Annotated in this window: 61 protein-coding genes, 3 pseudogenes, 1 riboswitch and 1 other annotated feature (2 of these 66 running past the window's edge); of the genes and pseudogenes, 22 read left to right on the top strand and 42 right to left on the bottom strand. The window is 36.6% G+C overall.

Annotated elements, in window-relative coordinates; genetic code table 11:
* The 4 genes and pseudogenes from MHH88_RS06010 to MHH88_RS05995 all read left to right on the top strand — a co-directional run.
* Nucleotides 1-399: the end of a hypothetical protein gene (locus MHH88_RS06010; protein ID WP_141705566.1), read on the top strand. 411 nt of this gene lie to the left of the window's left edge; only the last 399 of its 810 coding nucleotides appear in the window; its start codon lies off the left edge, out of view; its stop codon occupies nt 397-399.
* Nucleotides 389-778, top strand: coding sequence for a hypothetical protein (locus MHH88_RS06005; protein ID WP_227665417.1), 390 nt, complete (start codon nt 389-391; stop codon nt 776-778). The genes MHH88_RS06010 and MHH88_RS06005 overlap by 11 nt, the downstream gene beginning before the upstream one ends.
* A gap of 211 nt (nt 779-989) precedes the next feature.
* Entirely contained in the window at nt 990-1,313 is a 324-nt protein-coding gene (locus MHH88_RS06000) for a hypothetical protein (protein WP_339261829.1), read from the top strand.
* A gap of 108 nt (nt 1,314-1,421) precedes the next feature.
* Nucleotides 1,422-1,967 (top strand): annotated as a pseudogene (locus tag MHH88_RS05995) (GNAT family protein).
* 792 nt (nt 1,968-2,759) lie between these two features.
* On the opposite strand, the gene MHH88_RS05990 reads toward MHH88_RS05995, so the two are convergent.
* From MHH88_RS05990 to MHH88_RS05980, 3 genes are all read right to left on the bottom strand, one after another.
* Nucleotides 2,760-3,839, bottom strand: coding sequence for a saccharopine dehydrogenase (locus MHH88_RS05990; RefSeq protein WP_339261827.1), 1,080 nt, complete (start codon nt 3,837-3,839; stop codon nt 2,760-2,762).
* 94 nt (nt 3,840-3,933) lie between these two features.
* Nucleotides 3,934-4,254: a metalloregulator ArsR/SmtB family transcription factor gene (locus MHH88_RS05985; protein WP_339261825.1), complete on the bottom strand. Its 321-nt coding sequence runs from the start codon at nt 4,252-4,254 to the stop codon at nt 3,934-3,936.
* Between the two features lie 565 nt (nt 4,255-4,819).
* Complete coding sequence (locus MHH88_RS05980) at nt 4,820-5,293, bottom strand: hypothetical protein (RefSeq protein ID WP_339261824.1); 474 nt, start codon at nt 5,291-5,293, stop codon at nt 4,820-4,822.
* A 172-nt stretch (nt 5,294-5,465) separates the two neighbouring features.
* Between MHH88_RS05980 and MHH88_RS05975 the strand changes: the two genes are divergently transcribed.
* Nucleotides 5,466-5,807 (top strand): hypothetical protein, encoded by a 342-nt coding sequence (locus MHH88_RS05975; RefSeq protein ID WP_339261822.1) that lies wholly within the window; start codon nt 5,466-5,468, stop codon nt 5,805-5,807.
* Between the two features lie 73 nt (nt 5,808-5,880).
* Here the strand turns inward: MHH88_RS05975 and MHH88_RS05970 are convergent, their stop codons facing one another.
* The 10 genes from MHH88_RS05970 to ugpC form a co-directional block, all read right to left on the bottom strand.
* Nucleotides 5,881-6,210 carry a multidrug efflux SMR transporter gene (locus MHH88_RS05970; protein WP_231785751.1) on the bottom strand — a complete coding sequence of 110 codons (330 nt, stop codon included), beginning with the start codon at nt 6,208-6,210 and terminating at the stop codon, nt 5,881-5,883.
* A 24-nt stretch (nt 6,211-6,234) separates the two neighbouring features.
* Nucleotides 6,235-6,564, bottom strand: a complete 330-nt coding sequence (locus tag MHH88_RS05965) for a multidrug efflux SMR transporter (protein WP_339261819.1) — start codon at nt 6,562-6,564, stop codon at nt 6,235-6,237.
* 375 nt (nt 6,565-6,939) lie between these two features.
* A complete protein-coding gene (locus MHH88_RS05960) occupies nt 6,940-7,884 on the bottom strand; it encodes an NAD(P)-dependent oxidoreductase (RefSeq protein ID WP_108029564.1) in 945 nt (314 codons plus the stop codon).
* A gap of 25 nt (nt 7,885-7,909) precedes the next feature.
* Entirely contained in the window at nt 7,910-8,842 is a 933-nt protein-coding gene (locus tag MHH88_RS05955; RefSeq protein ID WP_339261816.1) for a TIM barrel protein, read from the bottom strand.
* Complete coding sequence (locus tag MHH88_RS05950; RefSeq protein WP_339261814.1) at nt 8,839-9,588, bottom strand: HAD hydrolase-like protein; 750 nt, start codon at nt 9,586-9,588, stop codon at nt 8,839-8,841. The genes MHH88_RS05955 and MHH88_RS05950 overlap by 4 nt, the downstream gene beginning before the upstream one ends.
* 60 nt (nt 9,589-9,648) lie before the next feature.
* Nucleotides 9,649-10,971 (bottom strand): ABC transporter substrate-binding protein, encoded by a 1,323-nt coding sequence (locus tag MHH88_RS05945; RefSeq protein ID WP_024361575.1) that lies wholly within the window; start codon nt 10,969-10,971, stop codon nt 9,649-9,651.
* Between the two features lie 98 nt (nt 10,972-11,069).
* Nucleotides 11,070-11,891 carry a carbohydrate ABC transporter permease gene (locus tag MHH88_RS05940; protein WP_339261811.1) on the bottom strand — a complete coding sequence of 274 codons (822 nt, stop codon included), beginning with the start codon at nt 11,889-11,891 and terminating at the stop codon, nt 11,070-11,072.
* Nucleotides 11,892-11,906: 15 nt separating this feature from the next.
* Complete coding sequence (locus MHH88_RS05935; protein WP_339261810.1) at nt 11,907-12,797, bottom strand: sugar ABC transporter permease; 891 nt, start codon at nt 12,795-12,797, stop codon at nt 11,907-11,909.
* Nucleotides 12,798-13,952 carry an alkaline phosphatase family protein gene (locus MHH88_RS05930; RefSeq protein ID WP_339261809.1) on the bottom strand — a complete coding sequence of 385 codons (1,155 nt, stop codon included), beginning with the start codon at nt 13,950-13,952 and terminating at the stop codon, nt 12,798-12,800.
* Entirely contained in the window at nt 13,949-15,037 is a 1,089-nt protein-coding gene (ugpC, locus tag MHH88_RS05925; RefSeq protein WP_339261808.1) for a sn-glycerol-3-phosphate ABC transporter ATP-binding protein UgpC, read from the bottom strand. Before ugpC ends, MHH88_RS05930 begins: the two co-directional genes overlap by 4 nt.
* A 402-nt stretch (nt 15,038-15,439) precedes the next feature.
* Here ugpC and MHH88_RS05920 point away from each other — a divergent pair, with 402 nt between their 5' ends.
* From MHH88_RS05920 to MHH88_RS05910, 3 genes are all read left to right on the top strand, one after another.
* The gene (locus tag MHH88_RS05920) at nt 15,440-15,988 is read left to right on the top strand and encodes a winged helix DNA-binding protein (protein ID WP_339261806.1); all 549 of its coding nucleotides are present in this window, start codon (nt 15,440-15,442) and stop codon (nt 15,986-15,988) included.
* A 579-nt stretch (nt 15,989-16,567) separates the two neighbouring features.
* Nucleotides 16,568-17,122, top strand: a complete 555-nt coding sequence (locus MHH88_RS05915) for a sigma factor-like helix-turn-helix DNA-binding protein (protein ID WP_339261804.1) — start codon at nt 16,568-16,570, stop codon at nt 17,120-17,122.
* A gap of 126 nt (nt 17,123-17,248) precedes the next feature.
* Nucleotides 17,249-17,686 carry a hypothetical protein gene (locus MHH88_RS05910; protein ID WP_339261802.1) on the top strand — a complete coding sequence of 146 codons (438 nt, stop codon included), beginning with the start codon at nt 17,249-17,251 and terminating at the stop codon, nt 17,684-17,686.
* Nucleotides 17,687-17,752: 66 nt separating this feature from the next.
* Here the strand turns inward: MHH88_RS05910 and MHH88_RS05905 are convergent.
* The 5 genes and pseudogenes from MHH88_RS05905 to MHH88_RS05885 all read right to left on the bottom strand — a co-directional run.
* A pseudogene (locus tag MHH88_RS05905) lies at nt 17,753-17,910 on the bottom strand (IS3 family transposase); the annotation flags it as partial.
* Between the two features lie 84 nt (nt 17,911-17,994).
* Nucleotides 17,995-18,138, bottom strand: a pseudogene (locus MHH88_RS05900) (IS3 family transposase); the annotation flags it as partial.
* Nucleotides 18,139-18,239: 101 nt separating this feature from the next.
* The gene (locus tag MHH88_RS05895; protein ID WP_339261801.1) at nt 18,240-18,710 is read right to left on the bottom strand and encodes a hypothetical protein; all 471 of its coding nucleotides are present in this window, start codon (nt 18,708-18,710) and stop codon (nt 18,240-18,242) included.
* 128 nt (nt 18,711-18,838) lie between these two features.
* Nucleotides 18,839-19,051 (bottom strand): hypothetical protein, encoded by a 213-nt coding sequence (locus tag MHH88_RS05890; RefSeq protein ID WP_339261800.1) that lies wholly within the window; start codon nt 19,049-19,051, stop codon nt 18,839-18,841.
* A 66-nt stretch (nt 19,052-19,117) separates the two neighbouring features.
* Nucleotides 19,118-19,288, bottom strand: coding sequence for a hypothetical protein (locus tag MHH88_RS05885; protein WP_339261799.1), 171 nt, complete (start codon nt 19,286-19,288; stop codon nt 19,118-19,120).
* 188 nt (nt 19,289-19,476) lie between these two features.
* Between MHH88_RS05885 and MHH88_RS05880 the strand changes: the two genes are divergently transcribed.
* Entirely contained in the window at nt 19,477-19,941 is a 465-nt protein-coding gene (locus MHH88_RS05880) for a hypothetical protein (RefSeq protein WP_339261798.1), read from the top strand.
* Nucleotides 19,942-20,121: 180 nt separating this feature from the next.
* Here MHH88_RS05880 and MHH88_RS05875 read toward each other — a convergent pair whose 3' ends face one another.
* Nucleotides 20,122-20,559: a hypothetical protein gene (locus MHH88_RS05875; RefSeq protein WP_339261796.1), complete on the bottom strand. Its 438-nt coding sequence runs from the start codon at nt 20,557-20,559 to the stop codon at nt 20,122-20,124.
* A gap of 154 nt (nt 20,560-20,713) precedes the next feature.
* Between MHH88_RS05875 and MHH88_RS05870 the strand changes: the two genes are divergently transcribed.
* Entirely contained in the window at nt 20,714-20,926 is a 213-nt protein-coding gene (locus tag MHH88_RS05870) for a hypothetical protein (protein ID WP_339261795.1), read from the top strand.
* 19 nt (nt 20,927-20,945) lie between these two features.
* Here MHH88_RS05870 and MHH88_RS05865 read toward each other — a convergent pair whose 3' ends face one another.
* On the bottom strand, nt 20,946-21,392 hold the full coding sequence (locus tag MHH88_RS05865; RefSeq protein ID WP_339261794.1) for a hypothetical protein: 447 nt from the start codon (nt 21,390-21,392) through the stop codon (nt 20,946-20,948).
* A gap of 170 nt (nt 21,393-21,562) precedes the next feature.
* Here MHH88_RS05865 and MHH88_RS05860 point away from each other — a divergent pair, with 170 nt between their 5' ends.
* A complete protein-coding gene (locus tag MHH88_RS05860; protein WP_339261793.1) occupies nt 21,563-22,567 on the top strand; it encodes a hypothetical protein in 1,005 nt (334 codons plus the stop codon).
* Between the two features lie 95 nt (nt 22,568-22,662).
* On the opposite strand, the gene MHH88_RS05855 is transcribed toward MHH88_RS05860, so the two are convergent.
* From MHH88_RS05855 to MHH88_RS05840, 4 genes are all read right to left on the bottom strand, one after another.
* A complete protein-coding gene (locus MHH88_RS05855) occupies nt 22,663-23,913 on the bottom strand; it encodes a DUF4179 domain-containing protein (protein ID WP_339261792.1) in 1,251 nt (416 codons plus the stop codon).
* Nucleotides 23,910-24,410 carry a sigma-70 family RNA polymerase sigma factor gene (locus tag MHH88_RS05850; RefSeq protein ID WP_024361590.1) on the bottom strand — a complete coding sequence of 167 codons (501 nt, stop codon included), beginning with the start codon at nt 24,408-24,410 and terminating at the stop codon, nt 23,910-23,912. The genes MHH88_RS05855 and MHH88_RS05850 overlap by 4 nt, the downstream gene beginning before the upstream one ends.
* A 127-nt stretch (nt 24,411-24,537) precedes the next feature.
* Nucleotides 24,538-25,449 carry a hypothetical protein gene (locus MHH88_RS05845; RefSeq protein ID WP_339261791.1) on the bottom strand — a complete coding sequence of 304 codons (912 nt, stop codon included), beginning with the start codon at nt 25,447-25,449 and terminating at the stop codon, nt 24,538-24,540.
* Nucleotides 25,450-25,692: 243 nt separating this feature from the next.
* Nucleotides 25,693-26,685, bottom strand: coding sequence for a zinc-dependent alcohol dehydrogenase family protein (locus MHH88_RS05840; protein WP_339261790.1), 993 nt, complete (start codon nt 26,683-26,685; stop codon nt 25,693-25,695).
* Between the two features lie 241 nt (nt 26,686-26,926).
* On the opposite strand from MHH88_RS05840, the gene MHH88_RS05835 reads away from it, so the two are divergent.
* Nucleotides 26,927-27,490 (top strand): cysteine hydrolase family protein, encoded by a 564-nt coding sequence (locus MHH88_RS05835; RefSeq protein ID WP_339261789.1) that lies wholly within the window; start codon nt 26,927-26,929, stop codon nt 27,488-27,490.
* 177 nt (nt 27,491-27,667) lie between these two features.
* Here MHH88_RS05835 and MHH88_RS05830 read toward each other — a convergent pair whose 3' ends face one another.
* Together MHH88_RS05830 and MHH88_RS05825 are read right to left on the bottom strand one after the other, a co-directional pair.
* Complete coding sequence (locus tag MHH88_RS05830; protein ID WP_339261788.1) at nt 27,668-28,081, bottom strand: GNAT family N-acetyltransferase; 414 nt, start codon at nt 28,079-28,081, stop codon at nt 27,668-27,670.
* A gap of 24 nt (nt 28,082-28,105) precedes the next feature.
* Nucleotides 28,106-29,332 carry an MFS transporter gene (locus MHH88_RS05825; RefSeq protein WP_339261787.1) on the bottom strand — a complete coding sequence of 409 codons (1,227 nt, stop codon included), beginning with the start codon at nt 29,330-29,332 and terminating at the stop codon, nt 28,106-28,108.
* A 62-nt stretch (nt 29,333-29,394) separates the two neighbouring features.
* Nucleotides 29,395-29,655: a binding site (T-box leader), on the bottom strand.
* Nucleotides 29,656-29,907: 252 nt separating this feature from the next.
* On the opposite strand from MHH88_RS05825, the gene MHH88_RS05820 reads away from it, so the two are divergent.
* From MHH88_RS05820 to MHH88_RS05780, 9 genes are all read left to right on the top strand, one after another.
* Nucleotides 29,908-30,432, top strand: coding sequence for a sigma-70 family RNA polymerase sigma factor (locus MHH88_RS05820; protein ID WP_339261786.1), 525 nt, complete (start codon nt 29,908-29,910; stop codon nt 30,430-30,432).
* Nucleotides 30,425-31,132, top strand: coding sequence for a DUF3600 domain-containing protein (locus MHH88_RS05815; RefSeq protein WP_339261785.1), 708 nt, complete (start codon nt 30,425-30,427; stop codon nt 31,130-31,132). The genes MHH88_RS05820 and MHH88_RS05815 overlap by 8 nt, the downstream gene beginning before the upstream one ends.
* A gap of 581 nt (nt 31,133-31,713) precedes the next feature.
* The gene (locus MHH88_RS05810) at nt 31,714-32,133 is read left to right on the top strand and encodes a hypothetical protein (protein WP_069509972.1); all 420 of its coding nucleotides are present in this window, start codon (nt 31,714-31,716) and stop codon (nt 32,131-32,133) included.
* A gap of 459 nt (nt 32,134-32,592) precedes the next feature.
* Complete coding sequence (locus MHH88_RS05805; protein WP_069509974.1) at nt 32,593-32,952, top strand: GntR family transcriptional regulator; 360 nt, start codon at nt 32,593-32,595, stop codon at nt 32,950-32,952.
* 3 nt (nt 32,953-32,955) lie between these two features.
* Nucleotides 32,956-33,822 (top strand): ABC transporter ATP-binding protein, encoded by an 867-nt coding sequence (locus MHH88_RS05800; RefSeq protein ID WP_339261784.1) that lies wholly within the window; start codon nt 32,956-32,958, stop codon nt 33,820-33,822.
* Nucleotides 33,819-34,514, top strand: a complete 696-nt coding sequence (locus tag MHH88_RS05795) for a hypothetical protein (RefSeq protein WP_339261783.1) — start codon at nt 33,819-33,821, stop codon at nt 34,512-34,514. The genes MHH88_RS05800 and MHH88_RS05795 overlap by 4 nt, the downstream gene beginning before the upstream one ends.
* Nucleotides 34,515-34,535: 21 nt before the next feature.
* Nucleotides 34,536-35,282 carry a CPBP family intramembrane glutamic endopeptidase gene (locus MHH88_RS05790; RefSeq protein WP_339261782.1) on the top strand — a complete coding sequence of 249 codons (747 nt, stop codon included), beginning with the start codon at nt 34,536-34,538 and terminating at the stop codon, nt 35,280-35,282.
* A gap of 32 nt (nt 35,283-35,314) precedes the next feature.
* Nucleotides 35,315-35,851, top strand: a complete 537-nt coding sequence (locus tag MHH88_RS05785) for a DJ-1/PfpI family protein (RefSeq protein ID WP_339261781.1) — start codon at nt 35,315-35,317, stop codon at nt 35,849-35,851.
* Nucleotides 35,852-36,231: 380 nt separating this feature from the next.
* Nucleotides 36,232-36,558 carry a CotD family spore coat protein gene (locus MHH88_RS05780; protein ID WP_024361604.1) on the top strand — a complete coding sequence of 109 codons (327 nt, stop codon included), beginning with the start codon at nt 36,232-36,234 and terminating at the stop codon, nt 36,556-36,558.
* 53 nt (nt 36,559-36,611) lie between these two features.
* Here the strand turns inward: MHH88_RS05780 and MHH88_RS05775 are convergent, their stop codons facing one another.
* From MHH88_RS05775 to MHH88_RS05745, 7 genes are all read right to left on the bottom strand, one after another.
* Nucleotides 36,612-38,174 (bottom strand): sensor domain-containing diguanylate cyclase, encoded by a 1,563-nt coding sequence (locus MHH88_RS05775; protein ID WP_339261780.1) that lies wholly within the window; start codon nt 38,172-38,174, stop codon nt 36,612-36,614.
* Nucleotides 38,175-38,655: 481 nt separating this feature from the next.
* Nucleotides 38,656-39,195 (bottom strand): PadR family transcriptional regulator, encoded by a 540-nt coding sequence (locus MHH88_RS05770; protein WP_069509987.1) that lies wholly within the window; start codon nt 39,193-39,195, stop codon nt 38,656-38,658.
* An 88-nt stretch (nt 39,196-39,283) separates the two neighbouring features.
* The gene (locus tag MHH88_RS05765) at nt 39,284-40,432 is read right to left on the bottom strand and encodes an ABC transporter permease (protein ID WP_339261779.1); all 1,149 of its coding nucleotides are present in this window, start codon (nt 40,430-40,432) and stop codon (nt 39,284-39,286) included.
* Nucleotides 40,433-40,732: 300 nt separating this feature from the next.
* Nucleotides 40,733-41,350, bottom strand: coding sequence for a hypothetical protein (locus MHH88_RS05760; protein WP_339261778.1), 618 nt, complete (start codon nt 41,348-41,350; stop codon nt 40,733-40,735).
* A gap of 171 nt (nt 41,351-41,521) precedes the next feature.
* A complete protein-coding gene (gene glnA, locus MHH88_RS05755; RefSeq protein ID WP_024361926.1) occupies nt 41,522-42,856 on the bottom strand; it encodes a type I glutamate--ammonia ligase in 1,335 nt (444 codons plus the stop codon).
* A gap of 99 nt (nt 42,857-42,955) precedes the next feature.
* Nucleotides 42,956-43,330, bottom strand: a complete 375-nt coding sequence (locus MHH88_RS05750) for a MerR family transcriptional regulator (protein ID WP_069509993.1) — start codon at nt 43,328-43,330, stop codon at nt 42,956-42,958.
* 510 nt (nt 43,331-43,840) lie between these two features.
* On the bottom strand, nt 43,841-45,091 hold the full coding sequence (locus tag MHH88_RS05745) for a methionine gamma-lyase family protein (protein WP_339261777.1): 1,251 nt from the start codon (nt 45,089-45,091) through the stop codon (nt 43,841-43,843).
* A gap of 147 nt (nt 45,092-45,238) precedes the next feature.
* Between MHH88_RS05745 and MHH88_RS05740 the strand changes: the two genes are divergently transcribed.
* Complete coding sequence (locus MHH88_RS05740) at nt 45,239-45,844, top strand: trimeric intracellular cation channel family protein (protein ID WP_024361929.1); 606 nt, start codon at nt 45,239-45,241, stop codon at nt 45,842-45,844.
* 386 nt (nt 45,845-46,230) lie between these two features.
* Here the strand turns inward: MHH88_RS05740 and cobT are convergent, their stop codons facing one another.
* From cobT to mutS, 9 genes are all read right to left on the bottom strand, one after another.
* Nucleotides 46,231-47,286, bottom strand: a complete 1,056-nt coding sequence (gene cobT, locus MHH88_RS05735; protein WP_339261776.1) for a nicotinate-nucleotide--dimethylbenzimidazole phosphoribosyltransferase — start codon at nt 47,284-47,286, stop codon at nt 46,231-46,233.
* 109 nt (nt 47,287-47,395) lie between these two features.
* A riboswitch (cobalamin riboswitch) is annotated at nt 47,396-47,571 on the bottom strand.
* A gap of 113 nt (nt 47,572-47,684) precedes the next feature.
* Nucleotides 47,685-47,987, bottom strand: coding sequence for a rhodanese-like domain-containing protein (locus MHH88_RS05730; RefSeq protein ID WP_024361931.1), 303 nt, complete (start codon nt 47,985-47,987; stop codon nt 47,685-47,687).
* 98 nt (nt 47,988-48,085) lie between these two features.
* Nucleotides 48,086-48,316 (bottom strand): RNA chaperone Hfq, encoded by a 231-nt coding sequence (gene hfq / locus MHH88_RS05725; protein WP_069510000.1) that lies wholly within the window; start codon nt 48,314-48,316, stop codon nt 48,086-48,088.
* Nucleotides 48,317-48,423: 107 nt separating this feature from the next.
* Complete coding sequence (gene miaA / locus MHH88_RS05720) at nt 48,424-49,308, bottom strand: tRNA (adenosine(37)-N6)-dimethylallyltransferase MiaA (RefSeq protein ID WP_339261775.1); 885 nt, start codon at nt 49,306-49,308, stop codon at nt 48,424-48,426.
* Nucleotides 49,295-50,212 (bottom strand): alpha/beta fold hydrolase, encoded by a 918-nt coding sequence (locus tag MHH88_RS05715; RefSeq protein WP_069510004.1) that lies wholly within the window; start codon nt 50,210-50,212, stop codon nt 49,295-49,297. The genes miaA and MHH88_RS05715 overlap by 14 nt, the downstream gene beginning before the upstream one ends.
* A 3-nt stretch (nt 50,213-50,215) precedes the next feature.
* Nucleotides 50,216-51,862: a glycerol-3-phosphate dehydrogenase/oxidase gene (locus tag MHH88_RS05710; RefSeq protein WP_339261774.1), complete on the bottom strand. Its 1,647-nt coding sequence runs from the start codon at nt 51,860-51,862 to the stop codon at nt 50,216-50,218.
* A gap of 17 nt (nt 51,863-51,879) precedes the next feature.
* Nucleotides 51,880-53,373, bottom strand: a complete 1,494-nt coding sequence (gene glpK, locus MHH88_RS05705) for a glycerol kinase GlpK (RefSeq protein WP_339261773.1) — start codon at nt 53,371-53,373, stop codon at nt 51,880-51,882.
* Nucleotides 53,374-53,469: 96 nt separating this feature from the next.
* Nucleotides 53,470-55,356, bottom strand: a complete 1,887-nt coding sequence (mutL, locus tag MHH88_RS05700) for a DNA mismatch repair endonuclease MutL (RefSeq protein ID WP_069510010.1) — start codon at nt 55,354-55,356, stop codon at nt 53,470-53,472.
* Nucleotides 55,357-55,370: 14 nt separating this feature from the next.
* On the bottom strand, nt 55,371-57,671 hold the 3' portion of the coding sequence (mutS, locus tag MHH88_RS05695; protein ID WP_339261772.1) for a DNA mismatch repair protein MutS. It continues 267 nt past the right edge of the window; 2,301 of the gene's 2,568 nt are visible here — the last part of the coding sequence; its start codon lies beyond the right edge, outside the window — the gene reads right to left on this strand; the stop codon is at nt 55,371-55,373.

Genomic DNA, 57,671 nt, shown 5'->3' with positions numbered 1-57,671 from the left:
CGAAAAGAATTGGCACAATTATTTGCTTTTGATGCACTCATTTTAAATGAAGACCGTCATACAAATAACATCCTTTTTTTGTATGACCCTAAACATAAATCATGGTCACTCGCCCCTATTTTTGACAATGGGCTAAGCCTATTATCTGATGAAAAAGATTATGCACAAGGTAAACCGATTTCCATTTTAAAACGAAAAGTAAAAGCAAAGCCACTTAATTCATCGTTTGCAAAGCAACTTTCACTTTATGACGGCCCACCGTTTATTAATAAAAAGCTTTTAATGGCACGCCTGGAAGATAGTCCTTTAGATTTTGGCCGTGCAAAAACCGTTTTACTATCACAACTGAACGACCCTATATTTCAAAAGTTATGGATAGAAGGTGATAATGATGATTGATTTTATGAAATTTGATGTTATGTGGATGGACGAGGTCATTGCTTCCGTAGATTTAAAGCCAGCTAATGGTGGTACACCTTATGTTGTTAATTATATTGAAGATTTCAATAAGCAATTTTCACCAAACATGGAAGGGCATATTACCCTCGAAGAATTAGAACGTTGGTTGAAATGGCGGACTTTCCCCCCTACTCGTATGAATGCACAGGAGCTTCTTGAGAGTCTAGGTTTACAAGCCTATAATCGCTGGGGCATTGTCCGTAAAACACATGGCGTTATGGCAGATGACGAGATTTGGTTACGCTTTAAAGGTGAAACATTGACACATCGAGATGTCTGTTTACGTAAAGATTTATACTACCCTGATTTGGAAACATAATGGATAACAGCTAGTTGTCGACAAAATAACGACAACTAGCTTTTTCTGCTATTGCAATAAATATTTTTTTGCAAAAAAATATTCCAACTATACAATTTTTAATCCTTGAAACAGCGAATTAAGTGTTGGATTAAAATGTTAACCCTCCACTATAACACCAGCGAGATTCTTTTTGATAAACTAGGTGAAAAATTTAGATGGAGGGATTTAGATGATAGATCCAAACGAAATAACATATCTTGAAAAAACTTTAAATCAATTAACAATTGCAAATAAAAAGCTTTCAACAGATATACATCATCAAGATTATCGTTTTAAAGATTTGCAAAAATATATGGTTGAATATAAAAGTGAGCTGGATAAATTTGAAATGTATAATTACCAGCAAACGTTAAGGATGATTGATAAGCGAGGTTTTGCTCATGTGACGGAACATGTGCACATAAGAAAACTTAATACCTCGATACTACTACACCAATTTAACAGTATCAATACTATAGAGTTATGGACACGTTATTTTAAATGGGCCATTTAAATGAGTATCACTTGTTATTCATTTTGGTTATTTATGTTAATATTTTGTTGTAACGAAGCAACATGTTCATTCAATTGTTGAAATACAAATAACGGAGGAAAAGTTAATATGGCAGTTACTTATTAGACAGGACAAAACCTTACATTACGAGCGATTCAACCTGAAGATATTGTTATATTTGAATCATTAGATGATGAAATTCTACGAAATATGGACTCACTTCATTTTCCACGTTCGATTGATAAAATGAGAAAATGGATAGAAGAACAATTGGAAGAAGATGAATTCCGTTTTATTGCAGTGGATAGAGATAATAATATTGTTGGTATGATTGAAACATTTGATTGTGATCAAAAGAATGGTACCTTTGAGTATTATTTGGCTGTATTTGAATCATATAGAGGTAAAGGTTATGCCAAAGAAATGATTTTAATGGTTTTTCGCTTCTTCTTTTTGGAGCTTGCTTATCAAAAAGTAAATGCAACTGTTTATTCTTTCAATAATCCATCCATGCGACTGCATGAAAAATTAGCATTCATGAAAGAGGGGCAACTAAGGAATATCATTTTCACAAAAGGGGTCTATTATGATGGTATTTGTTATGGGATGACAAGAGAAGAATTTGAACTGAATCATTTAGAATATCACTTGTAAAAAAATAAAATAGAAATTACCATATAATTCGGATTATGGGTAGAACTGAAACGTAATAAAAAACAATTATATGGTGCACTAAATAGAATTTTTCTTCAAAATAATTTTCCGTAAAAGGGAACTCTAACAGAATGAAATGTTTAGGTTGATTCTCAAACTTTGGAATCAACTTTTTTATGTCTTAAAAAACTATAACAGACTATAACAACTCTAGTCGGTGTTAGGGTAAGCACATGCGTTCACACCATTTATCCGCGTTATTTACTAGCTACAGCTTTTGATAGAAAGAGCTTTGTTTTGTAATGCAAACTCACTCAATCGTATCTAGCCTTGTATGAGATTCGTGTTCCTCGGGCAGGTGTTTTGCCGCCAGCTTTCTTCAGATTCCGCGTCACCACGGACACCTTTGCTCTTGGCTAACCTCTACTTCTGTCTTCGGGGATCGGGACTTGCACCCTGTAGTTCATACGCATGCCGGGCGCACATTAAAAATGAGTCCGGTGCAATACCGAACTCATTTTACACAAGCTGCTAATGAATTAACCGTATCTAACTTTTTTGGGGTCACTTCAATGTTGTTAAATCAACGTTTTGTGGCTTTTCTTATGAACATTACTTATACGTCTTTTTATACAGATGGCGTAAACGATTGACGTAGCAGTATTTTTACTTGTGTGGTTTGTTCTTCACTTTGCATAAAATCGTGTATATTTCTTAACGTTGTAAATCCGCATAAATTTGACGAGACCCCTATCAGGGTTTATTTGCCGATTTCGTCCTGCGAAATTTGAGTTAGTGAGATATAAGAACTCCATATTGTTTGAAAAAATTGCTAATTTCAGAGGAATCCATCCGTACATCAGGTAAATCTTCTGGAAAATAAATTTCTGGAGCTAGCGGTTTGTCCTCTGGTATGCGCAATAGCTTTTCTGCTTGGACAGCAGCTCCCAAGGCGGTAAGATGAGTCTGACCAAGCGGATCAGAAATTGTGATTTTTCGTTCAACCCAGTGCCCATTCTGATCTCGTCCCTTTAGATGTATAAGGATGTGATGTGCACTGCCACTACCCGGATTGTAGAGCAGGCTTCGTCTAAGTGAACGAAATCGCTCTCCACTTATCATTTTCCATATTCCGCTCTTAACCATGCCGACAAGCATCGTGGTAGCGACTTTGCTGTCGAAAGAGATGCGGAAGTTGGCTGAGTCCACATTGCCAGCCTTTAGCAAAGTCACATGATCTGGAGTGTCAAGGCGGTAGCATTTTGCAGTATATCCATCTGGAAATTGGACTTTCACCGGCTCTGTCATTGGAAATACAAGACGTCTTCCTTCCGGTTCTGTAATATAGAATGGAATGGCCATACGATCCATGTACGCCGCAGAATCAGGTCCTGCTTTGTCCTGCAGCGAGTATAGCGCATGAATATTAACGACGACGTTCTGAAGTGAGGTCGAATGCAGCATGGCGAATAGTGAAGCAGTTCCCGCCATCCATCCGGAAGACAACACGACAGGGGAATGAAGATCTGTTTTTTTTAACTTGGTGACCGATTGTTGGAATAGCTCTGTCCAGCGAGTAAGATCGATGAGTGGAATTTTCCTTTTAACTGCCGACAGAAGCAGCCGATCCTGCAGATCGTTGACTGAGTTAATGATTAGCGATACATTGTCGCCTACATAAAGTAATGGATCATCCGCATTATTATCAACTACGATTGTTTGGATCCGTTCGGACTCGAAAGGTGCCGCTTTTTCCGGTGACCTTCCTCCCAAAGTGATATCCAGTTCGGGGTGCCGATCATGTAATATTTGAGCAATCTGTCTGCCTACTGCACCGTACCCTCCTACAATAAGTACCATTTTTCTGTTCATATTATCAATCTCCTTTTAAATAATTAAACGTTTAATCTGATAAACGTAATACTTATAAAAAAAGGGATGACATGTGCTAGTCAAGTTAATGACATTAGCACTGGCATTCCTCTTCAACAAAATGGACAAGCTGTTTCATAAGCGCTATTGCTTCGTCAAACTCAAGACTGTAGAACATTTGCGTGCCCTTCTTCTGAACCTTAAGCAGCCCTGCTTGCCGTAATACTTTCAGGTGATGAGAGACGTTAGGTCGTGACATGGGAATAAGTTCTGTAATTTCCGTCACATTCATACTCTCCTTGTCGATCAGCAACGCTATGATTTGCTGCCGAATAGGGTCTCCCAAGCCATGAAAATAGAGGCTTAAATTCTCGAAAATATGAATTGCCTTCTGATTGCCAATAAATTCGTCCATGCTCATTGCTCACTCCGTTATAACGTTTAATTGTTTAAACCTATTGTAAAGTGTTTCTCAAAATAAGTCAATGTGTTGATGAGTTTCATCCATCTATATGGATAGTTTAACAGCAGGGAAGTTGTAAATCCGTATAAATCTGACGGGACCCCATTACTCCTCCCCCCTTTATATTGAACCCATTTAAATGGTATGCCTAAAATAAAAGCGATACTCAAACTAAAAATAGCAATGTTTTTCCGTACAAAATTACCTCCTTTTCGTGATACGTTCCAAGCTGAACGTAGAATTGCCACCTAGCAAAATTGTATTATTTGCAAATATGTTATTTGTTATTATTAAATTCTATATTTATGTAGTTTATAAAATCTATAATTTTCTAAATAAAATGGTTGATTATTGGCATAAAAAAGCACCCAATGAAGCAAGATATGCTCCCAGGTGTAGGCATCTAAAACAAATAAAATTTTGAGAGCATATCATTTGTGTTAGTGAGGTGCTATCAAAGTAGCCCCTCTTTACTTCCAAAAGGTTATTTACTTTTTATTACATAGCCGTTGTCTTTTTAATAGAGGACATCTGTATTATTGGCAATGACAATGTTTTCTTTATTAATAGTTGCATCCTTCGAATCTTGTTTGAAAACATGGATAATCCCATCTACTATGTTTTGAATAATTTGGTCATCAAATGTTGACTCAGTGCGCAACACAACCGAACATGTTATTTCTTGATTCTCCGTATCACCTATATTGGAATCAGAGGTTGCCGAAACTAGAATATCTTCACCTTTTAAACCTGTTTGTTCTGCTATGAGTGATTGTATATCTGCCTCTTTTGCCCTCCGCCACTGCGTTGTTTCTTCATCGACTTCTTCCATCACTCTTACCTTCTTTTCACCATTTGGCAAAAACTCAGTCAATTCACTTGTCACCTCGGGTTGTGGTTTTTTTTGCCCAATAAGATAGTACGATACAGCAATCATCATAACCAAAAGCATCGAAAATAGCATTGTTTTTTTAGAAATCCTTTTCAACATAATCACACCTTTTTAATTCACTCGATATGAATAGTTAACTACTCAAGAACTCCACCTTTAAAATATGTACTAAACCTCCTATCAATTATTTTTTAATAATTTATCAGAATTTTTAGTTTAATTCAATTAAAAATAGAAGGATATTATTAAAAATCTAATATCTCTGACCAATATGGACTTCGCTAAAATTCATTCAGGTTTTGTCATTGATGCGGCTTGTGAAACATTAAGAGATTTAGAAGATGAGCGGTTAACCACACTGTTAGCCACTAAAACAATTATTTTAAAGGGTGTTCAAAAACATTCAACAACCGCCAATGTTGTTTTTATTGTTGCGCTTATTGGTAGTGGCGGAGCATGTAAATTATTACTTACCAATTGTTCATTGATGGAAAGCTTGAAGAAACCATTAAGCTGTAGATCACCACATGTTTCATGCATTATTTCAAAATATCTCAATCGTACACAAAAACAGCACCTCCGATTGTTAGACAATGGGAGGTGCTGTTTTTAGAAAGTTTTTTTGCAATCATAGGATACAGCCCTCTTGCTATATTTTTGAATCACTAGAGCTTAAGAAAAATTACTTATTTTTTTGGACTTTTAGAAGCATCTAATAAAACTACCCCTCCAATTATTAATACTATGCTAACTAATGTCATGATACTGAATGGTTCTCTCCAAAAAAGTATTCCAATTACCGCGGTTAATGCTGTGCCTACTCCTGACCATATCGCATAAGCTAAACTTAAGGGAACCGTTTTAAGACATAATGATAAAAAATAAAACGCTAGTCCAAAACTAACGATAATTCCAATGGAAGGGAATAATTTTGTAAATCCTTCCGATAATTTAAGCATTGTCACGCCAACTATTTCACTGATAATGGACATTCCTAAAGCCATATAACCTTTCATATATTGCCTCCGATTCTCTAAAGGTTAATGCGCGCTACCACTTGAGAGTCTTAATACGACAACTCCACCAATGATTAGGGCTAAACCTAAAAATTTTTTAAAATTAAAACCTTCTTTATAAACAATAACGCCTACCAAAGAGGTTAATGCTGTACCTACTCCCGACCATATCGCATAAGCCGTAATCAATGGAATTGTTTTAAGAGATAAAGATAAGCAGTAAAAAGCTATCCCCATACCTATTACAACTCCGATGGAAGGGAACAACTTTTTAAATCCATTTGATACTTTTAGCATTGAACTACCAATTACTTCGCTTACGATGGCTATTGCCAAAATTACATATGGATTCAAGATTAATTCCTCCTATTTTTTCATATTTATCAAACTAGTAATAACTTTTTTTGCATAATTTATCATCTAGATAGTTTCAAATACTATTCAGATTTCGTCATTTCACCTTTTCGAAAGAAGGTCAAAACATCCATTTATAAACTGGTTCACTTGATTCAGGCATCACAAAAAGGCACCCGGCTGTCTTGCCGCGCGCCTTCTGTTCTATCAGTATGCATGCTCTGTTCCCTTCCAGTCTGTCACACCCGATAAGGATATGTAATCTCTTCAACATCGTCCTAACCTGGAGCACCTTTATTGCTCAGGCTAGTATGTCTATGCGTGGGGCAAACTAGCTAGAAGGTAATCCTAGATTCAACATCACGAAGCTATACTTTATTTGATTTGATTCAAGTTGTTTTGCGGTGATTCATTGCGCATTACTCGTTCGATATTTTGAACAAAGAAACGATACCTTGCTTCATGAAATTTTGTGCCATCCGGCATACCTGCAGAATGCGGGGTTAAGACAACATTTTTCAAAGTTCGTAGTTTACTATCTAAATCTAATGGCTCCACAGCAAATACATCCAGACAAGCTCCACCGATTACATTATTTTCTAAAGCTTCAATCAAATCATCTTCGCATACAATCGGCCCTCTTGCTGTATTTACCAATAATGCATTACTTTTCATTTGCTTTAAAAATGTTTTATCGACTAAATTTCTTGTAGACTCGTTTAGAAAAATATTGATTGTAATTACATCAGAATTTCTAATTAATGTATCCAAATCAACCAATTCTACATCATTATTACTTTGAATATTTTTATTCGTGTCATATGCTAGAACATTCATTTTAAAAGCTTTGGCCAGTTCCGCTACTCTGGAGCCAATCGCCCCAAAACCTATAGTACCGATGGTTTTTCCTAGCAACTCGCTGCCAGTATACTCTAGCTTCGTTTCATCTCCTTTATTTTTCATAAACTGATCCAAGAACGAGATATTTTTGTAATACCCAAGAATCAATGCCATAATATGTTCGGCAACTGCATTCGCATTGACTCCAGCCGCATTACTTACCCAAATATTTCTTTTGCTACACGCTTCAATATCAACATTGTCAAAACCAGCGCCCGTCTGAACAAATTTTAACTGTTGTGCTTTATTTAATAATGCTTCATCTACTTCGATATGCTCTGGAATTAATACATTCGCTTCACTGATAAATTCTTCGATTCGCTGAGGTTCAACGATTTGAATAGTCCAGTTTTCCGGGAACGATTGCGTAACTCTCTGTTTGGAATAATCGTTAAAGTAACCTGTGATTAACACATTCATTTATGCTACAACTCCTATAATCAATTTATGCTTGAGCCCAAGCTTCAAAGAAAGTACGCTTTATATTAGCAATAACTAGCTTAGGTGATTCATTCTCAAGAGAACCTACTTCAAATGTCAGCACGGGCTTTCTTGTTGGTTTTGGACGTGTAAAAAAGTCAATGTCATTTAGCGTTTTGATGAACTTTGTTAACTCGCCAACGCCTACTTCTGAATCCTTCACTCCAAACGGAATATGCTTATCGCCGAAATAATGGGCTTGTCTGTCTTTTAAGTAACAATTTCCGATATGAATGTGCGTGAGATAATCTTTGGCAAGCCACAATGATTGATGTGGATTTTCTCCCATAATCGGAAGGTGACTTTGATCTAGGAGCAGACCAAAATTGTTATACTCACTTTGGATTGTTCTTGCTACATATACCGCCTCATGGGTAGGGCCCAGCAAATATTTGCGGTCAACATGCCGATCCCCGATTTCTAAAGAGATACAAAGCTCATACGTACCCGCTTTCTCTTTCGCATACTTGCATAGTTCCATGGTTGAAGCTATAAAAGCGTTTATATTATGTTGTTTGTTTTCTTCTCCTTCAAATTTCCCCGTCACGATGTGCATGATTTTTGCATCCATTTCATAGCAATGGTCAATCAGCATTTGACACTTTTTAATTGAGTTGTTTCTTATAGCCGGGTCTAAGGAGCTTAGATCAATGTGTAATTCTCGAAACGCATCTCCGCCATTAAAAATCGTTTCCACACCACTGTACTGCATATACTTTTTAGCGAGATCCCTTGTCTCTTTATCGGCGATATACGAGACTTCCACTGCCGTAAAAAAGGGGTCTTCCAGTATAGTCAGCAGACTTGAAACCATCTGTTCCGGCTTGCTTTGTGGAAAGGGAAACAGCTTCGGCAGGACAATCCCGATGCTCGCCATTTTTTCCAGTTGATCCATCATACGATTTTACCTGACTCGATAAGCGCTGGCAGTTCTTTCACAGTATCAAGAACATGTGTATGATAATACTTGCCCCATACTTCAATTGGTGTTGATCCTTGGGTTACACCAATAACCGCTTTACAGCCTGCGTTAAATCCTTCAAGCATGTCTGCTGGCGTATCGCCAATTTTAATCACATTTCTCACATTTTGAACGTTTAAATATTCCATAGCTTTGAAAATCATAAATGGCGCTGGGCGTCCTTTTCCCTCCGGAACCATATCAAGATCTACCGCATAATCAATCAAACCATCCTTCACCCAGCCAAGTGACTCCATAATAACGCTGTTGATTTCTTTATGAAACCCTGTGCCTGTCGCTACTTTAATGCCATTTTCTTTGCACCATTTGAGCGTTTCCGTTGCTCCCTCAATTTCTCGGCAATTCTCCTGATAATAAGCAATCATATATTCGGTATATCGATCATAGAGTTTGACAGCCTCATCTTGAGTTGAGTTATCGATATCTACTTCAAAATTTTTAAAATCGATAAAGTTCCCTTTTGTTCTGGCAATTAAAAATTGATACAAATGAATCTTGTTTGTTCCCATATGGTTGCTGATTTCATCTTTTGTAACGTTTAATCCGTAATCCACAGCTGCTTTATAAAGACAATCCCTAACTCCGTTATTATCCTCTACAAGGGTTCCAGCTAAATCGAATACAGCTAATTCAATGTTATATTTCATTATAAAACTCTCCATTTCTGTTATATGTGGGGTGAAACTACTTGCCTCTGTGCAGCAGTTCATTATTTATGTCGTTTACTGTTTCAGAATTTTGTCTAGCTCTTTCTGTGCTTTGTTTTTCGCCTCTTTTAATGCTTTTTCCGCAGGGATATTTTCAATTAGTACTTTGTCTTTCGCTAATTCGATTTCAGCATAAATTTTACCACCTGTCGGATCAACAAAAGGTGCAATGCCATTTGTTTTTATCTGTTGCAAAGGAACTGATAAGTTTGGGTTTTCCTTTAATTTATTTTGGAAAATTTCCGTATTTTCAGCGCTTTCTCGAATTGGAATATATCCCGTTTCTACTGCCCAGTAAGCTGTTTTATCTGCCTCCGAGAAGAACTTTACAAATTCCCAAGCACCCTGCTGTTGTTCTTTAGGAGAATCTTTGAACAAGTTAAACATGACAGAAGTAGCGACTGGTCTCGGTTTGCTTCCGTTAAATCCTTTTTGCATTCCTGTTGCTATTTTATTGAAATCTAAGTCTCCTCCATCACCTGAAGACCCCGTATATCCCGCTGATTTCCCATTCATTACATTGTCAATCGTTTTATACCACCATTCCCAGCCATTTCCGCCATAAACAGTGTCCATTATTTTGTCCTCATGAATCCACTTTCTAATATTATCCCAAGCATAAATCCATTCATCGGAATCGATTGTAACGGTTTTACCGTCTTCACTGACGATATCCCCACCAGCTGAACGGGCATAATCAATCATATGTTCTGAATACCACATAATCGACCAACCAGTAATTCCTTCTTTTTCTTTAATAAGCTTGGCTGCTTCCGCTAATTCCTCGAAGCTTTCCAAAGCATTATAATCAATATTGTATTTATCAAAGATATCTTTTCTGTAATACATCATTTGTGAAGAAACAAATGCCGGCACACCCAAGGTTACATTATTGTACAATCCTTGCTCCAAAAGAAGAACGTCGTCTTTTTTATATTCTGGTTGATTAATTTGATCTTCTAAGGAAAGTAAAACATCACTTTTTGCCAACTTCATAAATTCCGGATAGCGGTTAATTGCTAAAGCAGGAGGTTTACTAGCTGCAAGTGAAGCTTGCAGTGCTTGTAACGTCTCAGTGTAGTCCCCTTGGACAATCGGTACGACTTCATATTTGTCATTACTTTTGTTAAAATCTTCGATGATTTTTTCCATCGTTTCTCCGAGTTTACCGCCAAGACCATAATAGAATTCAAGTTTAATTTTTTCCTTATCGGACGCTACACTTGCATTTGTATCTTTGGAAGCCTTGTTTGAGCAACCCATTAATGCTGTCAATATAAGTGCAAAGCACATGAGAGACAGAAGTACCTTTTTAATCCTGCTTTTACGTTTTTCCACTGTTGTTTCCTCCCAATTAATTATTATTTTAGTCTCATGCCTCCAACATAACTTTTCATAATTATCGGAATATAGTCGATTCGCATCACCACCTCATCTTATTTATTAACATAGAGATTAGCCATTGAATGGATAATTCTTTTACTAAAAATAGCCAACAGCAGCAACATTGGCACTAGTGAAACTGCGCAGGCAGCCATTGCCAAAGGAAAATCCATTCCATAACCTGCTTGACTCATAAATAATCTTCTCAAACCAATTGTGACAAACATGTTTTCTTCTGACTTGATTAACAGTGAAGGCCACATATAATTGTTGTAGCTATAAATAAATGTGATTAATACCAATGAAGCAATTGCATTTTTGCAATAAGGAATATACACGGTGAAAATAAGCCTTAAATGCCCTGCTCCATCCAATTTAGCTGCATGTACCACATCCTTAGGCACCTGAATAAAAGCTTGCCGCAAGAAAAATATGGCAAAGATGCTGATACTTTCACTGAAGATATAACCCATATGCGTATCCAGTAAATTCACTTCAGACAGCAAAATAAAGGAGGGGATGTACGTTATAGCTGATGGCAACATATATGTCGCCAATATTAGTGCAAAGCAAAATTTCACCCATCTTTTCTGAAACGTCGCGAATACATACGCTGCAAGTATTGCTGATATGATTTGAATCACGATAATAATTAGACTCACATAGATACTGTTCCACAGATAAAGCAGTATATTGGTATCGGTAAATAATCTCATGTAGTTGTCAAAGTGAAAGCTTGTAGGAAAAAAATTTCCGCTGTATATTTCACTTTTTGGTTTAATAGAAATCATGAACATCCAGATGAATGGAAAGATCATCGTTATGCTTAATAAAATTAATGCTGTATAATTTATACCAACTTTTAATTTTGCCAAATTCAAATCCCCACCTCATTTCTTAAACAAGTATTTAGATAAAAAGAAGTTAATCGCGCTAATCAGCAGACAAAGCAGAAGGAAAATTATCGCCAATGCCGAAGCAGATCCCGTTTCATACCACTCGAAAGCTAACACGTAGAAATAATATAAAATTGTTGAAGTTGCACCTGAAGGTCCACCTTGCGTCAAAATGTAAATCTGATCATAGGCTTTAAGCGAGTTTAAAGTATAAAAAATGAATAAAAATACAAGGATAGGCGAGATTGCTGGCAATGTAATTTTTATTAATTTTCGCAATCCTTTTCCACCATCTAAATCATTTGCTTTCTCCACCTCTGGATCTAATTTTGCCATTGCCGAGGTTAGCAACAATATACCAAGACCTAGATATTGCCAAATAGTGACGATAATGACTACTGCCATTGCGGTGGTTTGACCTCCCAACCACTTAACTGGCTCTGCACCTAGTTCTTTTAGAATTGCATTAACAATGCCTGAATCCGTATCAAATATACTGACCCATACCATTGAAACGACCACAGTTGGTGTAATCCATGATGAAAAAGCGGAAGCGACAAAAAAAGTACGAAACGCTTTAATCTTACTTAACGGTATAGCTACAAGTAATCCAATTAGGATTGGCGGAAGCACTGTGAAAACTGTAAATACAAGCGTATTCATCAAAACTTTCACAAAAAAGGAATCACCCATTATATTTTTATAATTCTCTAGCATTACATAATCATAGGTAGGTGCAATGTAATCCCAATTTGTAAAGCTAATGTGAAATGTTTTTATCATTGGATAAATCCAAAAAATAATTAAGGGAATAAGTATTGGCAACAACAGTGCAAGCGACCATAGATTGTCTTTCCCATTTTTAATGCTGATTGGCCTAGCCATCTATGCATGCCCCCTAATCAGTTCATTGATGTTTTTACCATCACATTGGTGTGAGATTTCAAACAACCTAGCTAAAGTAGGTGCAATGTTCTCGATATGCGTTTCTTCAATTATTTTGCTATCCTCGATTTGATGACCGATACACACCATAAATCCATTCATTGCATCCACATTGGACTGATGATAACCATGCAAGCTTTTCAAATGCTTGTACTTCGGTTGTTCTGGAGGAACAATGTCTTCACCGCATACTGTATTGTTCATATCTAAAATACCGACTGGTTGATAGTCAGAACTGGAGTGACTTGCTAACTGATGAAAATGATTCACTTGTGGAAATTGGCTAAAAAACTCCATAATTTCTTTGTTATGCTGATGTTCCAACAAGCTATAAAATAACAACGCTCCACTTCCGTCGCCGACAAATCGTATTTCTTTGTTGTACAAACTCTGCCGCCAACGACTTTGCGCTAAAACCTTATTTGGATAAAAGAATGATTGAACGTCGCTTTGTCCATGATCAGAAAAGATAATCAAGTTGTATGGTTGTTGCAACTTTCGCAACAACTGATCAATTTGGCTAATATGTTCAATTAGTCGACCTAGGCAATCAACTGCCTCCTTCGAGTCCTTCCCGTGTAGATGGGAAAGTGCATCATATCCGACAAACCTTGCAGCGATAAAGTCGTATGCTTCTGATTCAATGGCTTGTAATATCTCATGCAATGATGTGTTATCGATGGTTTCCACTGAAGCGTTTCCTTGCAACTTTTTTTTGCTGCTGGATTCTGTAACTAAATCATGAATATAAGGATTTCCTGTTGTTAGCGGCCAATGGATACAGCAGCTTTTCAATGCATTTTTGGCAAGTGAATAAAATAAGGTCTGTTTATGTAGTGTTTCATTACAAATGATGTCGTGATCTCCGTACAGCTCTATTCTTTCCATCGTTTTAGAATGGGTGACAATATTATCCACCACAAAATGTTTGGGATGATGGTTCCCTGTTATCGCCGTCGCATGAGCATTAAAAGTAACGGATGGAAACGTTGTAATCAGTTTTTTACAGTATGAAAATCCGTTATTGATAAAATCCTGTGAATATCGCGCAAAGATTTCATGACTTACACCATCTAATGAGATAAGAATATTCATTGCGGGCTCCTTAAGTTTTTTTGTGTATTTTTGTCGAACATATGGACCTGATTTGCATACATTCCTACGTTCAACTTCTGACCCTGCGTATAAGTTTCAGTAAAGCTTTTTTTCACTATAAAATTGAAGGATTGATATGTTAGATGTAATAACACATCCGTACCAATAATTTCAGTAAACAGCACCTCCATTTCTAAGGTATTGTTCTTATCTTCTGAAATGAAGCAATGTTCAGGCCTAATACCCGCTACAACCTCCGTGTGGCTTTTTAATACTTCTATTGGCAAATTTGTCTCCAGCAACACTCCATCTATATCTACATAGACTTGTCCATTTCGGTCTATCAGAAATGCATTTAAATAATTGATAGGCGGTGAGCTAATAAAATTCGCCACGAACATATCCACTGGACTATCAATTATTTCCATAGGTGTTCCAATCTGCCTAAACTTTCCTTCTGCAATAATGGCGATTCGATCTCCAAGGGTAACGGCCTCCACTTGATCATGCGTGACATAGACAAACGTAGAATTTAGTCTCTCATGAAGCTTTTTAATTTCAATTCTCATTTCATTTCGTAACTTCGCATCCAGATTGGATAACGGCTCATCCATTAAGAAGACTTTTGGTTCTTTAACTATGGCTCGTCCAATGGCAACCCGCTGTTTTTGCCCGCCCGATAATTGACTCGGAAATCGTTTCAACAAAGGCGTTATTTGTAAAATATCTGCTGCCGCCTTGATTCGTTTTTCTCTCTCCGCCTTTTTTACCTTTTTTATCTTCAAACCGTAAGCCATGTTCTCAAATACCGTCATATGCGGATAAAGCGCGTAATTTTGAAAAACCATCGCTACTCCTCTATCCTTAGGCTCCAATTCATTTACACAAACATCCCCAATAAACACTTCACCTTGCGTAATTTCTTCAATACCGGCAATCATACGTAACAAAGTGGACTTACCACACCCTGACGGACCTAGCAGTACCAGAAACTCTTTATCTTTGATATCAAGACTAATATTATCGAGCGTGGATTTTTCACTTGTATATTGTTTTGACAAAGACTTCAACGTAATACTCGACATTCTTAAAATTCCCCCATTTATATTATTGTTGACCCTGTTATAGCTACTTCGAAGTGATGATTCCACTAATCTCTGGTAAAATCTTGTCTATTGCATGTACGCCAGAAGATATTGATATAAGGAACTCAACTAAACATCGCCGACAGAAAACTGTAAGATAATGTAAATATATCACCTGAACATTTCACTCTAACTATCAACATTATTTATTTTATTATTCAATTTTTCTTGTACATTTGATAAAATTATCCTAAATAAGGTTAAAAACTTTGTTTGTACAAAATTTATTGTACACTCAATATAAACTTTATGTGTTAACTGGATATTAATCGCTTGTTAATTTCAAAATGTTTTTTGTAAATCAATTGTATGAGTTTAGCAAAATGATGAAGGAGTGTTTACATGGAACAGAAACCAACCAAGGATTGTGAAGGAGTATCGCAGAGTCGTAACGAATTACGCGCTCAGGTCATCGAGGCCATCGCGCAGACGATGGATTTGTATGGCGCTAATCATTCATTCGGTAAACTGTATGGCATTATGTTTTTCGAGGATAAACCGATGACACTTGAGGACATGAAAGACTATATGAACATGAGTAAGAGCAACATGAGCTATGCCATCCGATCGCTGATGGATTCTAGAATGGTCACCAAGTTGGAAGAGAAAAAGGAACGAAAAGATCAATATGTGGCGGAGACCGATTTTTTCCAAACATTTCGTGTCTTCTTTACACTGAAACTCCAGCGGGAAATCGATATCATGCTTGGGGCAATCAACCAGGTGATTCCCGAGCTATCTGAAATTGCACTTGCGGAAGGTACCCCCGATGCCGAAAGACAGGAATGCTTGCGTGACCTACATAAGCTACGGCACGGTGTATCGTATTATACTTGGCTTCAGAAGTTCGTGAATCGACTTCGGGACGGAGATTTTTTAGATTTGCAATAGTGAGCGCTAGACTATTTAGAAGCGAGTGACTGGGCTACTGTCGTGTACTGGCAAGAACGTTTTTTGAAATTAAGTAGCCCTGATGAACATTATCATAAAACAACGAAAGCGCCATAACGCATGCTGGCGAGTCGAGGCGGTTCTATATTTATTGATGGAAAGCTCGAAGAAACTTTTTAAATTGTTGATAACCAAGTTTTTGAAACATTATTACATGTAATAGCTCAGTAGCACACAAAAACAGCCCCTCCGATTGAACAATCAGAGGGGCTGTTTTTGAATGGCTTTCAAAACCCTATAAATAAACCTAACTAATACTGCCTCTTATCATGAAAATCTTATTTATTCGCATTTTGTTTCTCCTATTTATAAAATAAATAAATTATCAATTCCCCCTAATCTCCCCCTATAAAAAACGATTTTCCCACTAAATTTAGCAAAAACTCTCTAACAATTTTAATCAAATATATAAGTTGATTTTGATTTAAAAAAAGTCCTTTATATAGATAAAAAAATCATGTAGAAATGGATTAATTCTCTTTAGATCCCGTTCCATGAAGCGTAAAGGAGTTGGTTTTTTTGATTCAGAATCGGTTAGTAAGAAACTTTTTAAAAGACCCAGAAGTAAAAGAGCTATATCAAAGTTTTTTAGAAAAGCCTACTGCTCGCAAAAAAGAAATAATTGAAAAAATGTTTCAAATCCATAGTAGAAAGATTCAGCTGCTTAGTTATTTTTCACAAACTTTAACTTTTGAGTCTCAAAAATTTGATAAAAAGATTCGTCAACAAAGTAAACTAAATCAATTAATTTTAGATAAGAACATCCACAACGGAGAGGACAAATTACTTGATTTAGTCGCAGATAAACGAAACTATTGTGATTTTGAATCCAACACTATTATTGAATCTTGGAAATTGGAAATGATTTTTGAAGATAAACAATTATACGATATCGTTTCCAGATTAAGCGCAAAGAAAAAAGAGATTCTATATTTACTTTTTGTGAAAAATTGGACTGAAGAGGAATTAGCTAGAGAGTTTGGTGTTTCGAAACAAGCAATCAATAAAGTTAAAAATCAAACATTACGAAAAATTAAAAGAGAGTATGAAATGGCAGATAGGAAGGACTTATAATAAGCGATTTTTAGAAATAATAAATTTCATTAGCTAGTTGATAAATCGCTTTTTATTTCCCTTTTATAATTGTTAGGTTGGCCGACTTTAACACTTTAAAAGTTAATTTTAAGGAGGAATTACAAGATGGCGATTTATAATTATCGAAAAGGTTCTACTACATCAACAATTTTAACAAAAGAGCAATTACTTCAGTTGAGGTATGCAACTCTTAGTGGTGCGGATTTTTTACAATCTTCCGATAATCATTCAAGTATTCAAGATAAATTAAGAAATGTTTATCTTGGAAATTTAAATACGGTGTTTGGCATCAATTCTGTTTCAACTATTGCCACTCGCCTATCACTAATTTATGATGGTATGCCGCGTTCAACTAGAAATACTGTAGCCACAGCAGCAAATACTAGCGTTAATCACTTTAGTGTTATTTTTAGCAATGCTGACTCCAATGGGGCTAAACTAGTAACGGTTAACATCACTTATTATGAACTATTTAACGCAACGTCAGGGACCACTACCTTGACACTCCCAGTTTCAGTAACCGCTACTCGGTATCACATCTAATCGTAAGCATAAAAAGCTCTGTCTATGGGACTGACTCCGATAGATAAGATAGTAATCAAAAAAGCATTACCCAACCAGTTGTCGGTATTGAACCGGCGACTGGTTGTTTAGTTTCGTTTGAATTCGGTTATTGTTATAATAGTTTATATAGTCTTTGACAGTTTGTTCTACGATGGCGGTCGTCCTTTACGAGACATGCTCATGGTAATGCCTTTTGCTTTTACGGTTTATTGATAATCAATGTGTATACCGTCCCTTGGTCACTGTGCAACGGCCTACAGTTTATTTCAAATGATTACTTCGTCATTTCTATACCAACGCACCCATGTTTCGACCTGTGTTTTATGGCGTATATTTAATTCCAATAGAATCTGTTTGACAGGTACCCCCGCTAATCGCATCTCAATCGCTTTCATTTTTACTTCATATGGATAACTCACTCTTGTTCCCATAGAAAAAACACCTCCAAATTGAAATTTAAGTATCTATACCCGAATTTCAATCGAAGATGCTTTTTTTATTTGTCTTTACCTATTGGGGTCAGTTCCCTTTTTTATTGTATAGCAATTTCTATTGAATTAAAAAATTCATCACTGTTGATTATTTTAAAACATCTAGTATCACTATTAAAGCATATTTCTTTTTCATCTTTGAATATATACATAGAGTAATCCTCATTAGATTTTACTTTTAACCAATAATCTGCATCACTTAGCATATAGATATTGGTTGATATTTGTAATTGTAAATTGTGAAGATGATGGACAATTTGTTTTAGCTGTTCTGCATCTTCTATGAAAATCGTTTCATAATCCTCTATATTTCCATTTATTATACCAATCCCCAGCTTCATATTGTCAGTGCTAAAATCTGCATCCTTCATTATGTCGGATACTGTATAAATTTTTTCGGCTTCCGCTTTTAGAGCAGCTTCTCTTTTTTTATTTTCATATACATCCAATCCCATTAAAACAATACTGATTATAACAACGCCCATGAGTATGAAAATTGTACGTTTCCGCATTGAGTTCCTCCTCATTTTTTTAAAAAAATTATACCAAATTCCATACATTTCGACTGTATCAAAACGCAATAATTCTCATAAATTCAGCTTTTCCCCACCAATAAAAAGGATGTTTTGAAAATTGATTATTAATTTTTTCTAACTTTCGACTTCTCTTTATCCATAAGTTCAAAAAAAGAGGGTAGTTGCTTAAATTCCTTCTTTTTTATCGTTGATAGCACCATTAAAATCAGCTCTTGCTCTAAATCCTTTTGGTTTTGCCAATCTGTTTGTCTTAACACTGATTTAATTTTTGGTGTCAACAGTTCAATAATTTCTTGTTCAAATCTGCTATCCACCACTATCACCTCAAACTTTTTTATATTAATTTTTTCAAATCTATTAAACATCACATCAATTTTTATGTTCTACCCCTCCGCCTTTTCTTTTTGCAATAATAACTGTACAGCTTGAGTGTTGTTATTAACGGCTTCAGTCAATAAAGCTAAGGATTTATCAAATTTCCAAAAGACTAATAGAAATGCCACTATCGGAAAACCAACATTGCTAATAAAATTTACTAATAATGATTGATCCATAATAAAACCTCCTTTGTTCTTAAAGGTAATTTAATTTGGATTTTATCAACCTAATATTTATAATTGATTTAATTTTTGGGTAAATGTTAATCTATTAAAAAGATGATGTACAATAAAAAAGCTTCTTTCTACTACGCAAAAATTAGATTAATTATAAAATTTTAGCGTTTTTTTGAGAGGGGGATTTTATGCGTAAACGACAAGTATTTTTCACAATTAGTATTATGATAATTATTATTGCCGGAATCAGCTTATGGATAAACGAGCGAAGGACTGCCGTCCCAGCAGTTTATTACGCCACAGATGTCCTAGAAAATGCTAATTTTAATGCAAAAAATCAATTTGTAAGCATTGAAAGTATCATTCTAAGACCTGAAATTAAATTTACTTCTTTGAAAATTCCAGAAGAAACACAGCAGGAGCTTATACAGGCTTTTAAAAATGCAAAATTTAAAAAAGTAGAACATCTATCCTCAATTCGTTACCGTTACAATTACCGTGTCAATATAACTTTGAATACAGGCTATGTGATGTTTATGGATTCAAATACAAAATTCGTACAACTGGATGATACGGGAGTGGCCTATATAATCGAAGATGATGATAACCGATTTTTTGATATTTTAGAGAAAGCTACTATTGAAAAAAGTTAAGGATATCATCATTGTGTGAGTTATTTATCTTCATCTATACATCATCTTTTTATTTAAATTAAGTATTATCTAAGGATGCATTTTAATAGTATAGAAGGGCTAACCCTTTCTATACTATTAAAATTTTCTTTTTTAAAACCAACCAACAATCTCTTTTGTCTTACACAATAAAATTAATTCTCACATAAGTTTTGTACCATCAGGAAGCATTATCCAATTGACATTTACAGCTTTAATATATGCTAGTTCTGATCCTGGTCGCTCCTTATTAACCGTTAAAGTCATATTTACTTGAATTGCGTTGAAGTTGACCATTGTTCTGTACGTCTTCAATAATTGGCGATGCCCTTCTTTTGCATCTGCTATGCCTTGTAATAGTTCAGCAGCATTAAGGCTTCCAATAAGACTAATGACCCCTAAAGCAACAGATGCAACTGTGCTTACCGCAAATACTAATGGAATAACAGCACCTCCATATGAAGCAAAAGTATTTCGTATAATTGAGTCCTGAGTAGTTTTATTATCAAGAATATTTACAAAGTCTTCTTGTGCGTAACACATAGCGTCTAATTGAGATTTTGTAGCAGTAATGATTCTTGTTGTTGTGTAAAAACCCATATTCATTCCTCCTAATTTGGTTTATTTGTTAGCTAACGCTTTATAAAGGGCATTTTCAACTTAAATTATCAACTACTATTTAAAATTTAAAATAGAAGTCTCTGCACAACATTCTTGATAATAATTCTGAACACCCCATTCACACCGCAATGCTATGATTCAAGGGCTTAAAGCAGGTAATAATGGAGTGCAACGTTTGGAGAGTGATTTAGTAAAGTCGTACCGATATAGTGCAACATTCGATGTTGAGTTAGCCTTTCTAGAAGCTAGTGATTGGGCTACGCAAAAGCAACTTTTCAAAGGCGTAACTGCAGTAGGGAAAATCCACGCCTTCTACGATGAAAAAGGGAATCGAATCCCTGTATAAAATAAAGGGGTAGTCGAATCTATTCGACTACCTCATTATGATTTAAGTAACTTTGTACAAATGAAAAAAATTCAGAACCATTCTCAAGAATGTATTGCTTCATCATTTTAGGACTCTCAATAATGCCAATGATGTTTCTTTCATAGTCTACGATTATTGTATAGGATACTTCTGGATTCGCTGAATAAAAGTAAATAAAAGCATCCTCATTAAAAGCTGGTTTATTAGGAATTATTTTCTTTTTCATAAAGAGACTATCTAGTATCGAAATAAAACGCTCTGTTTCCTCTTGATCAAGATAATATGGTTGTCTCATATCTGAAATTAAAATATTATTGATGCTCGCAATATCCAATGCTGGTACAGCCTCATCAAAAGTAATTAGTGGTCTAGTGGAATACCATATTAGCCAAATCACAACTACAATCAACAAAAACCATATTTTTTTATTGCGAATATTCATCATCCTCCTAACCCATTTTCCTTTTTTAATTATATCAAAACACTAGTATTACATTAAAGTAAAATCCGAATCCACACCAACTCCTGGTCTATCAACATATAAAATCCATATCAAAATTGTACGGGGTGTGCTATGGTAAATTATCGAAACAAATATATCGAAGGTGGAAAAGTATGTTAGAAGTTAGTGAAAGTAAATTAGCTCAATATGTTGTACATTATGTAAGCGATACCCTTGTCTATGGAGAGGAAGCATTTTCTCAACCTGAAGTTATGCTGGAAGCAGCATTTACACAATTAGCATTTAATAAACTCGACTTTGAGCAGCAATATGAATTTTTTCATGAAACAGCTATCGGCTTAAATGAAGTGTATACGTATGTAAAAGCTATTTTTGATGAGGACGCTAGTTTTCTAGAACAATCCAAGCATATCGCTAGCCACTTACATAGTGCATCTGGGCATCCGAATATTAAAAGTGGCGAGTTGTTTATTGGCTTATTTGACAATTGTTTTCTGTCTACAGAGCCAAAGAAAGTTATTGCCATTGTCAAAATTGAAGAAAAAGAAATGTTTTTAGATATAAAAAATGAACAAAATAAAATGACTGTTAATGGCATCGACGGCATTAACGTTAAGAAAATGAATAATATGGCTGTCATCGTTGATATGGGAGCTGATGAAGCCCCAGTTGTCTTTATGAAAACGAAGAAAAAGGAAGATGTCGTGTACTGGCAAGAACGTTTTTTAAAAATTAAAGTAGCTGATGAACATTACCATAAAACAAACTTGGCATTAACAGAATGTAAGAAGTATATTTTGAAAGAAGATCGTTTTACCAATACCGAGAAGTTAGGCTTGTTAAATAAAACGCTCGATTATTTCCACAGTGAAGAACAATTTCAAGTCAACGATTATATTGAAACTGTATTCGAAGCAGCCGATTCAACGCAAAAAGACATTATCGTCAATTCAGTCAAGCCCTATGAAACCGTGATTTCCGAAAGTGCCCTTGCTAAAGCTGAAAAAAGTTATAAACGTAAAATTAAATTGGATTCCGCGATTGAAATTCAAGTGAACGTCCGTGATATCGAGCAACTGGAAGAGCTTATTGAGGTAGGCTTTGATGAGGAAACAAATCGAAAATTTTATAAAATCTACTTTAATGAAGAAATATAGTCCCGTAATAAAAATAGTGTTAGATTGATTGCGTTCAATCTAACACTATCGCCTTAAAGATAGGTGAAATCGCCAGTAAAACCATACCAGTAAAATTATTGCAATGGAATCTTTACTTCAATATCTTCCCCAATCGGGTTATAGTAATAGTTGAAAAATATTTTAGCTTTACCATTATATTGATCAAAGGACTCTGTTGAATAGAGATACTCATCATCATCCGAAAATGTGCCGCCTTTATATGCTAATGTCGTGCCATCTGCTTTTAAACCACTTCTATAAAATATATGTCGTATACGACCATCCCAATTTTTTGCAGCCGTTTTTAAACTTTGTTGCTCTACAGAAATATCCCAATCTAAAAAATCAGGTTTTGAGAGTACTTCTTGTCTACCAAAATCAACTTCAATAAAGTCCTCTCCCTTTGGAACAGCTTGAACAGCGCCTATCAACACCGTTAATGACTGTGGATTATCAAAATAATTACTTTGCAAATAGAGCGTATATTTGCCGTCCCGAATATCTCCGTTCATTGAATGACTACTACGAATGCTTTCTCTACGCTCACCACTTTCCGTTACGACTGCAATATCATCAAGTGCTAATATTTGCATTGTATTTGCTTTGTCTACTTCAATGTCGAGTGCCAATTTTAGTGGGGTACGGCGAATTTTTGTAATAGTAAACTTTTGACCTTCGACTTCAACAGTACGATTAGCAATAAAAACTTTTTCCTCCGCGATTTCGTTTTGTAAGGAAAACGGTATCGTCATTTCAATTTCCCCTTGATTCTTATCTTTAAAACGAAATACGGCTGTAAAGTCCCGTGAAGTATAGGCCATTGGCTCAGAAAAACTATATTCCACTGAAGATGAAATAAATGCTTGATTTACCCCACCCATCGTAAATGAACAACCACATTTAATTTCATCGTCTCCTTGGAACAATTGGACTTCCTCCAGATTTAATTCAAATGAAGCATCCGCATCATAGTAAAGGACAAAACCTGACTGATCTGCTATCACGCCTTGTAATGTAAGAGATAGACCATCTTTCGTCTGCGTCTTATTAATTTCTTCATAATATTTATGCTCCACAATATCTTTTATCCCTTTATCTCTTACTACCGCTGATACAATGGCGTCCAAGCCAGGTATTTTTGCAACATAGCTAGCAACAGTTGGCGAAACGCGAATAGAAAGTAATAGACTTAAGCAACACAAAAATACGATTGCTACAGAAGCCATACGCTTCTTTGTTCTTTTTTCTCTCTGTACTTTGCGCAATACATCCATTCGAATTTGTTGAAGTTGCTCCTTTGGCACATCAATTGGTGGTTTTTTCATAGCCAGTCCTCCTTTTCTCTTGCGAAGTTTCTAAGCTTCTTTAGAATGTGATGAAGTTTAGACTTTACAGTACCTTCTGGAATTTGATTGAGCTCGGCAATTTCCTTGTTTTTAAGTTGTTGAAAATATTTCATATAGACGATTTGTTGCTCTGACAAGGTTAATTGTGCTAATAATCTCTCAATATCTGAGTAAATGGCCCATTCAAATACATGATATTCTTCGATCTGAACGGTTTGTTGACGTTTTCGCAAATGGTCTTTACAGCAATTGATTAAGACGCGCACGAGCCATGTTCTGGCATATTCGGGTTGTTGAACGGTATGCATTTTTTTAAGCGCCTTATAAACTAGCTCTTGCATCACGTCTAAAGCGTCTTGCTCATTTTTCATATATGTAAAGGCCATGCGATATAAAATTTCTTCGTCCACTTCAATAAGAGAAAGTATCGCTTGATGATCTCCACGTATGGCACGCTTTGTGATTTCGAATTCCATTCTTTTCGCCTCCTTCCTCCATTAGACTGTAAAATACTTTATTTCGTTCAAAAATGATTTAATCTAACAAAAAAACCTTCAAATTCTTAATGAATCTGAAAGTTTTTGAATGAATATTTAAAATTAGTTAATCTTGGAAGCTTGTTAAAATGCCATCTTCAAAATAAAGGTATTGACCATTTCCATAAACCCATTGTTCATACGACCCGTATACTGTTACGGTTCTATTAATATCAATTGGTTCACCCCATAAAGATGCTTTTACTTCGTCATAGGTCATTCCTAAAGTAGGATTCATCCCTCTAGCAGCTTCAATTTTTTCGTCTCTTACTCTCGCCTCTTCCTTTCTTATAATCATCGTATTTAAATTTCGCTGATATTCACTTTCAATATAGTTCCAATCGGTTTTCGTTATAGGTCCGAATGATAACGGACTTTTATAAGATGTATTCGTTACCCCTGCAATAATTTCATCTTTCATTCTCCCATAATATTTAGGATCAACAGCAAGTGCTAAAGCTCCTGAAGCCTTGTAGGAATTTTGGTCAGTTTGTAAATAAAGAGCATAATTATACATTGCTAAAAATTCCTCATTATCATGAAGTCCTTTTTCATTGTCAAACATTTCTTGAACCTTTTGAAAATCCTTATTTCTAACAGCTTGTTCCATTTCATTCAGCACTAACTCTTTACCCTGTTTTGAAAACTTCTCCATTTTAATCCAATTATCACGACTGACCGCTGACCTAATTCTGTAATACTTCGAACTTATAAAAGTATAATTATTTTCACTTATCAATTGGTCTACAAATTTTGTACTAAATTCATCTACTTTATCAGTTTCCGATTCTGGTAAATCTAAAGTTTCTAATTTCACCAAAAGATCTTCATAGTTCTTTTCCTTTAAAAGCGTTTCTAAAGCAAGAATTTCTGATTCAGCCCTTATTTCATTTTCTTCCTTAACAGTTTTTTCACTATTACAACCTGATAATAATAAACTGAAGCCCAATCCTAATACTAAATGTTTAATCTTTATCAACCAGTACACTCCCTTACTATGTTCTTTCGTATGTATTAATCACCATTATAAATCTATTTTGGTAATCTATAACAAACTCTATTTTATATTTTCACATAATTACAATCAACCTATTTAGTGATTAATGGAAGGAAGCTATCCATTCTACTCTATCGATAAACAAAAATGGACCTCACGAAAGTGAAGCCCATTAATAAATTATACTGGCAGAACATCGTACCGACTCATTGCTTAGAAATATTCTTAATAGCTTGTTAAAAATACTTTACCGTTCGTCTTTTTAGTAGCTTCAACAGCGTCAATTGCCTTTGTTAAATCTGATAAGTCATAGGCGGAATCGACCTGCATTAAGTGCAATTTTTTGTCATTGATGAGCGTAGCCAAATGAATAAACATTTCTTGCCATTTGCTTACGGATACATTTTTATTCCAATTCCTCAAATGAAACATATTGGCATTCAATTGTGCGCTATTGACAATATGTGCCCAATTGACTTGAATTCCTGATAGTAGACCTATGGTTAAGAAGTGCCCATTAGGATGGACACATGTAGCTAATTCATTGCCATCAGAGCCTCCAATCGAATCAATTGCTGCATTTGCACCTATTCCATTTGTCAATTCCATAACGGTTTCATAAAGACCACTTCTAGAAGTATCTATTACATCAGAAGCTCCTAGATGAAGTAATTTCTCTGTATGCTTATTATTTCTTGTCACGCCAATCAATCGAAAACCTATTATTTTAGAAAATTGAGCAAAAATGTGTCCAATAGCTGAACCACAAGCATTCACCAATAAAACATCATTTGTTTTTAATTTTAACACTTCTGTACAAACTACCCACGCAGTAACTGGATTGATATACATTTGAGCAGCTGTAAAGTCATCTATTGAATCAGGTACAGGAACGATAAATTCTGCTGATGTTTTAACAAATTCTTGCCATGTTCCTTCTCCACGTAAAGGTAACACACGTTTACCAATAAGATTCTTCGAAACAGAAGAACCTACATTGTCAACAATTCCAACCCCTTCATAACCTGGAATGTTGGGCAATGCTATACGATGAGCATACGATCCTCTAATCGGAATTAAATCAGAGGGATTAATTGGTCTTACTAGCATTCGTACAAGCACTTCATTATCCTTAGGTGGTTCAATCGTTTTATACTCGAGTTTTAATACCTCTTTAGGGCTACCAAATTCATTGAAATGAATATACTTTACATCCATCTTATCATGCTCCTTATTAGTACTAGAGTAATTGAAGTATAGCATTATCTGGTGTATTACTTCGTCAACAGTATTTGATCATCATCACAGATGGTATAATTTAACTGACTAGGTAGTCAAATTTTGTTTAGGAGGTAGATAGGATGATAAACAGAAGAAATAGGTACTTAAAAAACTAGGGGATTACGACTAAGTAACCAATCTTTTAGCGTCTCCCCACATTTTGAAAGGGGAAAATTATTTGAAGCAACTATTATTAATCATCGACGCACAGCAAGCATTAATTGATGGAAATCAAGAAAAAGGTCAAATTTTCAATAAAGAGAAGCTTATTATTACTATTAATAAAGTAATTAACAAAGCAATAGAAGCAACAGTTCCAATTATTTTTGTGAGGGATCTTGATGTAGCTGAAGGACAGGGAGAAGGATTTCAAATTCACAATGAAATTACTGTACCTACTGAAGCAAAGATCTTTGATAAATCTGCAACAAATTCTTTTTATGGGACAAGACTGCTTGAACATTTAACAACACAGCATATTGAACATATTGTAATGATGGGCTGTGAAACACAGCACTGTATAGATAGTGCTGTTAGAACGGCAACAATCAGTGGTTTTGATGTAACGTTAGTGGGCGATGGGCATTCAACATTGGGCAATGCTATTTTAAGTTCCGAACAAATTATACAGCATCATAATACTACACTGCACGGTCATTATAATGTTGAACACTTTTCTATTGTTAGAAATTCCGAGGAAGAATTATTTTGTCCCACTCATAATTCTTATCGGAATAGTTAAAAATAATTTTTAAAATTAATCATTCAATGAAGAGAGCCGGCAATAAGCACAAAGGACTTGCGTGTATTTATGCGCAAGTCCTTTATGTGGTATGTTATTTCGACTGTTGAAAAGTCAACTTTTATTCTCATTCGTGCACACAGCCGCCATTTCAAAACTTTATAGTACAATCGTTTTTTAAAGCTTTTTTGTGTAATAATATCGCTTACCTGTTAGTGGATAATGAGTGAGTACAAATTCTTCTTTATAGCCAAGCTTCACGTAAAAATCAGGTGCCTGAAAACTAAACGTATTCAGAAATACATATTTACAACCTCTATCTCTAGCAATCTTCTCAGCTTTATCCATCAGTTTCGTACCAATATGTTGTCCACGAAGTTCTTCACTTACCCATAAATACTCAACTTCTAGCCAATTTCCATGTGTCTCTCCAATTAGCCCAGCAACTCTAGTTCCTTTTTCATCTTCGACAAAAATTCCAATATCTTTTACTATTTTTTCTTCAAGATTTGAAAGATTATAATTTAATAACGCTTGAAAAATATGCGCTTTCTCCTCATTAGTCACTTTTTCACATTCAATAAATTTCATTTTTCTGCCTCCTCTATTGCTTTATTAACTATTGAAAGAAGATACCCCTTTTTTAAAATACGCTTGCCGTTTTGAACCCGTTACTGCTTTCCAAGCTAATAACCCTAAGAACAAGAAGGACATTGAAGCAATTAACCCAACAGGTCGAATGGAGGTGAATTCAGCGGCCAAACCTATTACAACCGTTACAGCAACAATTATACTTGCTTCAATAACACGAAAGAGGCTTTCAAACCTTCCCATTATCTTTACAGGCACATGATTTTGGTAAAAAGTCAAATAGCCTGTATTTGCAAATGTTACAGCAAAGCCTATTAAAAATACACCCGGTACCGCGCTAAAAAAACCGCTCGCATTATAAAATACTAGATAACCGATTGAGGTGAAAATTGTGCCAACACCAATTAAATGATTCACCGCGAGTCGCTTTGTAAATATAGAATTAATGAAGGACGCGATGATAATGCCAGCCCCAAAGATACTTAATAAATACCCATAATTAGTATCTGAAATTGACAGTACACCTTTAGCAAATGCTGCCTCTAGAGAATCGATTGCAGTCATAATTATCGTAGTACTGCTAAATAATAAATAGATTTTGGTAATATAGGCATTTTTCTTACTAAAATTAAAAACTATATGACAATCATTTTTTATTAGTTCCCATGAAAATCTTTGCATTTCTGTCTCTTTGTCTCTTACATCGACATTAGGTAGTATCATGATAATAAGCGCCGAAAAAAGTAATGCGACTGCATTTATATGAATGGCGGTATAAGGTGTGCCCATCCAAAATAATATACCCGCAATGCCAGGACCTATTAACGAACCACAAGAATTGATAAAACTACGTAGTGCATTAAAACGTTGCCGATCTTTTTCAGGGATTAGTTTCGTCATATAAACCATTGATGTAGGCTGAAATATAGCACTGCCCACATTAATGATAAATGCTAGTACATAGACATAAATAAGCGAAGGTAAAAAAGGAATTACTGCAATACATAATGCCCGGAACAAGTCCAATCCCATCATAAGTAGCCGTGTATTTACCCGATCAATTAAGCTACCTGCCCAAGTATTTGAAAAAATCGTTGCGATTGGACCGAGGATATATAATAAAGCAATGGCAAGTGGGGAACCTGTTTCACCCAATATAATTAAATTAAGTGCAATCAAATAAACCCATGCACCCACATTTGAAATGCCTATCCCCCCTAATAGCATTAAAGGATACTTCCATCTGGACATTATCACCACTCCTATTTTATTTTTAATAAAACAAAATAAAAAACTCACCCCCAAGATAGTATCTTGGGGGCGAGTCATATCGCGGTGCCACCCCAGTTCGTTTCTACATTGCTGTAGCAACCTTATCGAGTACGGCATTTTAAACAATCGTGCGATACTCTATCCCGTTAACGTGAGAATACGTTGCATCATCATTGTCTCAACAAATAAATCCAATGCACAGCTCCAAGCCTTGTTTCAACATATTTTGTATCCCTCCTTTTCAGCTCCCGGAGGTCTCTGTAGATTGTACGTATGTTTACTCTTCTTTTCATAGCTTTTCATATATAATTTTGTAAATCTTATACTATTTTAAATTAAATTTCAATACTAAAAGAAGACTACTTAATTTCATGATTATTATAAAACATTAACGAGGGTTAATTATCCATATGAATCTCGTTACATTTAAAGCTATACTTTCATGATGGACATCCAATTGCCAAAAACTTTTAATTATTTGAAAAGAAATTTAAGCCAAAACACCTTATCGTTTGTCTAATAGACGTACAACGAAAACGAAAGGAGGAATTACGATGAAACTTGAACGTTTAGTAAAGAAAGCACAAAAAGGAAATGATAAAGCCTATGTAATGCTTTTCCAACAGTACGAAGCAGATATTTATCGAATGGCTTATGTCTATGTAAAAAATAAAGAAGATGCATTAGATCTTGTTCAAGAAGTGGCCTATCAGTCATTTAAAAAAATCAGTACATTAAAAAAGCCAGAATTTTTCAAGACATGGCTTATGAAAATTACGATTAATTGTGCACTAAACTTAATCAATAAAAATAAAAAAGTAATTCCGCTAAATTCAAACCTAGACATGCTTATGAGGACAGAAGATGAAGATATTGCACTGACTTTATCTTTAAACAAGCTGATTGATACTTTACAAGAGGATGAAAAAAGTGTCATTTTACTAAAATATTATGATGATCGGACATTAAAGGAAATTTCGGAGATATTAGATATCCCACTAGGAACCGCAAAGTCTGTCCTATACCGCGCTCTAGACAAGCTTCGTCAAAATTTAAAGGAGGTAGATAGCTATGCATAATCATCTTAAACAAGAGCTTTCACAAATCGAAATCCCTGCAGAAATCCATGAAAGAAGTAAATTGGGCATTAAAAAAGCAAAATCTGAAAGAGGTGGTAAATTAAATCGTTTTGTTAAGAAACGATTAGCTATCGCTGTGATTTCCGCTTCGTTAATGATTCCAACAGGCGTATTTGCTTATCAAGCATTACTTGCCGATGAATTATATGGTTCTTTTGATAATCTAAAAAAACATGCTGCGAATGTGACAATGGAAAGTTACTTATTATTCAATGCCAAACTCGATCAGGCAAAAGGTGACCTCGGAAAAGAAGAGTATGAACAATTTAAAGAATTACTAAATGTCTTTACAAGTGCCAAAATTGAATATGGTAATCACAATGGCAACATCGATTATTCTCAAGTTCCCGTAGAGCCATTAGAGGACATTAAAGCCGCTATGTATGAAGTGCAACCATACTTTGACAAATTGAACGGCCTTCCATCAAGTAAAGACGTTTTAACGGCTGAAGAATATGAACAATATATACAAGCCCTCATGAACTATGAAACGACGATGGCACAACTAGGTGTTTCTAGTGTTCCAGACGTCGAGACAATGCCTAAAGAAATGCAACAGCCATTCATCGAAGCTCAAAATTATTTACAATATGTAAATGACAAGCAGGTTGAAGTGAAAAATGACTTGGGAACTGAATAATAACAAGAAAACAGTTGGGACAAAAGAGAAAAAGTGTTAGATTGATGGCAGTCAAGCTAACACTTTTTTGCTACGCCGTTATTGTCCGCTTCGGCGGTGCTTTCCGCTCTGCACAGTCAGTCGTAGCCCTCGCTAACGCGCGGAATGCCCGCGTCTTACGCTGTGTGCGTTCTGAGCAGGAGTCAACGCCTTCGCTATCAACAACTAGTAAACCCTTCTAATTTTTTATTTATTGCAAAAGCAAGAATAGCTAAGTTCTCCCTCTGTTCCTTAAATTTTTTTAGTTATGCCCCAGCCTCGTTCTATATTTCTACGCCTAATCGAAGCCGATGACGCAACACTTCTACGCTGTGTTGCGTCATAATTTTAGTAGTACGCTTCAATTCCCTTAATCAATGTATACAGCAAATAATGTTGCAACTTATAGGTGCAAACGTAACGTCATAAAGTGTAAAATATCCACTATAATTAAGTTGTATAATGTTGTTGCCCAACTAATAGTAATTGGCAGTGTCATCAATATCTTTTCTTCGTGGTTTTTGAGCTGTTGTGCTATATTCAAAGTGTCAGGAGTGAGTTGATTGAAAAAGTTATTCACAATTACCGCAATAATTCTTGTTTTACTCGGAGCAGCTGGCTATGCCATGTGGCATTTTGGGACAAATATTGCTTCCGAAAAAATTATCGAAAAAGTAGAGTCTACTGTAGATGACGAAAATCTAGCAGAAGTAAAATCCTATATCGAGAACGATCCGAAAGTTCAAGAAATTATTAGCGAGGCAGCAACTACAAATCCGGAAACTCTTCCCTTCCAAACTAAGGAAGAAGCGATACGTGTGTTAATAAAAAAAGTGGGCGTTAATCGTTTATTTGAAATTCAGGAACAAGCGCAAAACGGTTCAATTAGCGAGGATCAAATCTTAGCGGAAATGGAAGGTAAACTGTCTGAAGATGAAATTTCTGCTTTAAAATATGTTTTGTATAAAGAATTGACTAAATAAAACTAGCCATTTAAATGTTTAAATTGAAAAAAAGTAGAGATGCTAAGAAAACACAGCTATTTTTATTTCATACACTAACGCCAACCACTCAAAAGAGTCACAGTAAAAAGTGGTTGTGGTAACCCATTTGGTGCTGGTGGTTCTAATGATATGGACTCGATTCCTCTTTAGTGGAATCGAGTCTTTTTTAGATACTACAACTAAGCACCAATAAATCATGGTTCCTCTAACAAATCCTCATTTCCGACCTCTGCCATGCTATTTTATAACCTACCAACGCATGCAACTCCGAAACGAGCTAACCTAGTCCAATCATAAAAGGACAAAATTTGAAAATAAACTATATGAAAACACTATTTTTAAAAATAGAGGTAATTACCAACAATAAATTGACAATTTAATTACTACGTTGTATGGTTAGTTACATAAGTAATGAACCAATTAACTAGGAGGTGGATTGTGATTTATTCGTTAAGCAATGAAAAACCAATCTTCCAGCAAATTCGTGAACGGGTTGAAGATGCCATTCTTGATGGGCAACTACAGTCTGAAGATCGCATTCCATCAACCAATGAATTTGCCAAAGAGTATCAAATAAATCCTGCAACAGCAGGCAAGGGTGTGAACGAATTAGTGGAAAAAGGTGTCATTTATAAAAAACGAGGCGTAGGCATGTTTGTCAGTATGGATGCACGTAAAATTTTAATAGCAGAACGTAAGGAAAACTTTTTTGCACAACATATTGAACCGTTGAAAAAAGAGGCGGTCCGTTTAGGCATCTCTGATGAAGAATTACAAAATATGTTACAGAGGGGATAATTTATGAAGATTGATGTGAGAAATGTTAGCAAATTATTTAAACAGAAACATGCTTTAAAAAATGTGTCATTTACGATTGAAGGACCAAAAATCATCGGTTTCTTAGGTCATAATGGCGCTGGTAAAACAACATTTTTAAATTTATTAGCAGGGCTTATTCCTACAACTGAAGGTCATATACGCATCAATGGCGAGAATGTTTTCAATGCACCTGCTATATTGCGTAACATTTGTTTTGTTGCAGAGAGTGGCAATTTTCAAGAAGATATGACGGTCGCACAATGTTTAAAGGCTAATCGTTTTTTCTATCCAAAATGGGATGAAGAACTTGCAAATGAGCTTCTTCAAGTGTTTGCCCTTAACCCTAAAGATAAAGTGCGCAATTTATCGAAAGGGATGGTATCTGCACTCGGTATTATTACGGGGTTTGCTAGTCATGCAGCAATTACCATTTTCGATGAGCCCTATATTGGCTTAGACGTAGCTGCACGCAATACATTTTATGATTTACTAATTGATCAACAAATAGAACAACCGAGGCTATTCCTTTTATCGACACATTTAATAGATGAAGCCAGTGAATTGTTCGAAGAAATCCTAATTTTGCAAGAAGGCGAGCTATTGCTGCAAAAAACGGCGGAGCAATGGGATCAGTATATTGTTGCAGTAAAAGGAAATGTTCAGGAAGTTGAACGCGCAATACAAGACTTAGAAGTCATTCACAAGCATATTTTTATGCATGATATGACGGCCGTTGTCTACGCCCACGGTCGTGCAATCGAAGGTGAAAATATTTCATTAGAAAATGTATCTTTACAAGACCTATTAGTGTATTTAAGTAAACAGCAGAAAGAGAGGTTAGTAAAATGAAAACAGTACAAGGTAGCTTATATGTATTCTTTCAAAGCTATAAAAAAAGTAATATTATTTTTTGGTGCATTTTATTTGCCATCGTCCTACTGTCATTTTTCATCGATACCTTTTTTGGGCAATATATTACTTTTGCTATGACCATCTCTATACCTGTCTATATTTTTTATAGTACGATGGGGGCCAAAATTTTAAATAAAACATTGCCTTATTTTTTAAAGCTTGGCTTAAGCCGTATGCAGTATGTTTGGAACGTAGGCTTATTTTTCATCGCTTGGAGCCTTATTGGTGCATTTATAATTGCCTGTACACATAAAATGATTACTTTTCTATCAAATCTATTAGATTATCAAAACATGGTCATTATTCACCCTCTCTTCTTTTTTAGCAGTTCAGACTCATTTTTTCAAACAATGGCGATAGATACCGTGTTACTACTACTTTGTTTAATCTCAAGCCTGCTTTTAAATGTCGTCTTTTATCGCCTCGGCACATTAGGTGGTTACAGTTTTATTGGAATAATGGCTTTGATTCCGATAATGATGGTAATTTTCGGATGGTACTCACCTCTTTTTATGACATTATCGAAAGCCTCCACTTTGCAAATAATCGGTAGCTTATTAGTGATGATTATTATTATTTATATTGTCATCTCAAGTGCATTACGAAAAGCTCCGGCAATGCCAGCATAAAACCTTGAAGGGATCGACAAAATGAAAAAGATTGTTATAAAAATTGTAGGTATAGAACTGCTTCTTATTTTTTTTTATGTTGCAAATGGGGCTTACGTTTCCATTCAACAACCTTCTAATCCGTTTTGGCAGTTTGCTATATTGATTCCTTTAGCAATCGCTCTCGTTCTTTATATAACGGCAAAAAAGAAATGGCGTCATTACTTCTTTATTCCGATGAATATCGGAAATATATTTGTCTACTTACCCCTAATTTTCGTATTATGTATTATTTTATTTGGTACAAAAGGTTTGAATTTCGATTCTATTAGTGATTTATTACTCATGTTTTTCATGCAAATGTTTGTTGTTGCTTTTATTGAAGAAACCATTTTTAGAGGCATCTTACTTCGCTTATTATTATCTAAAGGAACTTTTACTGCTATTTCGCTTTCGAGCATTCTTTTTGGCGTGACACATGCATTGCAGCTTATTGGGGGGCAATCGCTCGAAGATACCGTTATACAAATTATTTATGCCCTTCTTGTAGGTCTCGTTCTATCGTTACTTATTATCGATGGTCAATCTATTATTTTGACGATTACCTTCCATGGTTTCAATAATTTCTTTAATTTTATGGGAAATGCAGAAAGTTCCAGGCTAACAGCGTATCTTATCAGCATTGTATTATTTGTTTATTTGTTATTTTTATGGAGACGCGTTAAGAAAAAGGCATCGGTACAATCACTTCGAAGTAGCAGTCCTTTACACGATTTCAACCGTTCCTAATAGATATGACACATTGAAAAGAGAGGATAAAAATGAAAAAAACTGCCGTACTTTTATATCCACAATTCAGTGAATATGAATTAAGTGTAGCATTATCCATATTAATGCAAGGGAAAAAACCTATCGTAACGGTTGGCTTAAATCATCAGAAGATTATGGGCGAATCTGGTTTAACTTGTCTAGCCGATAGGCAATTAAGCGATATTAATATAGAGGAGATTGATAGTCTCTTATTACCTGGCTGCATGGATATTGGAACATTAGTAGATGAGCAAGAATTATTATATTTTATTCAGACATTGGATTCACAAGGCGCAGTCATAGCTAGTATTTCAAGTTCCCCTTATCTTTTAGCCAAGGCAGGTGTACTAAAGAATAAATACTATACAGTTGGTTTACCACTTGAAGGCATGAAACAATTGGGTGTTTTTGATCTTCGCTATTACTCTGATGAACTAATCGTTCAGGATGGTAGGATTATCACGGCTAAAGGTAGAGGTTTTATTCAGTTTGGTTTAGCCTTTGGTAAAGCGTTACAGCTGGATTTTGATGAACAATGGTATAAATAACGGTGCCTGTCACTCAAACAATTTTGAATTCTTTTTTAATTCATATAAATATAAAATTAAAGGATTGTTCTTGCCAATAGCTTGGCTTCAGAACTATCCTTTATTCGTCTTCATGAAACTTTTATTTAACAGCTGGATCTTCGTTTCTTTTGCTGTTTACAAAGTAATACTATTCGTAAAAATAACAAATAGCCTAAATCCCTTTTTGACATTTCACCAAATTACTTTTTCAAATTAACATCACAGGGGCAAGAAAATTCATGCTATTGGGGCATTTAAGAGATTTAACTAGCCCTTAATAGGCATACAAATAGACCATTTAGTCTTACATCTCATATGTTAATTATGAACCACAACTTATCAAAACAGGAGGTAATAACATGTTTAATCGTAAGCGTCACCATGGAAGAGGACCACAATGCTGCCCACCACAAACAATGCCAACACAATTTGACCCACCACAATTTTTACCGCCAGAGCAATATGTACGCACAAATTACATTCATACAGTTGTACCACACGTTCAACCAGCACATATTACAACAGTGAACAAACATATCATCGATCATCAATACTACTTCCCTTGCACAGAGAACGTAGTAAATGAATGCTGTGAAAATCATACACTATGTGGTATGCCACATAATCACTGCCATATGCCACAACAACATATGGGTCACCATAAACATATGGGCATGGGGTATTAATTTATATGCGATGAGACACTTGATGTCTCATCGCTTTTCTTAAATAGACCACATTATTTTTCGCCTGCTGTTTTTACTTGGTTCCGACCTGCTTGCTTAGCAAGATACAATGCTCCATCTGCCGCTTCAATTAATGCTTCTGTTGTACTAGCCATTTTAGGATACTCTGCCACTCCCGCTGATAGCGTTACTGGACGACCACAAGGACTATTCGAATTTGCTAACTGTTGTCTTAAATTTTCCGCTACAATTACTGCTTCTTTAACAGTCGTATTAGGTAATAGAATGATAAATTCCTCACCGCCATAACGACAACAAATATCGTTTTCACGTGCCACTGCTTTCATTTTTTGAGCTAAATATTGTAGTACTTTATCTCCCATTGCATGGCCATAGGTATCGTTGACGCTCTTGAAATGATCCAAATCGAGTAAAATAATTGAATGCATCAGTTGATTTTTCTCCCATTCAGATAGCGTAGCATCCATTGTTCGTCGGTTTGTTACCCCAGTTAAAGGGTCGGTTGTCGACTGATCTTTAAAATAGGAAACTTGCCCTTGCAAAAAGGACAAACTTCGAATAAGTGCACTCTTTAAATAATATGCTTCAAAATACCAACTGCGTACGGACTTTAACCCTTCAACACTTCTGGAATCTAAGCTCTCTTCTGTTAATGTTGCCAGCTGCTGCAACGGGCGGGCAATTCGCGCTGCGGTCCATAATAAAACAAAAATCGACAACAGCATAAGCGGTATTGCATTAATCGCTACTTCCTGTACTCGATCAAACGAAGGCTCTAGCGCTACTTCTAATGGTCGTTGAGAAATGACACCCCAACCAGTTATCGGTACTACACTATATCCAGCCAACATTTCAATATTTTTCGTATTCGTGACTTGCTGTGCACCATTTTTTCCTGATATTACTGCTTTCACTACTTTATTTTCCATTACAACATCATTGATACGACTTGGATCTTGATGGTAGATAATACGTCCATCTGCATCTACTACAAACACATAAGAACCGTCATTATAATAATGCTCCCCTAACAGCAAATTAAATACATTATGTTCTTTTAAATAAATTGTACCTGCTACCATTCCTAAGTATTCGTTCTGCGCTGAAAATATAGGATACGAGATAAAAATAATAAGTCTCCCTGTAATCCCTTTATATGGTTTCGATACGAGAGGCGTTTTTTTGGATAACGCCTCTTTCCCTCCTACAGAGGTCAAATACTTTCCTTTTACATCTACAGAAGGTGGTGAAACTGACAGTACTAGACCATCCGCATTCGATACTATAACGGAGTTAAACATATTATTTTGCATTTTCAATCGGTCTGTTTCTTTATCCAATGCTGCTTCATCGCCCATAATTGATTCCATATGGTCTGCGCTGTAACCTAAAATTTGAAAGGCTTCTTCTAAGTAGGCGCTTGCGGTAGTTGCCAATTTTTGAGCATATACACGATTTGTTTCAAGTGAATTTTCCTTGATGGAATCCACATTCATACGATAACCACTCCATATGCTACCGATGCTTGTGAAAAAAAACGCTGCCATTGCTAAACCCATTATTAAATGCTTTAGCCTTAACTGTCTTGATTTCATGGTCTTCTTTTACTCCTATTTATGTATTTTGACTCTATTACTTACGGTGAATGACGCATATTTCTTTATCTATTAAAACACAAACATCATTTTATTTTACAATTTATTTGTATATATTTAAAGTTTTTGTAAAAGCAATGTTGTCAAAGGCCTATATAATTCTTAAAAAACAAAACTATTATCATAATTTGGACATAAAAAATTACTATAACCTTAGTTATAAATTTTATTGTCAGTATATTTTCGTATTTTTTAATAAGTATTTGCTGATAACACCTTAAGTAATTGCTAAAAAAATCTTATTAAGCTTCCTATGTGAATTGCACAGACGTAAGATACAATAAGAGCTGCATTTTCCCCTTTCGTTAGCACTTATCATTCAATTATATAATAATCCCTTACTGATTTGCGGGAAAAATCCAATTGAATAAATAAGCGCAAAAAAAGACTATTTACAATCATTGCAAATAGTCTTTTTCTTTTATATTTCTCCTTTTCGGACGTGCTCAATTAGTCTTTCTAAGTATTGTATGGAGCCCTGTATTCTAAAATTCGCATAATCGCTAACAAATTCAGCTAGCACTTCTACTCCTGGTTTCATAAACTGTTGTCTATCTGAATTAAAGAGATTATCCCATTTTGAATGCATCGCGTTTAACTTTTTTTCTAAAATATGAATAACCCGATCGCGGTCAACATGTTTCATATTGGCTAAACCAATAACCATATCACCAATTGTGTTTGCATTTTCAAGCGATTTATAAATCTTTTTTGGCAAGGCTTCGCGTCCTTTTTCCGTTATAGCAAAAACGTGCTTATCTGGTCGATTGTCTTCTTTTATAACTTCTTTCGTCTCGATTAGTCCTTGCTTCGCTAACGATTCAAAATGATAGTATAACTTACTTTCCGTTAAACCATTAATTGAGTCAAGAGACTGTAATTCAGAGATTTGTTTTTTTAAATTATAAGGATAATTATCTTCTTCCATAAGCTTGCTAAGAATGAAAATTTGAATTGCCATTATTTCAGCTCCTTAGGCAAATATTAGTTCCATTTTATCAAAACTAATGATTTACTTCATCAGAATTTTAAGCACTTATTTCTTTGCTCTATTTTTCTACAGTTATTGGTAGTGGTTTATGAAGCATCCAAACGATCAGCACATTTATAACCATCGCTACAAATCCAACTGTTGTTAATCCTAAAATAAAAGGTGTGGCACTAATACTACCAAAAATATTGCTAAAGTATGCTTGAACAGAATAATACATTGGTGAAATATGGCTAATCCACTCATACGGTAAATACATCATTTCACGAGATATTGTTGCACCGTTAGCGATTGTCTGAATTAATAAAATTGGAATGTTTAAAATCATTCCTGCTTCCCCAATTAATAATACAACAACCGCATTGAAGTTAAAGCATGCCCAATAAATTAAAATTTGTTGGCCCAATATTTGGAAGAACACATCCGTTCCCGATAAATCATTGATAGCAAATGACATACCCGTTGATACGAGCCCAGCCAAAATACCAATTAGTATTGCTGTTAATTGCATATAAACGAATAAACGTGTTTTCGTTGCTTTCCCACGATTTACTTTAAACACTCCTACTAATTGCATGGCGCCAATCATAGCACCTACATAAAGCGCCATCGTTAAGAACATTGGCAGCATATTGTTATGCATACCGTCTGGCACATCATTCATTGTCTCGATATTTCCTACATAGCTATTTTCAATTTGCTCTGCTAATTTGGCTGCTTGCTCTTGTGGTAAATGTAAGTTCATTAAAATCCCTTGCGCTGTTTGTTGTGAAAACTGTGCACTTAGTTGCTCATTTAGTTGCATAACAATTTGTTGCATAGAGGATGATACAGCGGTTGCACTTGCTTCGTTAATGGAGAAATCAATGCTTGATGAAACATCTCCTTTTTGTAAATCAGCAGAAAATGTCTCTGGAATATGAACGACTAATGCTAAGTCGTTTTCCTCTAAATCTTTTAATGCCTCTTTATTAGTAATATCTGTTTGAATATCCTTAAATGGAAGCTGTTCTGTTAAGCTATCAGCTATTTGAGCACCATATTCCCCTTTATCATCATTAATTATCGCAATCGGTAATGCATCAATATTGCCAGGTATCGCTGTGTAACCTGGTAGGAAGATACCTAACATACATACAGCATAAAAGATCCCCATAAAAATAGAGCCCTTGGCACCTTTCGTTTTTAAAAATTCTTTAAACTTCATTAAATTAGTACTTCCTTTCTACGAACACCTAGTCTATTTATAATCTAAACAAAATAGTTTAATTTAAGTAGTTTAATTAAACCGTGAGTGTAATTCTACAAAAATACCGTTTACTTTGCAATGAATACATATAGCTAGCTATCATTAATTTTTATTATTTGTCCAAACTGTGAAGTAGGGATTGCATGTTTTTAACATTTCAAAAAGTGAATAACAGCAGCTTACAATCCATTGCGCAACAAAAAAGCATTGCAGTTAATAACTCCAATGCTTTTTATAGCGTATAGCTCCCCATGGGCACTACCTATTCATCTCGTTAAATAAATCATAGCCATAAAATAAAAATTTTAATTTTACTTTTATGATACATTGTTCAATTCTTCTATTTTTTTCTTCTTCAGAATACTCCATTGGCATTTTTACACAAACACCTAAATCGATCCACTTGATTATTTCTTTTTGTTTATCCCAATAGATATGTTCTAGTTTAAAATCAAAATCATATCGATTAACACTCATCATTTCTTTTTTGGCTTTAATCAATTGATTAAGAATTTTTCTTAATTCTTCCAAACTTATACCTTCTTTTAGCATCTCCAGAAGTGTTTTACCTTTTGCTTTTTCTATAAATAAGTAATCTCTTTTTTTATAAGCGAACATTTTAGGAAAATATGGACTATCATGTAACTCCAACAGCGCACAAATATCATTATCACCTTTTCCTTCAGGTAATAACTTCTTTAATATCATTTCATTTTCTTTATCCTCAAAAACAATGGAACGTCTTCTAGAATTTTGTATAATTTTCACATCTTTATTTAATACTCTTTTAAAGTTATATAAGTAAATTGAATTCTTACTTTCTTTCGGTAGCTTATGAAAAAATTTTGTTATTTGCACAGTCAATGCTCCTTTCATCCATAAAAAAATTTTAAAAAATATTTGGTTATTATTCAATAATTGACAAAAATGTTTTTTTAAAATAATTAATAACTATATTTTAGGAGTGTCAAAATAGCTGTGGGTTTGACAAAAGGATTTGTGGGCAAAAAAAAACGTTGAAGCCCATGAGCTCCAACGTTTTTTTGATTAATACATTTTTAAATATTGGTCGCGTTCCCATTGGTGTACGGTTGTACGGTACATATCGAACTCGATTTCTTTTGCTTCTTTGAAGTTTGCGTAAATGTGTTCACCTAAAGCTGATTGAGCCACTTTGTCTTGTGCAAGTAATGTTAACGCATCGTCAAGTGCTGGTGGTAAATTCGCAATACCGTTCGCTTTACGTTCTTCTTCTGTCATTACATAAATATTGCGGTTAATCGCTGCTGGTGGCGTTAATTGTTGACGGATACCTTCTAGACCCGCTTCTAAAATAACAGCCATCGCTAAATATGGGTTTGCTGAAGGATCCACTGAACGTACTTCTACACGAGTTGAAAGTCCACGTGCAGATGGAATACGAATAAGTGGTGAACGGTTTTGTGCAGACCATGCAACATAACATGGCGCTTCATAACCTGGAACTAAACGCTTATAAGAGTTTACTGTTGGGTTTGTTACAGCTGTGAATCCTTGTACGTGTGCAAGAACACCTGCCATAAATTGCATTGCTGTTTCAGAAAGACCTAGCTCTGTAGATTCATCGTAAAATGCATTTTCTTTACCTTTAAATAAAGATACGTTGAAGTGCATACCAGAGCCTGCTTCACCAAACAATGGTTTTGGCATAAATGTAGCATGTAGGCCGTGTTTACGTGCAATTGTTTTAACAACTAGTTTGAATGTTTGGATGTTGTCACAAGCTGTAATAGCATCTGCATATTTAAAGTCGATTTCATGTTGACCTGGTGCTACTTCATGGTGTGAAGCTTCGATTTCAAAGCCCATTTCTTCAAGCTCTAACACGATATCACGACGACAGTTTTCACCTAAATCTGTAGGCGCTAAGTCAAAATAACCACCGTGGTCATTTACTTCTAATGTAGGTTCACCTTTTGCATCTAATTTGAATAAGAAGAATTCTGGCTCAGGTCCTAAGTTGAAGCTTGTGAAGCCCATATCTTCCATTTTTTTAAGGATACGTTTTAAGTTGTTACGTGGGTCACCAGCGAATGGTTCGCCTTTTGCAGTGTATACGTCACAGATGAAACGTGCTACTTTCCCTTTTTCTGAAGTCCAAGGGAACACTACGAAAGAATCTAAATCAGGATATAAATACATATCCGATTCTTCAATACGCACGAAGCCTTCAATGGATGAGCCATCGAACATCATTTTGTTTTCTAGTGCTTTGTCTAGTTGACTAACAGGAATTTCAACGTTTTTAATAGTACCTAGAATATCCGTAAATTGTAAACGAATGAAACTTACATTTTTCTCCTCGATTAAACGCTTGATGTCGTCTTTTGTGTATTTACCCACAGTTTTCCACACTCCTATAAATTGTCTTGCTTATATCATTACCCTACCCTACTAAAAAAATAATAAACTGATTGTAATTTGAACCATTTCGTATTTATTTTAATAGAATCGGGATAAATCCCCACGTCGGATGGATGATTTTTGCATGCGCTGCGCTTGACGCATTTCTTCGCGCATAATCCGACGTAATTCTGTGTCGGTTAAATCTGGTTCTTCAGCGGCAACAGGATCTGATTTTTTGGCAAATATTTTTTTAATCTTCGCCATATTCATGCCTTGCTCCAAGTAATCTTTTATTTCAAGAAGTATATCGACGTCATTTAATGAAAACATACGACGATTGCCTTCTGTTCGGTGTGGCTCAATTAAATGGTGTTCTTCATAATAACGAATTTGGCGTGCCGAAAGCTCGGTCAATTGCATCACGATACTCATGGATAATAACGGCATAGTTCGTCTAATTTCACGACTCATTTAAGTCCCCCCAATACCCGCTTATCATATAACGAAAAAAATTCACTGTCAACAAAGATGTTAGGTTTCCTAACATGATTTTTTAATTTTTTTTAGAATTGATGCAAAATTGTTAAAAACTAGTCAAAATACCTGAACGAAACATACACATTTACAGTTTATCTATTTATATTAGAGACAAGAGGCTGGGACAAAAGAGAAAAAGTGTTAGATTGAACCCAATCAATCTAACACTTTTTTGCTATGCCGTTGTTGTCCGCTACAGCGGTGCTTTCCGCGGGCACACCGTAAGCCGCAACCCTCGCTAACGCGCGGTCTGTTGCGTCTTACATTGTGTGCTGTTCTGAGCTGGAGTCACCGCCTTCGCTATCAACAACTAGTGAACACTTCTAATTTTTTTATTGCAAAAGTAAGAATAGCTAAGTTCTCCATATAGCAAAAAATTATGAACACCTTTCCTCTGTTCTTTAAATTTTTTTAGTTATGTCCCAGCCTCCTTGTTAATAAAGTCTATTTTTGCAAGCCTTGAACTGCGCTACAAATAGCAAATTTCACGTGCTCATATGTCAATCCACCTTGAATAAATGCTGTAAACGGTGGACGAATTGGACCGTCTGCTGTCAGTTCAATACTCGAACCTTGAATAAATGTCCCTGCCGCCATAATAACATCATCCTCGTAGCCTGGCATATAAGCAGGCTCTGGTGCATAATGCGCATTAATTGGAGAGTTCGCTTGAATTTCACGACAGAAAGCAACCATTTGCTCGGCTGTGTTAAACGATACCGATTGAATTAAATCTGTACGTTCAGCATGGTAACTTGGGAATGTCGTCATGCCTACTTCCTCTAACATAGCCGCTGTGAAAATCGCACCTTTTAATGCTTGGCTAACTACATGTGGTGCTAGGAAAAAGCCTTGGTAAAAGTCACCCAGCGTATTTAATGTTGCGCCCGCTTCCGCACCAATTCCTGGTGATGTCATACGATAAGCACATTTTTCTACTAAATCAGCTCGTCCTGCAATATAGCCACCTATTTTAGCTAAACCGCCACCTGGATTTTTAATAAGCGAACCAGCCATTAAATCCGCACCTACTTCTGTAGGTTCTTGTGCTTCCACAAATTCTCCATAGCAGTTATCTACAAATATAATAGCATTAGGTGCTAATTCTCGTATCTTGGCACACATTTCTGCAATTTGCGAAATCGTAAAGGATGGACGTGATGCATAGCCTTTTGAACGTTGAATGGCTATCATTTTTGTGTTCGGTGTAATGGCTGCAGCGACTGCCGACCAGTCAACCATTTCGTTATCGATTAAATCTACATGTCGATAACCAATTTTATAGTCCTTTAGCGAGCCCGTATCTTTGTCTCCTCCATCGACAATCGACTGTAATGTGTCATATGGTTGGCCTGATATATAAAGCAATTCATCACCTGGTCGTAACACGCCGAATAGACTAAGCGTAATTGCATGTGTTCCAGATATGATTTGAGGGCGAACAATTGCCGCCTCTGCTCCAAAAACTTCCGCATACACACGTTCAAGATTGTCACGGCCTTCATCATCATAGCCATAGCCATTGGATGGATGTAAATGAAAATCGCTCACTTGATGCGTTCTAAATGCTGAAAGTACTTTTTGTTGGTTGAAGAATGCCATATTTTCTACTCTCGTATGATATGGGCGGACTCTTTCCTCAATTTTTTCCGCTAATGCCAACGTTTCTGCTGTTAAATGGGTTGTAAAAGTCATTGTTTTCGTCTCCGTTTCAAATTGTTCTTTCCTATCTTATCAATTTGTTTGCAACCCTGCAAAAATTGCTATTGTGTCTAGCTGTTAAATACGCTAAGCTAAGGGGCGGACTTACTACAAATTATTCTCGTTTAAGGAGGGAAAGTGATGGCTTGGGAAGTTTTTAGCATCATTGGGACAATTGCCTTCGCTATTTCCGGGGCAATAATTGCAATGGAAGAAGAATACGATTTATTCGGTGTATATATACTTGGCATTGTAACTGCATTCGGTGGCGGTGCCATTCGTAATTTACTTATCGGTTTACCAGTAACAACGTTGTGGGGTCAGGATATGATGTTTCAAATTGCAATCGCTGCCATTACGATATTTTTTATTTTTCCGCATCATCTTATACAGCATTGGCATCGTTGGGGCAATTTTACAGATGCCATCGGCTTATCGGCTTTTGCTATACAAGGGGCATTATATGCAGTGAAGCTCAATATGCCAATTAGTGCGGTTATTGTAGCCGCAGTCTTAACTGGTTCCGGTGGTGGAATAGTGCGTGATTTATTGGCAGGACGTAAGCCACTCGTGCTACGTGATGAAATCTACGGTGTCTGGGCAGCACTTGCTGGTCTACTTATTGGATTGGAATTACTAGAAGGGGATATCTTTTTATACGTGTTATTCGGGGTAATTACAATTTTACGAGTTCTTTCATATATGAAGAAATGGCGCTTACCTTTGCGAAAATTGAATCGAGCTTAAGAGACTTTAAAAAAACAGAAAGCTGCTGGGACAAAAGAGAAAAAGTGTTAGATTGAGTGCCATCAATCTAACACTTTTTTGCTACGCCGTTGTTGTCCGCTTCGGCGGTGCTTTCTGCGGGTACACACGTAAGCCGCAACCCTCACTAACGCGCGGAATGCCCGCATCTTACAGTGTGTGCGTTCAAAGCAGGAGTCACCGCCTTCGCTACAAACAACTAGTGAATACTTCTATTTTTTCGCAATAACGGACAAGTCCCCATAATAGCGAAAATTTACCAACATCTTTCCTCTGTTCCTTAAATATCCCAGCTTCCTTTTTTGCTATAGACGATTACGCTCTATATGTTTAGCTAAGATTTTTCCCGATCGGCACTTAACAAATGATTACTTCTCTACCAGCCCGACAGACTCAGCTAATGTCGCCATGTTGCTCACCATTGAGCAAGCTGCATCTAGAATTGGAAAGGCTAATGCTGCACCAGAACCTTCTCCCAATCGCATGTTCATATGAAGCATTGGCTCCACGCCTAGCAGTTTAGCAGCAATTTTTGCCCCCGGTTCTTCAGAGGCATGGGAAGGAATAATATAATCTTGGACTTTCGGTTCTAATTCATAAGCGATAAGAGCAGCGACTGTCGAAATAAAGCCATCAATTACAACGGGCTTACGATTGGCAGCAGCCGCCAGAATTACACCAGCCATCGCACCTATCTCTAACCCACCCACTTTTGCAAGCACATCAATCGCATCATGACGATTCGGTTTGTTTAAGGCAATGGCGTTTTGAATGACTTGAACTTTATGCGCAATTCCTCCTGATCCAACTCCTGCACCGAACCCTGTCACTTCTTGTGGGTGACACGCATGAAGCACAGATAAGATAGCCGCGCTTGGTGTAGTATTACCAATCCCCATTTCACCTGTACCAAGTACATTAACTCCTTGTGCTATTTCGGCCGTAGCTACTTCAATTCCTACTTCAATTGATTGAATGGCTTCTTCCCTTGTCATGGCTGGACCTTTTGCCATGTTATCCGTCCCGTATTTTATTTTTTTCATTATAACACCCGCATCGAGCGGAATATCCTGTTTTACCCCTACGTCCACTGTCACAATTTTGGCATTCGTTATGTTTGCAATAGCACAAACTCCTGTTATCCCTTTTGGAAAATTTAATGTTTGAAGAAATGTTACATCTTGCGGATTGGATGTTACGTCTTCATCACACACACCGTGATCGCCTGCACAGACAATAATTGCTTTGTTATCAATTTTAGGATAGAGCTCTCCTGTAATACCAGCCAATTGTACAGCCAGTGATTCAAGTTTTCCTAAGCTACTCGGTGGCTTGCTAAGAGAATCTATATATTCTCTTGCTTTTTCCATCATTTCGTTATTGGCATGTTGAATTTGTTGAAGTGTTTGTTGTAATAATTTCATGTTCATTTCTCCTTTTTAAATAGCCTATTACATAAAGATTGAAATAAAAAAATGGAAAAACCTGTAGTTTATTTCATAACAAATAAACTACAGACTTTTCCATCATCTATATCATCCGAAGCAATTAGGCAGGTCTCCTGGCTCAATTTCAACATCTTATAGAACCTTCCCAGCTATGCTAGTGGTATTCTCTATAAAACTCCGTTTTACAGTGGTGGGACCGCTAAAGATTTTCACTTTATTCCCTATTCTCCCAAAGTGGGCACCTAATGCTTTTATGTAATTACTTTAAATTTACGACAAAGTGTTTTTAGTGTCAATATTGATACTCGCATTTTAGTCCACTAAAAAACGAGGTACTTAACAAGCTGACCTGTTACATACCTCGATATATCTTCTTATTTAAATTCTAATTCTCCATCATAAGCAAGCATGCCACCTTCAAGGTTTGTTACGTCAAAGCCTTGTGCTTCTAAGTATGCACAAGCATTTGCAGAACGTCCACCTGCTTTACAAACGATAATATATGGTTTAGTCGTATCTAATTCATCCAAGCGCTCAGGGATTGTCCCAAGTGCAATATGTTGCGCACCAGGGATAACACCTTGTGCTACTTCATCGTCTTCTCGCACATCAATAATGTAAAGGTCTTCGTTTGCATCTAATCGTTCTAATAATTGTGTTGTATCCATCGATTTCATCTATAAAATCCTCCAATATATCAATTTCCTATTACATTATAGCGTGAACGAAAAAAAACAGCTAGTGATGTAACACTAACTGTTTCTATTTACTTTATTTATTCTTCTACCTCTAAAAATTCGACTTGCTTTGCTGGAACGAATGTAGAAATTGCGTGTTTGTAAATGAGATGCTGTTTACTTTCAGCATCTACTAATAATACTGTAAAGTTATCATAGGATTTCACAGTTCCTTTTAACTGGAACCCGTTTAACAGAAACACAGTTACAAAAACACTGTTTTTACGTAGATGGTTCAAAAACGTATCTTGCAAATTGATTGATTTCATAGAATGCGCCTCCCCTACTCTCTTTCTACCTCTTCATTCCTATAGTAGCATGTTATACCAATTTATCAATTAGTAATTTTTAGAAATTATTAAAGTTTTTAGTCTTTTCAAATAAAGTGAATATCCATTTTATTGCGAAAATAAGTCAACTGTCTTTTCGCATAGCGTCGAGAATTTTGCTTTAAATTTTCGATTGCTTCTTCCAATGTACATCGACCATCTAAGTAATCATACAATTCCTTATAGCCAATCGCTTGGATCGACTGTACACCACGAATATTTTGCTGCCATAGTCCCTGAACTTCTTGCAGTAGCCCTTTGTCCATCATGACATCTACTCGTAGATTGATGCGATTATAAAGTTCTTCGCGGGACATATTTTGACCAAGCCCTATAATTAAGTGGCGATACAATGGGATTTCTCCTCGATTGTGTTCCTCTGACGCCTTTGAAACACCACTTAATTCAATCATTTCTAAAGCTCGAATTACACGTCTTGTATTGTTTGGATGAATCGTTTCAGCAGTTTTTGGATCAAGTGCTGCTAACTTTGCATGCATAGCTTCTGGACCTAACTTTTCTAGCTCCTCATAATAAGCTTTACGCGCTACATCATCAACCTGCTCCTCTGTAAATTGAAAATCATAAAGGACTGCTTGTACATATAGGCCAGATCCTCCAACAATAATTGGTAGCTTACCACGCGCCTGTATTTCACTAATTTTAGACCGTACTAACGCTTGATATTCCGCTACTGAAAAGGATTCCGTTGGCTCTTTGAAGCTTAATAAGTGATGTGGCACACCTTCCATCTCTTCTTCAGTAATTTTCGCTGTACCAATATCTAACCCTTTATAAATTTGCATGGAATCGCCATTAATAATTTCACCATTGTACTTATTGGCTAGTTCAATGCTTAGTGCTGTTTTACCTGAAGCTGTTGGTCCGACAATAGCTACGACCTCTGCTTGTTGTATTTTATTTTCTATCATACTTTTCTAACCACCGTAATAAAACTTGATGAACCGCCTGTTGATTGTCTTCATTTAAAATTTCATGTCGTTTATCTTCAAATAAATAGACTGTAACATCTTGTAATCCTGCTGCTGCAAATTGTTCAGCTACGGAATAAACACCTAGACCACTATCACCAACAGGGTCTTTGCTACCACTGATCAATAGAATCGGCAAGTTTTTCTGTATTTTTTCAATCTCTTTTTTTCGATTCAATACCATAAAGCCAGCTGTTAAGTCAGCAAAAAATTGATTGCTTGGGATAAAGCCACAATATGGGTCGTCCATATATTTTTGCACTTCCTGCTCTACCGAACATAGCCAGTCATATCCCGTTTTAGGATTTGGAAACTGCTTATTAAAGCTACCAAAGCTCAACTTATTTAATAAAGGGCTCTCGGTTTCTTTACCACGCTGCATTGCGAATACTTGCGCAACATAATGTCCTATCCTATGCAATGTTGAAACACTACCTGTTCCACAAAGAATAACGTTATCAACATTAGTTCCGTAAAGTTGAATATATCTTCTAGCAATAAAAGACCCCATACTATGCCCGAATACGATTAATGGCACATCTGCAAATTGGTCATGTATGGTCATTATGACTTCATGCGCATCTTCCACAACCCGATCAAAACCATTTTTTTCAGCGAAAAAGCCTAATGTACCGTTATAACCTGCCGTCTCCCCATGCCCGCGATGATCATGCATGGACACGGCATAACCAGCCGCACAAAGAATTTGTGCAAAGTTTACGTAACGACCGCTATGCTCTGCCATACCATGTAAAATATGAAAATGACCTTTGCAGGGAATAGTCGGCGTCAATATGCGTGTAAACACAAAATGCCCATCTGACATTTTCATATAACGCTCCATCTACTACACCTCCACATTAGGAAAACTTGTCGCATCTAGAATCGCTTGTTCTAATTGAGCAATATAGGTATTTCTTTGTGACTCTGAATAGTGTAAACGCTGCTGCATCACTTGCACTACTTGTTGTTTATAACGTTTCACTGCATCAATATCAAAGTATAGTAAGCCCGTACGACGAATAAAGAAATCACAAGGGGTATACACCATTTCCGCTTCTATGCCGTATAGTAGCATCGCATGTAAAGCGAGGGGCATTGTACTACCATGCTCATGTAAATATTTCACCTGATTAAATAATGCGTCAACATTGGTACCGTATTTTTGCACTAAATGCTTCGCCTCATCATAATTCAGTCCATACTGAACACCTTCTCTTGCTTTATAGGCAGTATAGTCTGGGAAATTAATCGCATTAATGCCCTTTGCACCAGAAAGCGACAACTCACGTGTCATACATGGACTTGCATGCTTAAATTTATGTGTTTTCACAATTTTATCAACGATCGTTTCAGCCATTTGACGATAGCCTGTTAGCTTGCCGCCTGCAATGGTCATCAAACCACTTGATGCTATCCATATTTCATCTTTACGCGAAATTTCTGAAGGATTTTTGCCTTTTTCAAAAATAAGTGGACGAACACCTGCCCAAGAAGATTCTATGGTTTCTCTTGTAATTTCAACTGAAGGGAATACTGTTTTAGCAGCCTCAATTAAATAATCTACATCTTGTTGTGTGGCAGTAGGATGTATTGGATCGCCTTCATAAACTGTATCTGTTGTTCCTATATATGTTTTGCCATCACGGGGAATGGCAAAAGCCATACGACCATCTGGAATATCGAAATATACAGCTTGTTGCAATGGGAAATCCTTTTGACTAAGAACGATATGGACACCTTTTGTTAAACGTAATTGTTTTTTATCTGTTTGTTTATCCTTCTGACGTACTTCATCTACCCAAGGGCCGGTAGCATTGACGATTTGCGCAGCATGTACTTCCACTGTTTTTCCAGTGATATGGTCTTTTACTTTTGCCCCAATCAGCTTTTTCTTACTATATAAAAACTCTGTCATTTCTGTATAGTTTACACAAAGCGCGCCATATTCAACCGCTTTTTTTAACACTTCAATTGTTAAACGTGCATCGTCTGTCCGATACTCTACATAATAGCCACCACCAACTAGCTCATCGCGCTTTAAAAGCGGTTCTAGTGTGGCTGTTTCTTGTGCACTTAGCATCGTGCGACGTTCTTGTTTTTTGACACCTGCTAGTCTGTCATAAACCTTTAACGCCACCGAAGTCGTAAACGGTCCAAGTGTACCATGCTTATATAAAGGTAACAGCATCTTTTCAGGTGTCGTTACATGAACAGCATTATCATAAACAATTTCACGCTCACGCCCAACTTCTGCCACTACCCCTACATCAAATTGTTTTAAATAACGAAGACCTCCGTGAATAAGCTTTGTTGAACGGCTAGAAGTACCAGCCGCAAAGTCTTGCTTGTCAATTAGTGCAACTGATAAGCCTCTGGATGCTGCATCAAGTGCAATTCCCGCACCCGTAATGCCACCTCCAATGACTAATACGTCAAAGCTATATTGCTCTAAATAATCCATAATTTTAGGACGATGCTCAAATGAAAACATACTTTCTCCCCCATTAGCTATGATTTGAATAAACGTGTAGCCTCCACAGCTCTCTGCCAGCCTGCATAGAAAATCTTACTTTGCTCTACAGTCATTTTCGGTTGATAGGTTTGCCCGTTAACCCACAATGCTGTTAAAGCCTCTTTATTTGGCCAAAAGTTCGTTGCTAGCCCAGCTAAATAGGCTGCACCGAGCGCAGTTGATTCATTAAGCTTTGCTAGCTCTACCTTCAACTGCAAAATATCACTTTGGAACTGCATTAATAGGCCATTACTGACAGCGCCACCATCTACCCGTAACACTTCAATTGGTGTGCCCGCCGCTTCTTCCATTGCATCGAGCACATCTTTCGTCTGGTAAGCTAGTGATTCAAGTGTTGCGCGGATAAAATGTTCTTTCGAAGTACCACGCGTTAAACCAAAAATAGCCCCGCGTGCATCGGTATCCCAGTATGGCGTGCCTAACCCTACAAATGCAGGAACTACGTAAACACCATCGGTATCAGCTACCTTTGTCGCATATTTTTCAGAGTCCTTTGCGGTACGAATCATACGAAGCCCATCACGCAACCACTGAATAGCTGATCCTGCCACAAAGACACTGCCTTCTAACGCATAGGTCACCTTACCATCAATGCCCCAAGCAATCGTTGTCAACAAACCATTTTCAGAATGTACCGCTTGGTCACCCGTATTTAATAACATAAAACAACCGGTACCGTACGTATTTTTAGCCATGCCTTTTGCAAAGCATGTTTGACCGAAAAGAGCGGCTTGCTGGTCACCGGCAATTCCTGCAATTGGAATTTCTTCACCAAAAAATATACTTGGTGCCGTTTTCGTATAAATTTCTGACGAGTTTTTCACTTCTGGCAACATCGACATCGGAATATTTAAAAGATCGCAAAGTTCTGCGTCCCATGTTAGTTCATGGATATTATAAAGTAATGTCCTTGCCGCATTCGAATAATCCGTAATATGTGCCCTTCCTTTTGATAATCGCCAAACAATCCACGAATCAATCGTACCGAACAGTAAATCACCTTGTTCTGCCTTGGCACGTGCACCTTCAACATTGTCTAAAATCCATTTAATTTTTGTTGCGGAGAAATAAGGGTCCAGTCGTAATCCTGTTTTTTGCTGAAACACGCTTTCATGGCCTTGTTCCTTCAACGCTGTCACGATGTCTTGTGTTTGCCTTGATTGCCAAACGATTGCATTGTAAACAGGCTGCCCTGTCTGTTTATCCCAAACAACCGTCGTTTCTCGCTGATTTGTAATGCCAATTGCGTGTACTTCGCTTGCTTCATGTCCACTTTCTGTTAACACAGCTGCGATAACAGCGAGTACTGAACCCCATATCTCATTGGCGTTATGCTCAACCCAGCCAGCCTTTGGAAAATACTGTTGAAATTCCTTTTGTGCCACATGGACAATTTCACCTTTATGATTAAATAATATCGCCCTTGAACTTGTTGTTCCTTGATCGATTGCTAAAATAAATTCTCCCATTTATTCCCCTCCTTAGGTTTTCACACCACGCTCGAAATCGCTGTAGGCTTTTTTAAGGATATTGGTTACAATACGAACGCATATGCTTCGTTGTTATTACATTACCCGTTTAAACATTTTTTCCACTTCATAGGTTGTAAAATGGATTAACACCGGTCGACCATGTGGACAAGTAAACGGATTATCCGCTCTACGTAAATCATCTAATAACGCAACCATTTGCTCTTTCGTCAAATAATGATTGGCCTTGATAGACTTTTTACAGCTCATCATAATGGCTGCCGCCTCACGCATTTTTTTGACATCTGCTGTTTTTGTGGTCAATACTTGCTCGATTAACTCCTCAATGATGTCCTGTTCCTCACCATTCGGAAACCAGCTAGGATGCTCACGAATAACAAATGATGACTGTCCAAAATCCTCTAAAAACACACCAACGGCCTCTAGCTGCTGTCTATTTTCACGCAGAATCAGTGCCTCGTCTGCTGCATAATGGAAGGTCAATGGCAGTAATAACGCTTGCCGTTCATTAGGATTTACTTGTCCTACTTTTTCACGGTAAAACTCATATTTAATACGTTCTTGCGCTGCATGCTGGTCGATTAAATAAAAACCGTCCTCCATTTGCGCAACAATATAAGTGCCATGTATTTGTCCTACTACTTCAAGCGCAGGAAATGGTTCTTTTTTAGGCTCTTTGATTGGAGATTCTACTATTTGAGGCTCCTCATTTAAAAAGTCCATATGCTCGTTTGGTGACGCTTCTTCTATCTGATTGGTTTCGATTGGTTGAATTGGTTGCCAGTGCTCTTCTATCACTGTAGGTGCAGGTTCTTCCATCGGTAATATGCTAGATTCCTGAACAGTTTGCGCATCATAAAGCTTTTCAACGATAGCATTCATTTTTTCTACATCAAGTTGTGGTACAGGTTTCCACATGTTCAGCTGTTCCGTTGCAGGTTTTGCAATCTTTTCCTTCTTCTCCATAAGTGGAACACGCATAACATCGCGAATTTTGCCTCGTATCGTTTCTTCAATCAATTTAAGTAGCTCTGGTTCTTTACTTAATCGAATCTGGTGTTTGGCTGGATGGACATTGACGTCTGTTAAATAAGGGTCCCCTTCAATAAAGAGCGCTACAATTGGAAATCGTTCTATCGGTAAATACGTATGATAGGCATCAATAATGGCCTTTTGCACTAAATAATGTTTGACCCAACGCCCATTCACAAACAGCGACATATAATTTTTGGAAGCACGTGTCACCTCTGGTAAAGACACATAACCCGTTACCTTATAGTCATGGGACTCGCCGTGAAATGGCACCATTTTTTTGGCGTTGTGCACGCCATAAATTGCGGCTAGGACTTGCTGTACATCACCTCGTCCATTCGTCTGCAATAATTGCTGACCGTTATGTAGCAATCGAAAGGCAATTTGTGGATTACCGAGTGCTAGCCGATTCATTAGATCTATCGTATGCCCAAGCTCGGTTTGTATCGTTTTCATATATTTTAAACGAGCAGGGGTATTGAAAAATAGCTGTGCCACTGTAATATCCGTTCCTTTTCGTAAAGGTCCGGGCTTTTGCGTTGTGACATGTCCCCCTTCTAACTCTACATACGTGCCTGATTCGCCAGTTGAAGTAAGCATTGTCATTTTGGATACCGATGCAATCGATGCTAATGCCTCCCCACGAAATCCTAACGTACGGATACGAAATAAATCATGCTCCTGATGAATTTTACTTGTTGCATGGCGTGAAAAAGAGATTAGTGCATCTTCCTCATCCATCCCACTACCATTATCAATTACTTGAATTGAAGTGAGCCCCGCTTCCAGTAAAAAAACATCAATGGACGTACTGCCAGCATCAATCGCATTCTCGACTAGTTCTTTAACAACAGATGCCGGTCGTTCTACTACTTCTCCCGCAGCAATTCTATTGGAAAGCCACGCGTCCATAATTTGAATTTTTCCCATGGCGCATCACTCCTTTATTTTTTAGCGTTGACTAATTGCTGTTGTAATTCATATAAGATATTCATGGCCTGCATTGGTGAAGTACCAAGGATATTCACCTTCTCCAAGTTTCTCAATACTTCAGCCTCAGCTGAAGGCAACGGCTCTTGTTCCGTAAATAATGACATTTGCACGGGCTGTTCAACGACCTCTTGTGATACCGGCAACGCTTCCCCTGCTTCAAAGTTTTCGAGCAATATACGAGCTCTCGATAAAATTTCCTCTGGTAATTGTGCCAATTGCGCCACGTGAATGCCGTAAGACTTATCCGCCGCTCCCTTTTTCACCTTGTGTAAAAAGACAACTGTACCATTCTTTTCAGTGGCAGAAACATGCACATTTTGTAATCGAGGTAAATCCTTTTCTAAAGCTGTCAATTCATGATAATGCGTAGAGAAAAGGGTATTGGCACCTATTTTGTCATGAATATATTCCATCATGGATTGCGCAAGACTCATTCCATCATACGTAGAAGTACCTCGACCAATTTCATCAAACAGCATTAAGCTATTTTCAGTGGCATGCATAATCGCATGCTGTGATTCTAGCATTTCTACCATAAATGTTGATTGTCCAGCAGCTAAATCATCTGCAGCTCCAATGCGTGTGAAAATTTGATCTGTAATTGGTAATCGCGCCTTTTCCGCTGGTACATAGCATCCCATTTGTGCCATTACAACAATCAGAGCAACTTGGCGCATATATGTACTTTTACCGGACATATTCGGCCCAGTAATGAGCATCATATTGTGATTTTCTTCAAGTACGCAATCATTCGGTACATACATTTGCTTATTGAGCATTTTCTCAACCACAGGGTGACGACCTTCAATAATTTCTAGCGCACGACCCGCGTGAAATTCTGGCTTTGTAAAACGATATTTTTCTGAGACGCTTGCAAAGCTAAGCAATACATCTAATTCACTTATACTCGCAGCTAGTGCTTGTACCCGTGGAATATATGATTTTAATTGTTCACGAATTTCAACGAAGAGGTTGTACTCTAAAGCTAAGCTTTCTTCCTCTGCATTTAAAATAAGTGCCTCTTTTTCTTTTAATTCCTGCGTAATGTAACGCTCTGCATTCGCAAGTGTTTGCTTCCGTTCATAGCGTGTTAAATCCGCCAAATGAATATTGGACTTTGTAATTTCTATATAGTAGCCAAAAATACGGTTATAGCCAATTTTCAAGTTTTTAATGCCTGTTTTTGTACGTTCTTCCTGTTCTAACTGGGCAATCCAGTCCTTCCCATTGCGAGATGCATAGCGCAGTTCATCTAATCGTTCGTTATAACCATCACGAATCACATCGCCTTCTTTAATGGTAATTGGCGGATTATCTGTTATAGCACGTGCTAATAAAGCTTCAACGTCCGCACATGTATCGAGTGTTGCCCCTAGCTTTTGCAATGTTTCTTTTTGTGCTCCAATTAGCTGTTGTTGAATAATTGGAACTTGACGTAATGAATCACGAAGCTGTGCTAAGTCACGACCGCCTACATTACCGAAAGCTACACGACCCGCTAAACGTTCTAAATCATAGACTTGTTTTAAGGAAGATTGTAATTCTGATCTGACAAAATATTCTTCTAATAAATCACTGACCATTGCAAGTCTTGCCTCAATAGCTGAACGTGTGGCTAATGGTTGATGTAGCCATTGTTTCAGCTTGCGCCCCCCCATCGCAGTAACGGTGTCATCTAATAGCCATAACAATGTACCCTTTTGGTCGCCGCCACGAATGGATTGTATAAGCTCCAAATTTCGTTTCGAACTAGAGTCAATACGTAAATAGTTTTTCATTTCATTAAAGGTAAAGGCTTGAATATGCGAAAGTGACCGCATTTGTGTCTTATCTATATAATGAAGTAATCGCAAGCAGGCCACTTGTATAGTTGCTGGCACTGCTTCTAAATAGCTGGCTGCTTTGTCCATCGCCATTTCGTCTTCTTCAACGGATAGTACAATGCCGACATTGATTGCATGTTCTGCTAACAAAAGCTGTAAGCTCTCCGTCACTATTAATTCTCGAATACCATATGCCTGCATTTGCATAAGAAGGGCTTTCCCATCCCCCTCAATGGATGAGGCAATCGCTTCCCCTGTAGATAAATCCAAGTAGGCATAGCCAAATGTAGTAGCATCCAGCTGTTCTGCTGCGCCAATGTAATGATTGCTTTTACCATCTAGCGCCTTCCCTTCCATAATGGTACCGGGAGTAATCAGTTGGACTACTTCACGTTTGACTACGCCCTTTGCTTGCTTTGGATCCTCTGT

Origin of the sequence: Lysinibacillus sp. FSL K6-3209, from assembly GCF_037976175.1 — a bacterium.
Taxonomy (GTDB): domain Bacteria; phylum Bacillota; class Bacilli; order Bacillales_A; family Planococcaceae; genus Lysinibacillus; species Lysinibacillus sphaericus_D.
The sequence above is the reverse complement of the archived record's forward strand: the minus strand, read 5'-3'. Positions and strand labels throughout refer to the sequence as shown.

Excerpts from the sequence above, each read along its gene's own strand:
- MHH88_RS05865 (WP_339261794.1), bottom strand. The coding sequence starts at position 21,392 with ATGATGAATATTCGCAATAAAAAAATATGGTTTTTGTTGATTGTAGTT.
- MHH88_RS05750 (WP_069509993.1), bottom strand. The coding sequence starts at position 43,330 with ATGAGTCGTGAAATTAGACGAACTATGCCGTTATTATCCATGAGTATC.
- MHH88_RS05985 (WP_339261825.1), bottom strand. The coding sequence starts at position 4,254 with ATGGACGAATTTATTGGCAATCAGAAGGCAATTCATATTTTCGAGAAT.
- MHH88_RS05855 (WP_339261792.1), bottom strand. The coding sequence starts at position 23,913 with ATGAAAAAACCACCAATTGATGTGCCAAAGGAGCAACTTCAACAAATT.
- MHH88_RS05745 (WP_339261777.1), bottom strand. The coding sequence starts at position 45,091 with ATGACTTTTACAACCCATTTAACAGCAGAAACGTTGGCATTAGCGGAA.
- MHH88_RS05830 (WP_339261788.1), bottom strand. The coding sequence starts at position 28,081 with ATGAAATTTATTGAATGTGAAAAAGTGACTAATGAGGAGAAAGCGCAT.
- MHH88_RS05875 (WP_339261796.1), bottom strand. The coding sequence starts at position 20,559 with ATGGGTTTTTACACAACAACAAGAATCATTACTGCTACAAAATCTCAA.
- MHH88_RS05730 (WP_024361931.1), bottom strand. The coding sequence starts at position 47,987 with ATGAAATCGATGGATACAACACAATTATTAGAACGATTAGATGCAAAC.
- MHH88_RS05870 (WP_339261795.1), top strand. The coding sequence starts at position 20,714 with ATGATTCAAGGGCTTAAAGCAGGTAATAATGGAGTGCAACGTTTGGAG.
- glpK (WP_339261773.1), bottom strand. The coding sequence starts at position 53,373 with ATGGGAGAATTTATTTTAGCAATCGATCAAGGAACAACAAGTTCAAGG.
- MHH88_RS05975 (WP_339261822.1), top strand. The coding sequence starts at position 5,466 with ATGGACTTCGCTAAAATTCATTCAGGTTTTGTCATTGATGCGGCTTGT.
- MHH88_RS05780 (WP_024361604.1), top strand. The coding sequence starts at position 36,232 with ATGTTTAATCGTAAGCGTCACCATGGAAGAGGACCACAATGCTGCCCA.
- MHH88_RS05760 (WP_339261778.1), bottom strand. The coding sequence starts at position 41,350 with ATGAAAGGAGCATTGACTGTGCAAATAACAAAATTTTTTCATAAGCTA.
- MHH88_RS05795 (WP_339261783.1), top strand. The coding sequence starts at position 33,819 with ATGAAAACAGTACAAGGTAGCTTATATGTATTCTTTCAAAGCTATAAA.
- MHH88_RS06000 (WP_339261829.1), top strand. The coding sequence starts at position 990 with ATGATAGATCCAAACGAAATAACATATCTTGAAAAAACTTTAAATCAA.
- MHH88_RS05885 (WP_339261799.1), bottom strand. The coding sequence starts at position 19,288 with ATGGATCAATCATTATTAGTAAATTTTATTAGCAATGTTGGTTTTCCG.
- MHH88_RS05950 (WP_339261814.1), bottom strand. The coding sequence starts at position 9,588 with ATGGAGAGTTTTATAATGAAATATAACATTGAATTAGCTGTATTCGAT.
- hfq (WP_069510000.1), bottom strand. The coding sequence starts at position 48,316 with ATGAAATCAATCAATTTGCAAGATACGTTTTTGAACCATCTACGTAAA.
- MHH88_RS05880 (WP_339261798.1), top strand. The coding sequence starts at position 19,477 with ATGCGTAAACGACAAGTATTTTTCACAATTAGTATTATGATAATTATT.
- MHH88_RS05710 (WP_339261774.1), bottom strand. The coding sequence starts at position 51,862 with ATGTTTTCATTTGAGCATCGTCCTAAAATTATGGATTATTTAGAGCAA.
- MHH88_RS05930 (WP_339261809.1), bottom strand. The coding sequence starts at position 13,952 with ATGAATATTCTTATCTCATTAGATGGTGTAAGTCATGAAATCTTTGCG.
- MHH88_RS05740 (WP_024361929.1), top strand. The coding sequence starts at position 45,239 with ATGGCTTGGGAAGTTTTTAGCATCATTGGGACAATTGCCTTCGCTATT.
- MHH88_RS05820 (WP_339261786.1), top strand. The coding sequence starts at position 29,908 with ATGAAACTTGAACGTTTAGTAAAGAAAGCACAAAAAGGAAATGATAAA.
- MHH88_RS05895 (WP_339261801.1), bottom strand. The coding sequence starts at position 18,710 with ATGCGGAAACGTACAATTTTCATACTCATGGGCGTTGTTATAATCAGT.
- MHH88_RS05770 (WP_069509987.1), bottom strand. The coding sequence starts at position 39,195 with ATGGCAATTCAAATTTTCATTCTTAGCAAGCTTATGGAAGAAGATAAT.
- MHH88_RS05990 (WP_339261827.1), bottom strand. The coding sequence starts at position 3,839 with ATGAACAGAAAAATGGTACTTATTGTAGGAGGGTACGGTGCAGTAGGC.
- MHH88_RS06005 (WP_227665417.1), top strand. The coding sequence starts at position 389 with ATGATGATTGATTTTATGAAATTTGATGTTATGTGGATGGACGAGGTC.
- cobT (WP_339261776.1), bottom strand. The coding sequence starts at position 47,286 with ATGAAATTATTACAACAAACACTTCAACAAATTCAACATGCCAATAAC.
- MHH88_RS05935 (WP_339261810.1), bottom strand. The coding sequence starts at position 12,797 with ATGGCTAGGCCAATCAGCATTAAAAATGGGAAAGACAATCTATGGTCG.
- MHH88_RS05840 (WP_339261790.1), bottom strand. The coding sequence starts at position 26,685 with ATGGATGTAAAGTATATTCATTTCAATGAATTTGGTAGCCCTAAAGAG.
- MHH88_RS05715 (WP_069510004.1), bottom strand. The coding sequence starts at position 50,212 with ATGGAGCGTTATATGAAAATGTCAGATGGGCATTTTGTGTTTACACGC.
- mutL (WP_069510010.1), bottom strand. The coding sequence starts at position 55,356 with ATGGGAAAAATTCAAATTATGGACGCGTGGCTTTCCAATAGAATTGCT.
- MHH88_RS05775 (WP_339261780.1), bottom strand. The coding sequence starts at position 38,174 with ATGAAATCAAGACAGTTAAGGCTAAAGCATTTAATAATGGGTTTAGCA.
- MHH88_RS05850 (WP_024361590.1), bottom strand. The coding sequence starts at position 24,410 with ATGGAATTCGAAATCACAAAGCGTGCCATACGTGGAGATCATCAAGCG.
- MHH88_RS05800 (WP_339261784.1), top strand. The coding sequence starts at position 32,956 with ATGAAGATTGATGTGAGAAATGTTAGCAAATTATTTAAACAGAAACAT.
- MHH88_RS05955 (WP_339261816.1), bottom strand. The coding sequence starts at position 8,842 with ATGATGGATCAACTGGAAAAAATGGCGAGCATCGGGATTGTCCTGCCG.
- miaA (WP_339261775.1), bottom strand. The coding sequence starts at position 49,308 with ATGATAGAAAATAAAATACAACAAGCAGAGGTCGTAGCTATTGTCGGA.
- MHH88_RS05790 (WP_339261782.1), top strand. The coding sequence starts at position 34,536 with ATGAAAAAGATTGTTATAAAAATTGTAGGTATAGAACTGCTTCTTATT.
- MHH88_RS05920 (WP_339261806.1), top strand. The coding sequence starts at position 15,440 with ATGGAACAGAAACCAACCAAGGATTGTGAAGGAGTATCGCAGAGTCGT.
- MHH88_RS05825 (WP_339261787.1), bottom strand. The coding sequence starts at position 29,332 with ATGTCCAGATGGAAGTATCCTTTAATGCTATTAGGGGGGATAGGCATT.
- MHH88_RS05860 (WP_339261793.1), top strand. The coding sequence starts at position 21,563 with ATGTTAGAAGTTAGTGAAAGTAAATTAGCTCAATATGTTGTACATTAT.
- ugpC (WP_339261808.1), bottom strand. The coding sequence starts at position 15,037 with ATGTCGAGTATTACGTTGAAGTCTTTGTCAAAACAATATACAAGTGAA.
- MHH88_RS05815 (WP_339261785.1), top strand. The coding sequence starts at position 30,425 with ATGCATAATCATCTTAAACAAGAGCTTTCACAAATCGAAATCCCTGCA.
- MHH88_RS05910 (WP_339261802.1), top strand. The coding sequence starts at position 17,249 with ATGGCGATTTATAATTATCGAAAAGGTTCTACTACATCAACAATTTTA.
- MHH88_RS05765 (WP_339261779.1), bottom strand. The coding sequence starts at position 40,432 with ATGAAGTTTAAAGAATTTTTAAAAACGAAAGGTGCCAAGGGCTCTATT.
- MHH88_RS05970 (WP_231785751.1), bottom strand. The coding sequence starts at position 6,210 with ATGAAAGGTTATATGGCTTTAGGAATGTCCATTATCAGTGAAATAGTT.
- MHH88_RS05785 (WP_339261781.1), top strand. The coding sequence starts at position 35,315 with ATGAAAAAAACTGCCGTACTTTTATATCCACAATTCAGTGAATATGAA.
- MHH88_RS05960 (WP_108029564.1), bottom strand. The coding sequence starts at position 7,884 with ATGAATGTGTTAATCACAGGTTACTTTAACGATTATTCCAAACAGAGA.
- MHH88_RS05980 (WP_339261824.1), bottom strand. The coding sequence starts at position 5,293 with ATGTTGAAAAGGATTTCTAAAAAAACAATGCTATTTTCGATGCTTTTG.